The 55,318-nt window shown below is 57.6% G+C and carries 60 protein-coding genes (1 of these 60 cut by a window edge); 20 read left to right on the top strand and 40 right to left on the bottom strand.

The window, feature by feature from the left end:
- A protein-coding gene (gene fhuE, locus AB8804_RS19215; protein WP_371189067.1) for a ferric-rhodotorulic acid/ferric-coprogen receptor FhuE crosses the window boundary here: on the top strand, window positions 1-57 show its final stretch. 2,160 nt of this gene lie to the left of the window's left edge; the window shows 57 of its 2,217 coding nt (coding positions 2,161-2,217); its start codon lies beyond the left edge, outside the window; it ends in the stop codon at window positions 55-57.
- A gap of 109 nt (window positions 58-166) precedes the next feature.
- Here the strand turns inward: fhuE and ptsG are convergent, their stop codons facing one another.
- The 14 genes from ptsG to yceD all read right to left on the bottom strand — a co-directional run bounded on the left by ptsG (window position 167) and on the right by yceD (window position 12,495).
- On the bottom strand, window positions 167-1,600 hold the full coding sequence (gene ptsG, locus AB8804_RS19210) for a PTS glucose transporter subunit IIBC (RefSeq protein ID WP_371189065.1): 1,434 nt from the start codon (window positions 1,598-1,600) through the stop codon (window positions 167-169).
- Window positions 1,601-1,899: 299 nt separating this feature from the next.
- A complete protein-coding gene (locus AB8804_RS19205) occupies window positions 1,900-2,694 on the bottom strand; it encodes a metal-dependent hydrolase (RefSeq protein ID WP_371189063.1) in 795 nt (264 codons plus the stop codon).
- A 10-nt stretch (window positions 2,695-2,704) separates the two neighbouring features.
- Window positions 2,705-3,709 (bottom strand): DNA polymerase III subunit delta', encoded by a 1,005-nt coding sequence (gene holB / locus AB8804_RS19200; RefSeq protein ID WP_371189061.1) that lies wholly within the window; start codon window positions 3,707-3,709, stop codon window positions 2,705-2,707.
- Window positions 3,706-4,347 carry a dTMP kinase gene (gene tmk / locus AB8804_RS19195; RefSeq protein WP_371189059.1) on the bottom strand — a complete coding sequence of 214 codons (642 nt, stop codon included), beginning with the start codon at window positions 4,345-4,347 and terminating at the stop codon, window positions 3,706-3,708. The genes holB and tmk overlap by 4 nt, the downstream gene beginning before the upstream one ends.
- Window positions 4,337-5,359 carry a cell division protein YceG gene (gene yceG / locus AB8804_RS19190; protein WP_371189057.1) on the bottom strand — a complete coding sequence of 341 codons (1,023 nt, stop codon included), beginning with the start codon at window positions 5,357-5,359 and terminating at the stop codon, window positions 4,337-4,339. The genes tmk and yceG overlap by 11 nt, the downstream gene beginning before the upstream one ends.
- Window positions 5,360-5,361: 2 nt before the next feature.
- On the bottom strand, window positions 5,362-6,171 hold the full coding sequence (gene pabC / locus AB8804_RS19185; protein ID WP_371189055.1) for an aminodeoxychorismate lyase: 810 nt from the start codon (window positions 6,169-6,171) through the stop codon (window positions 5,362-5,364).
- Window positions 6,172-6,292: 121 nt separating this feature from the next.
- Window positions 6,293-7,534, bottom strand: a complete 1,242-nt coding sequence (gene fabF / locus AB8804_RS19180) for a beta-ketoacyl-ACP synthase II (RefSeq protein ID WP_371189053.1) — start codon at window positions 7,532-7,534, stop codon at window positions 6,293-6,295.
- A gap of 91 nt (window positions 7,535-7,625) precedes the next feature.
- Window positions 7,626-7,862 carry an acyl carrier protein gene (gene acpP / locus AB8804_RS19175; RefSeq protein WP_003857954.1) on the bottom strand — a complete coding sequence of 79 codons (237 nt, stop codon included), beginning with the start codon at window positions 7,860-7,862 and terminating at the stop codon, window positions 7,626-7,628.
- Between the two features lie 154 nt (window positions 7,863-8,016).
- Complete coding sequence (fabG, locus tag AB8804_RS19170; RefSeq protein WP_371189049.1) at window positions 8,017-8,751, bottom strand: 3-oxoacyl-ACP reductase FabG; 735 nt, start codon at window positions 8,749-8,751, stop codon at window positions 8,017-8,019.
- A 12-nt stretch (window positions 8,752-8,763) separates the two neighbouring features.
- Window positions 8,764-9,693, bottom strand: coding sequence for an ACP S-malonyltransferase (fabD, locus tag AB8804_RS19165; RefSeq protein ID WP_371189047.1), 930 nt, complete (start codon window positions 9,691-9,693; stop codon window positions 8,764-8,766).
- 15 nt (window positions 9,694-9,708) lie between these two features.
- Window positions 9,709-10,662 (bottom strand): beta-ketoacyl-ACP synthase III, encoded by a 954-nt coding sequence (locus tag AB8804_RS19160; protein ID WP_371189045.1) that lies wholly within the window; start codon window positions 10,660-10,662, stop codon window positions 9,709-9,711.
- 6 nt (window positions 10,663-10,668) lie between these two features.
- Complete coding sequence (gene plsX / locus AB8804_RS19155; protein WP_371188976.1) at window positions 10,669-11,703, bottom strand: phosphate acyltransferase PlsX; 1,035 nt, start codon at window positions 11,701-11,703, stop codon at window positions 10,669-10,671.
- Between the two features lie 80 nt (window positions 11,704-11,783).
- Window positions 11,784-11,957 (bottom strand): 50S ribosomal protein L32, encoded by a 174-nt coding sequence (gene rpmF, locus AB8804_RS19150; protein ID WP_003857964.1) that lies wholly within the window; start codon window positions 11,955-11,957, stop codon window positions 11,784-11,786.
- A gap of 16 nt (window positions 11,958-11,973) precedes the next feature.
- Window positions 11,974-12,495 (bottom strand): 23S rRNA accumulation protein YceD, encoded by a 522-nt coding sequence (gene yceD / locus AB8804_RS19145; protein WP_371188965.1) that lies wholly within the window; start codon window positions 12,493-12,495, stop codon window positions 11,974-11,976.
- A gap of 140 nt (window positions 12,496-12,635) precedes the next feature.
- Here yceD and AB8804_RS19140 point away from each other — a divergent pair, with 140 nt between their 5' ends.
- A complete protein-coding gene (locus tag AB8804_RS19140; RefSeq protein ID WP_371188963.1) occupies window positions 12,636-13,220 on the top strand; it encodes a nucleoside triphosphate pyrophosphatase in 585 nt (194 codons plus the stop codon).
- 68 nt (window positions 13,221-13,288) lie between these two features.
- Here the strand turns inward: AB8804_RS19140 and rluC are convergent, their stop codons facing one another.
- Window positions 13,289-14,236, bottom strand: coding sequence for a 23S rRNA pseudouridine(955/2504/2580) synthase RluC (gene rluC / locus AB8804_RS19135; protein WP_371188961.1), 948 nt, complete (start codon window positions 14,234-14,236; stop codon window positions 13,289-13,291).
- A gap of 571 nt (window positions 14,237-14,807) precedes the next feature.
- Between rluC and rne the strand changes: the two genes are divergently transcribed.
- Entirely contained in the window at window positions 14,808-17,930 is a 3,123-nt protein-coding gene (gene rne, locus AB8804_RS19130) for a ribonuclease E (protein WP_371188959.1), read from the top strand.
- A gap of 40 nt (window positions 17,931-17,970) precedes the next feature.
- Here rne and AB8804_RS19125 read toward each other — a convergent pair whose 3' ends face one another.
- Window positions 17,971-18,909, bottom strand: coding sequence for a LysR family transcriptional regulator (locus tag AB8804_RS19125; protein WP_371188957.1), 939 nt, complete (start codon window positions 18,907-18,909; stop codon window positions 17,971-17,973).
- A 108-nt stretch (window positions 18,910-19,017) separates the two neighbouring features.
- On the opposite strand from AB8804_RS19125, the gene AB8804_RS19120 reads away from it, so the two are divergent.
- Complete coding sequence (locus AB8804_RS19120; RefSeq protein ID WP_371188955.1) at window positions 19,018-20,232, top strand: MFS transporter; 1,215 nt, start codon at window positions 19,018-19,020, stop codon at window positions 20,230-20,232.
- A gap of 79 nt (window positions 20,233-20,311) precedes the next feature.
- Here the strand turns inward: AB8804_RS19120 and flgL are convergent, their stop codons facing one another.
- The 11 genes from flgL to flgB form a co-directional block, all read right to left on the bottom strand.
- Window positions 20,312-21,265, bottom strand: coding sequence for a flagellar hook-associated protein FlgL (flgL, locus tag AB8804_RS19115; protein WP_371188953.1), 954 nt, complete (start codon window positions 21,263-21,265; stop codon window positions 20,312-20,314).
- A gap of 14 nt (window positions 21,266-21,279) precedes the next feature.
- Window positions 21,280-22,920: a flagellar hook-associated protein FlgK gene (gene flgK, locus AB8804_RS19110; protein ID WP_371188951.1), complete on the bottom strand. Its 1,641-nt coding sequence runs from the start codon at window positions 22,918-22,920 to the stop codon at window positions 21,280-21,282.
- Window positions 22,921-22,995: 75 nt separating this feature from the next.
- Entirely contained in the window at window positions 22,996-23,949 is a 954-nt protein-coding gene (gene flgJ / locus AB8804_RS19105; protein ID WP_371188949.1) for a flagellar assembly peptidoglycan hydrolase FlgJ, read from the bottom strand.
- The gene (locus AB8804_RS19100; protein ID WP_371188947.1) at window positions 23,949-25,046 is read right to left on the bottom strand and encodes a flagellar basal body P-ring protein FlgI; all 1,098 of its coding nucleotides are present in this window, start codon (window positions 25,044-25,046) and stop codon (window positions 23,949-23,951) included. The genes flgJ and AB8804_RS19100 overlap by 1 nt, the downstream gene beginning before the upstream one ends.
- Before the next feature lie 12 nt (window positions 25,047-25,058).
- Window positions 25,059-25,757, bottom strand: coding sequence for a flagellar basal body L-ring protein FlgH (gene flgH, locus AB8804_RS19095; RefSeq protein ID WP_371188945.1), 699 nt, complete (start codon window positions 25,755-25,757; stop codon window positions 25,059-25,061).
- A gap of 57 nt (window positions 25,758-25,814) precedes the next feature.
- Entirely contained in the window at window positions 25,815-26,597 is a 783-nt protein-coding gene (flgG, locus tag AB8804_RS19090) for a flagellar basal-body rod protein FlgG (protein ID WP_112009338.1), read from the bottom strand.
- 11 nt (window positions 26,598-26,608) lie between these two features.
- Window positions 26,609-27,364, bottom strand: coding sequence for a flagellar basal body rod protein FlgF (locus AB8804_RS19085; protein WP_371188943.1), 756 nt, complete (start codon window positions 27,362-27,364; stop codon window positions 26,609-26,611).
- A gap of 20 nt (window positions 27,365-27,384) precedes the next feature.
- Window positions 27,385-28,635: a flagellar hook protein FlgE gene (gene flgE, locus AB8804_RS19080; RefSeq protein ID WP_371188941.1), complete on the bottom strand. Its 1,251-nt coding sequence runs from the start codon at window positions 28,633-28,635 to the stop codon at window positions 27,385-27,387.
- A gap of 26 nt (window positions 28,636-28,661) precedes the next feature.
- Window positions 28,662-29,372 (bottom strand): flagellar hook assembly protein FlgD, encoded by a 711-nt coding sequence (flgD, locus tag AB8804_RS19075; protein ID WP_371188938.1) that lies wholly within the window; start codon window positions 29,370-29,372, stop codon window positions 28,662-28,664.
- A gap of 11 nt (window positions 29,373-29,383) precedes the next feature.
- Complete coding sequence (gene flgC / locus AB8804_RS19070; protein ID WP_371188936.1) at window positions 29,384-29,788, bottom strand: flagellar basal body rod protein FlgC; 405 nt, start codon at window positions 29,786-29,788, stop codon at window positions 29,384-29,386.
- A gap of 3 nt (window positions 29,789-29,791) precedes the next feature.
- Complete coding sequence (gene flgB / locus AB8804_RS19065) at window positions 29,792-30,208, bottom strand: flagellar basal body rod protein FlgB (protein ID WP_371188934.1); 417 nt, start codon at window positions 30,206-30,208, stop codon at window positions 29,792-29,794.
- 157 nt (window positions 30,209-30,365) lie between these two features.
- Between flgB and flgA the strand changes: the two genes are divergently transcribed.
- The 3 genes from flgA to flgN all read left to right on the top strand — a co-directional run bounded on the left by flgA (window position 30,366) and on the right by flgN (window position 31,842).
- A complete protein-coding gene (flgA, locus tag AB8804_RS19060) occupies window positions 30,366-31,025 on the top strand; it encodes a flagellar basal body P-ring formation chaperone FlgA (RefSeq protein ID WP_371188931.1) in 660 nt (219 codons plus the stop codon).
- A gap of 93 nt (window positions 31,026-31,118) precedes the next feature.
- The gene (gene flgM, locus AB8804_RS19055; protein ID WP_371188929.1) at window positions 31,119-31,412 is read left to right on the top strand and encodes a flagellar biosynthesis anti-sigma factor FlgM; all 294 of its coding nucleotides are present in this window, start codon (window positions 31,119-31,121) and stop codon (window positions 31,410-31,412) included.
- Between the two features lie 4 nt (window positions 31,413-31,416).
- Window positions 31,417-31,842 carry a flagella biosynthesis chaperone FlgN gene (gene flgN / locus AB8804_RS19050; protein ID WP_371188927.1) on the top strand — a complete coding sequence of 142 codons (426 nt, stop codon included), beginning with the start codon at window positions 31,417-31,419 and terminating at the stop codon, window positions 31,840-31,842.
- 57 nt (window positions 31,843-31,899) lie between these two features.
- Here the strand turns inward: flgN and murJ are convergent, their stop codons facing one another.
- The 4 genes from murJ to rimJ form a co-directional block, all read right to left on the bottom strand.
- Window positions 31,900-33,435 (bottom strand): murein biosynthesis integral membrane protein MurJ, encoded by a 1,536-nt coding sequence (murJ, locus tag AB8804_RS19045; protein ID WP_371188925.1) that lies wholly within the window; start codon window positions 33,433-33,435, stop codon window positions 31,900-31,902.
- A 110-nt stretch (window positions 33,436-33,545) separates the two neighbouring features.
- Window positions 33,546-34,469, bottom strand: a complete 924-nt coding sequence (locus tag AB8804_RS19040) for a Gfo/Idh/MocA family protein (protein ID WP_371188921.1) — start codon at window positions 34,467-34,469, stop codon at window positions 33,546-33,548.
- A gap of 2 nt (window positions 34,470-34,471) precedes the next feature.
- Window positions 34,472-35,122: a YceH family protein gene (locus AB8804_RS19035; RefSeq protein ID WP_371188918.1), complete on the bottom strand. Its 651-nt coding sequence runs from the start codon at window positions 35,120-35,122 to the stop codon at window positions 34,472-34,474.
- 9 nt (window positions 35,123-35,131) lie between these two features.
- On the bottom strand, window positions 35,132-35,716 hold the full coding sequence (gene rimJ / locus AB8804_RS19030; protein ID WP_371188914.1) for a ribosomal protein S5-alanine N-acetyltransferase: 585 nt from the start codon (window positions 35,714-35,716) through the stop codon (window positions 35,132-35,134).
- 236 nt (window positions 35,717-35,952) lie between these two features.
- Between rimJ and mdtH the strand changes: the two genes are divergently transcribed.
- From mdtH to AB8804_RS18985, 9 genes are all read left to right on the top strand, one after another.
- Complete coding sequence (gene mdtH, locus AB8804_RS19025; protein ID WP_371188910.1) at window positions 35,953-37,161, top strand: multidrug efflux MFS transporter MdtH; 1,209 nt, start codon at window positions 35,953-35,955, stop codon at window positions 37,159-37,161.
- Window positions 37,162-37,282: 121 nt separating this feature from the next.
- Entirely contained in the window at window positions 37,283-37,843 is a 561-nt protein-coding gene (locus AB8804_RS19020) for a lipoprotein (protein ID WP_371188906.1), read from the top strand.
- 127 nt (window positions 37,844-37,970) lie between these two features.
- Entirely contained in the window at window positions 37,971-39,017 is a 1,047-nt protein-coding gene (gene pyrC, locus AB8804_RS19015) for a dihydroorotase (protein ID WP_371188903.1), read from the top strand.
- Between the two features lie 75 nt (window positions 39,018-39,092).
- Entirely contained in the window at window positions 39,093-39,338 is a 246-nt protein-coding gene (dinI, locus tag AB8804_RS19010; protein WP_371188899.1) for a DNA damage-inducible protein I, read from the top strand.
- A gap of 269 nt (window positions 39,339-39,607) precedes the next feature.
- On the top strand, window positions 39,608-39,862 hold the full coding sequence (gene bssS, locus AB8804_RS19005) for a biofilm formation regulator BssS (RefSeq protein WP_371188895.1): 255 nt from the start codon (window positions 39,608-39,610) through the stop codon (window positions 39,860-39,862).
- A 116-nt stretch (window positions 39,863-39,978) separates the two neighbouring features.
- A complete protein-coding gene (solA, locus tag AB8804_RS19000) occupies window positions 39,979-41,094 on the top strand; it encodes an N-methyl-L-tryptophan oxidase (protein ID WP_371188891.1) in 1,116 nt (371 codons plus the stop codon).
- A gap of 59 nt (window positions 41,095-41,153) precedes the next feature.
- Window positions 41,154-41,267 carry a DUF2770 family protein gene (locus AB8804_RS18995; protein WP_371188888.1) on the top strand — a complete coding sequence of 38 codons (114 nt, stop codon included), beginning with the start codon at window positions 41,154-41,156 and terminating at the stop codon, window positions 41,265-41,267.
- Window positions 41,268-41,484: 217 nt separating this feature from the next.
- Window positions 41,485-42,051, top strand: a complete 567-nt coding sequence (locus AB8804_RS18990) for a cytochrome b (protein WP_371188884.1) — start codon at window positions 41,485-41,487, stop codon at window positions 42,049-42,051.
- Between the two features lie 3 nt (window positions 42,052-42,054).
- Window positions 42,055-42,633, top strand: a complete 579-nt coding sequence (locus tag AB8804_RS18985; protein WP_371188881.1) for a YceI family protein — start codon at window positions 42,055-42,057, stop codon at window positions 42,631-42,633.
- A 39-nt stretch (window positions 42,634-42,672) separates the two neighbouring features.
- Here AB8804_RS18985 and AB8804_RS18980 read toward each other — a convergent pair whose 3' ends face one another.
- Window positions 42,673-43,722 carry a rhodanese-related sulfurtransferase gene (locus AB8804_RS18980; protein WP_371188878.1) on the bottom strand — a complete coding sequence of 350 codons (1,050 nt, stop codon included), beginning with the start codon at window positions 43,720-43,722 and terminating at the stop codon, window positions 42,673-42,675.
- 221 nt (window positions 43,723-43,943) lie between these two features.
- Here AB8804_RS18980 and AB8804_RS18975 point away from each other — a divergent pair, with 221 nt between their 5' ends.
- The 3 genes from AB8804_RS18975 (at window position 43,944) to AB8804_RS18965 (ending at window position 46,702) form a co-directional block, all read left to right on the top strand.
- The gene (locus AB8804_RS18975; RefSeq protein ID WP_371188875.1) at window positions 43,944-44,870 is read left to right on the top strand and encodes a Kdo(2)-lipid IV(A) acyltransferase; all 927 of its coding nucleotides are present in this window, start codon (window positions 43,944-43,946) and stop codon (window positions 44,868-44,870) included.
- Window positions 44,871-45,012: 142 nt separating this feature from the next.
- Complete coding sequence (mdtG, locus tag AB8804_RS18970) at window positions 45,013-46,242, top strand: multidrug efflux MFS transporter MdtG (protein WP_371188870.1); 1,230 nt, start codon at window positions 45,013-45,015, stop codon at window positions 46,240-46,242.
- Between the two features lie 85 nt (window positions 46,243-46,327).
- Entirely contained in the window at window positions 46,328-46,702 is a 375-nt protein-coding gene (locus AB8804_RS18965; RefSeq protein WP_371188866.1) for a MysB family protein, read from the top strand.
- Window positions 46,703-46,708: 6 nt separating this feature from the next.
- Here the strand turns inward: AB8804_RS18965 and AB8804_RS18960 are convergent, their stop codons facing one another.
- The 3 genes from AB8804_RS18960 to mdoG form a co-directional block, all read right to left on the bottom strand.
- Window positions 46,709-46,936, bottom strand: coding sequence for a YceK/YidQ family lipoprotein (locus tag AB8804_RS18960; protein ID WP_371188863.1), 228 nt, complete (start codon window positions 46,934-46,936; stop codon window positions 46,709-46,711).
- 83 nt (window positions 46,937-47,019) lie between these two features.
- Window positions 47,020-49,548 (bottom strand): glucans biosynthesis glucosyltransferase MdoH, encoded by a 2,529-nt coding sequence (gene mdoH, locus AB8804_RS18955; RefSeq protein ID WP_371188860.1) that lies wholly within the window; start codon window positions 49,546-49,548, stop codon window positions 47,020-47,022.
- Window positions 49,541-51,076 (bottom strand): glucans biosynthesis protein MdoG, encoded by a 1,536-nt coding sequence (gene mdoG / locus AB8804_RS18950; RefSeq protein WP_371188857.1) that lies wholly within the window; start codon window positions 51,074-51,076, stop codon window positions 49,541-49,543. Before mdoG ends, mdoH begins: the two co-directional genes overlap by 8 nt.
- A gap of 273 nt (window positions 51,077-51,349) precedes the next feature.
- Here mdoG and mdoC point away from each other — a divergent pair, with 273 nt between their 5' ends.
- On the top strand, window positions 51,350-52,489 hold the full coding sequence (gene mdoC / locus AB8804_RS18945) for a glucans biosynthesis protein MdoC (protein WP_371188854.1): 1,140 nt from the start codon (window positions 51,350-51,352) through the stop codon (window positions 52,487-52,489).
- Window positions 52,490-52,520: 31 nt separating this feature from the next.
- Here mdoC and ymdB read toward each other — a convergent pair whose 3' ends face one another.
- The 5 genes from ymdB to csgB form a co-directional block, all read right to left on the bottom strand.
- Window positions 52,521-53,063 (bottom strand): O-acetyl-ADP-ribose deacetylase, encoded by a 543-nt coding sequence (gene ymdB / locus AB8804_RS18940; RefSeq protein ID WP_371188851.1) that lies wholly within the window; start codon window positions 53,061-53,063, stop codon window positions 52,521-52,523.
- A gap of 98 nt (window positions 53,064-53,161) precedes the next feature.
- Window positions 53,162-53,482, bottom strand: coding sequence for a type 1 fimbrial protein (locus tag AB8804_RS18935; RefSeq protein WP_371188847.1), 321 nt, complete (start codon window positions 53,480-53,482; stop codon window positions 53,162-53,164).
- 171 nt (window positions 53,483-53,653) lie between these two features.
- The gene (csgC, locus tag AB8804_RS18930; protein ID WP_371188845.1) at window positions 53,654-53,977 is read right to left on the bottom strand and encodes a curli assembly chaperone CsgC; all 324 of its coding nucleotides are present in this window, start codon (window positions 53,975-53,977) and stop codon (window positions 53,654-53,656) included.
- A 59-nt stretch (window positions 53,978-54,036) separates the two neighbouring features.
- Window positions 54,037-54,489 (bottom strand): curli major subunit CsgA, encoded by a 453-nt coding sequence (csgA, locus tag AB8804_RS18925; RefSeq protein WP_371188843.1) that lies wholly within the window; start codon window positions 54,487-54,489, stop codon window positions 54,037-54,039.
- A 40-nt stretch (window positions 54,490-54,529) separates the two neighbouring features.
- On the bottom strand, window positions 54,530-54,985 hold the full coding sequence (gene csgB / locus AB8804_RS18920) for a curli minor subunit CsgB (protein ID WP_371188841.1): 456 nt from the start codon (window positions 54,983-54,985) through the stop codon (window positions 54,530-54,532).
- Window positions 54,986-55,318 lie beyond the last annotated feature (333 nt).

Below are 55,318 nucleotides of genomic sequence, written 5' to 3'. Positions count from 1 at the left end.
TACGGCGTGTACGGCGCGCCGCGTAACTTCTCCGTAAGCGGAAGCTACAGTTTCTAAAATGCGGTGTGCAACACGGGGAGCCAGCAGGCTCCCTTTTTTTATGCCTCTAAACGACAGGCGTAAAAAAGGCAGCCATTCGGCTGCCTTAGTCTCCCCACATCACGACTTAGCTGTTGCGGATGTACTCATCCATTTCAGTTTTCAGGTTATCGGACTTGGTCCCGAAGATAGCCTGAACGCCTGAACCTGCAACAACCACGCCTGCCGCACCGAGTTTCTTCAGACCAGGCTGATCGACTTTGGCAACGTCCGCAACGCTCACACGCAGACGTGTGATACATGCATCCAGGTTGGTGATGTTTTCTTTACCGCCAAACGCGGCAACCAGGGCCGGAGCCATTTCGCTGGTCGCGGTCGCTTTGGAGTCTTCTGACGCATCTTCACGACCCGGAGTTTTCAGGTCCAGCGCTTTGATCAGCACGCGGAAGACGGTGTAGTAGACGATCGCGTAGCAAATACCCACGATTGGGAACAGCCACAGCTTGCTGCTGTTACCGGACAGAACGATGAAGTCGATCAGGCCGTGAGAGAAGGACGTACCGTCACGCATACCCAGCAGAATACAGATTGGGAATGCCAGGCCAGCCAGAACGGCGTGGATAATGTACAGGATCGGCGCAACGAACATGAAGGAGAACTCGATCGGCTCGGTGATACCGGTCAGGAACGAGGTCAGCGCTGCGGAGATCATGATACCGCCCACTTTTGCACGGTTCTCTGGTTTAGCAGAGTGCCAGATTGCAATCGCAGCGGCTGGCAGGCCGTACATTTTGAACAGGAAGCCGCCGGACAGTTTGCCCGCCGTTGGGTCGCCTGCCATGTAGCGTGGGATATCACCGTGGAATACCTGACCTGCTGCGTTGGTGTACTCACCAATTTGCATCTGGAATGGAACGTTCCAGATGTGGTGCAGACCAAACGGCACCAGGCAGCGCTCGATGAAGCCGTAGATACCAAACGCCACAACCGGGTTCTGGTACGCAGCCCACTGAGAGAAGGTCTGGATAGCGGAACCGATTGGTGGCCAGATGAAGGACAGGATCACGCCAGTGAAGATCGCAGCCAGACCAGAGATGATCGGCACGAAACGCTTGCCCGCGAAGAAGCCCAGATACTCAGGCAGCTTGATGCGATAGAAGCGGTTAAACATATACGCTGCAATCGCACCGGAGATGATACCGCCGAGAACCCCGGTATCCGCCAGGTGTTTCGCTGCGATCTCTTCAGCCGGTAAATGCAGAACCAGCGGCGCAACCACAGCCATGGTTTTCACCATGATGCCGTAAGCCACAACGGCAGCCAGAGCGGATACACCGTCGTTATTGGTGAAGCCCAGAGCAACACCGATAGCGAAGATCAGCGGCATGTTAGCAAAAACAGAACCGCCTGCTTCGGCCATCACGTGGGAAACTACGGCTGGCAGCCAGCTGAAGTTTGCAGAACCGACACCCAGCAGGATACCTGCGATAGGCAGTACGGATACTGGCAGCATCAGCGATTTACCGACCTTTTGCAGGTTAGCAAATGCATTCTTAAACATAATTGAGAGTGCTCCTGAGTATTTGTGCTTTTTTTACGCTTTCACGCATTGGCCCGGGGGGAGTACCGCGCCGTGGACAGGACATCTAAGCGCCCTTTTGATTTATTACACAGAGTAAAATAATTCACGCCATGTTTGTTTGACGGCTATCACGTTTCAGTTTGAGACGGTCGAAAAACTTTCAGTTATTTACAAAAAGCATGTCCGGATGTGTCTGTAAACACCCTCACCGCCCCAAATGAGGCGGTGAACTTTACTCGCTTTGCTGATTAATTACGAGCCTAAAAAAAAGAGAACTATCAGAGAGATTGCAGGCGGGCGGGGTCGATATGGAACAGATTTGCGAAGTTTTCCGTCGTGGCGCGCGCCAGTTCTTCGACGCTTACGCCTTTCAGAACGGCCATATACTCTGCCACGTCTCTCGTCATGGCCGGCTGGTTCTCTTTACCGCGATGCGGTACCGGGGCCAGATAAGGAGAATCCGTCTCCACCAGGATACGATCGAGAGGGACATAGCGTGCGGCATCACGAAGCTGTTCAGCATTTCGGAACGTCACGATCCCCGAAAAAGAGATATAAAAACCCAAATCCAGGAGCTTACCCGCTGTTTCTCTGTCTTCAGTGAAACAGTGTAGTACGCCACCGCAATCCGTCACGTTTTCTTCCTGAAGGATGGCCAGCGTATCGGCGCGCGCGTCGCGGGTGTGGACGATGACCGGCTTGTTCAGCTCGCGGCCAATGCGGATATGGTTGCGAAAAGACTCCTGCTGGAGAGGTTTAGTTTCCGGCGTGTAAAAATAGTCCAGTCCGGTCTCCCCCATCGCCACGACGCCCTCTTCTGCCGCCAGGCGGCGCAGCTCGTCGACGTCGTACGCGTCATCCTGATTGAGCGGATGCACGCCGCAGGAGAAGACCACGTTATCGCGAACGCCCACCAGCTCGCGCATGGTGCGATAGCCGGGCAGCGTCGTCGCTACGGCGAGGCAAAACTTCACGTCGCGGGCGGCGGCTTTCGCCAGCACGTCGTCCACGTCCTTATGCAGGGATTGATAATCCAGGCCATCAAGATGGCAGTGTGAGTCGACTAAAAACATAATGTCTCTCTCAGAGATGGAATGCAGGCGGATTAACGCCTGGTTGCAGGTAATGTTCGATTTGCAGTAACCGGTCGGTCAATAAAAGCTCGCGATTAAGACCCGTTACGGTTAAAAGCTGTTCGCGGCTCTGGCACACCTCATGGAGGATAGCGCGCAGCGTGGCCCCCGGCAGGTGGTTCGCCAGGGTGCTCAGCAGCGGCCAGACGTCGAGATTGGTTAGCAGCGTTGCGCCCTGCTGGATTTTCAACGCGTCCAGCATCAGGGAAGCCAGCCAGTGCAGATGCTCCGCAGCCTGTTCCCCGTTGAGCGTCGGCAGGAGGCTCAGCCAGTCGCGGGTTTCAATCGCGGACTGGACCGCACGGCATAAAGCGTCGCGCTGAGACCAGCGCTCGGGCTGGAGAACCGCGAGCGCCGCGGCAGGCGCACCGCTGCACAGGCGCAGCGCGGAAAGCGCCGCATCTTGTGACACCGTCACTTCTCGCTGGAGCCAGCTTAACGCCCACGCTTCCGGGGGAACAGCAAGATGATGGAGGCGACAGCGGCTGCGCAACGTGGCCAGCAAGCGGCCCGGCTCGCGGCACGACAGGAAGAACCACGTTTTTTCCGGCGGCTCTTCCAGGGTTTTAAGCAGCGCATTCGCCGCGGCTTCGGTAAGCAGCGCGGCATCGTTCAGCCAAACGACTTTCGCCCCGCCGAGGCGCGCGTGCTCGTAAAGCTTTTCGCTGACCTCGCGCACCGCGTCAATGCCGAGCGTGCTTTTGCCCTTCTCAGGCTCAAGCGTGTAGTAATCGGGATGTGTTCCCGCCTGCATCAGCTGGCAGCCGCGGCATTTACCGCAGCTTTTGTGCCCTTCCGGCTGATGACACATCAAAAAACGGGTAATGGCGTAAATTAGCGCATCGTCGCCCATCCCCGGCAGGGCCTGAATCAGTAACGCATGATGCCCCCGCCCAGCCTGATAGCTGTTGATCAGCTGTTCAAAGTGCGGGCGCAGCCATGGATACCATTTCATGCCTGCTGCTCCTCAAACCACTGGCGAACCGTGTTCTGAATGGCGAGAGTCACCTCGTCCAGCGGCTGGGTCGCGTCGATGGTGCGTATGGAGGCGTCACGGTCAGCGAGTTCAAGATAGCGCGCTCGGGTGCGGTTAAAGAAGTCGAAAGACTCTTGTTCAATGCGGTCCAGCTCGCCGCGCGCGCGCGCGCGCTTAAGGCCAACTTCCGGCGTGACGTCAAGATAGAGCGTCAGGTCGGGACGAAAATCACCTAATACCGCATCGCGCAGCGTCGCGAGCAGCGTCTGGTCGATGCCGCGACCGCCGCCCTGATAAGCCTGGGTCGACAGATCGTGACGATCGCCAATCACCCATTTACCTTCCGCCAGCGCGGGCTTGATCACCGTCTCAACCAGCTGCACCCGCGCGGCGTAGAACATCAGCACTTCCGCTTTGTCCTCAATCACCTCGTCGCCGACGGATTTGATATCCAGCACCAGGCTGCGCAGCTTTTCAGCCAGCTGCGTGCCGCCCGGCTCGCGGGTAAAGGTCATTTCGGTGACGCCAAGCGCGCTGAGCGTATCGACAACCACATTGCGGGCAGTGGTTTTCCCCGCCCCTTCGAGTCCCTCAATGACAATGTATTTACTGCGCATTTTTTTCCTTAAGTGCCTTCAGATAGTCCTGAACTGAGCGATTGTGGCCCGCGAGATTGGTATTAAACGTATGCCCACCTTTGCCGTCGGCCACAAAATAGAGGTACGGCGTTTTGGCCGGATGCGCGGCGGCACGCAGCGACGCTTCACTCGGCGTCGCAATCGGGCCCGGCGGTAAGCCAGCAATGACGTAGGTATTATATGCCGTTGGCGTTTCCAGATCCTTTCTGGATAGCTTACCGTTATAGCCTTCGCCCATGCCGTAGATGACGGTTGGGTCAGTTTGCAGACGCATGCCGATCCGCAGTCGGTTGATAAAGACCGATGCCACCTGATCGCGCTCAGCCGCAACGGCCGTCTCTTTCTCGACGATCGAGGCCATGGTCACAAACTGGTTCTGGTCTTTGTACGGCAGCCCGTCGGCGCGCCCTTCCCACGCTGAGTCCACCGCCGCGACCATTTTCTTATGCGCGCGCTTCAGGATCGCCACGTCGGGGGTTCCCGCGGTGTACATCCAGGTGTCCGGCCAGAACCAGCCCTCTACCCACTCAGGGTGCTCGAATTTCAGAACCTCGGCCACCGTCTGGTAGTCGTCGTCTTTCAGGGTATGCTTAATGTAGGGCGCATCGCGAAGCTGTCGCAGGTAGTCGCTCAGGCGCATGCCCTCAACAAAGCGCAGCGGGAACTGCGCCTCTTTACCGCTCTCCAGCAGCTGCAGCATCTCTCTGACGGTCATGCCCGGCGTAAACCGGTAGGTACCTGCCTTAAAGTGGGACAGCTCGGGCTCAACGCGCAGCAGCCACTGGAAGACGCGCGGGCGGTTAATAATTTTGTCGCTATAAAGCTGCTCGCCCAGCGCCATGCGCCCGGTGCCTGCTTTCAGCGTGAATATCGTCTCTTCTTTAATGAGGATCTTACTGTTCGCCATCTGACGAACCTTCCAGACTCCCGCTCCGCCAGCGATACCCAGCGCGACAATAAGGAGGAGGACAAAGCGCAACATTTTCTTCATGGCTATCTGGTTTGCTCACATATCGGGGCTAAAAACTGATACAGCTCGCGCGAGGACCAGCGCTGCTGGCCGTATGCGCGAACGGGAACGACGGGCATCAGCGCGTTACATATCACAACCTCATCGGCCGTGCGTAACGCCTGCTCACCTTCGCTAACTTCGACAACGCGAAGGTCCGAGCGTGCCAGCTGCTGCAAACAAAACTGGCGCATAATGCCGTTCACCCCGGCCTGTTTCAGCGAAGGCGTGAACACGTCACGCCCCTTCCGCCAGAGTAAATTAGCCGCACAGCATTCCGTAATGACCCCTTCGCTGTCAAGAACCAGCGCCTCATCGGCGTCGGTCCGTTCAAGATGAGTACGAATAAGCACCTGCTCCAGCCGGTTAAGATGTTTAATTCCGGCAAGCATCGGATTGCGGCCCAGCTGCACCGGGCTTAGCGTCAGCGTCACGCCCTCTTCGCGCCAGCGCGCGTAATGAGCCGGATACGCGGATACCGACAGTATTCGCGTAGGATATTCACAGCTGGTGCCGCTGTAGCCGCGACCGCCGATGCCGCGGCTTAGGATTGCCTTCAGCACGCCGATGCGCTTCCCGGACGCAAGCTGGCTCATTTCACGCCGCAGCGTGTCCCAGTGCGTAAAGGGGATCAGCAGGGTTTCGCAGGCAAGCTGCAGGCGGCGGATATGCGCGTCGAGCAGGCAAACCTGGCCATCCAGAATGCGTGCCGTGGTAAAGCAGCCATCACCAAACTGAGTCGCCCTGTCGCCCGCCGGCAGCGAATCCTGCTCGAGGCCATTGATTAAAAACATGGTGGCTCCTTATCAGTGGGGGATCAGTCTGGCAGGATATTGCGCACCGGACAAGACGATCGGGCTTAATAAAAAAAGGCCCGACAAGCGGACCTTTTTAATAGCCATCGGGCAGTCAGGTTCAGATCTTTTTGAAGATCAGTGAACCGTTTGTACCGCCGAAGCCGAAGGAGTTACACAGGGTGTATTCCATTCCGCTAACCTGGCGCGCTTCATGTGGAACGAAGTCCAGGTCGCAACCTTCATCCGGGTTATCCAGGTTGATGGTTGGCGGCACGGCCTGATCGCGCAGCGCGAGGATTGAGTAGATAGACTCTACCGCACCCGCGGCACCCAACAAGTGACCGGTCATGGATTTCGTGGAGCTCACCATGACGCTGCGAGCGGATTCGCCGAAGATAGACTTAACCGCCTGCGCTTCTGCTTTATCGCCTGCCGGAGTCGACGTACCGTGCGCGTTGACGTAGCCAATCTGTGCAGGCGTAATGCCCGCATCGCGAATCGCGTTTGCCATTGCCAGCGCAGCACCTGCGCCGTTTTCTGGAGGTGACGTCATATGGTAAGCATCGCTGCTCATACCAAAGCCAACAACTTCCGCATACATTTTCGCACCGCGCTTTTTCGCGTGCTCGTACTCTTCAAGGACGAGCATACCTGCCCCGTCGCCGAGCACGAAACCGTCACGATCTTTATCCCACGGACGGCTCGCCGCCTGCGGGTTATCGTTACGGGTAGACAGCGCGCGCGCTGCGCCAAAGCCACCCACGCCAAGCGGAGTACTGGCTTTTTCTGCGCCGCCTGCGACCATTGCATCAGCATCACCGTACGCAATCATGCGCGCGGCCTGGCCGATATTATGCACGCCGGACGTGCAGGCGGTAGCGATAGAAATGCTTGGACCACGCAGGCCAAACATGATGGTCAGGTGACCCGCCACCATGTTAACAATCGTGGACGGAACGAAGAACGGGCTGATCTTACGCGGGCCGCCATTCATCAAAGATGTATGGTTTTCCTCAATCAGGCCAAGACCGCCAATGCCGGAGCCGATAGCGGCACCAATGCGGGTTGCGTTCTCTTCCGTAATCTCAAGGCCAGAATCCTGCATGGCCTGAACGCCAGCGACAATTCCATATTGAATGAAGGCATCCATCTTGCGCTGTTCTTTGCGCGAGATGATCTCTTCACAGTTAAAATCCTTTACTAAGCCAGCAAATTTCGTTGCATAGGCGCTAGTATCGAAATGGTCGATTAGGCTGATGCCGCTCTGACCGGCAAGGAGAGCTTTCCAGGTGGACTCTACGGTATTGCCGACAGGAGACAACATGCCAAGTCCGGTCACAACTACACGACGCTTAGACACGTTTGTCCTCCAGGGAGGGATAAAAAAAGAGATTCGTGGGACTAAAAAAGATAAAACTCAGGCGGTCGAATGACCGCCTGGAGATGTTCACTTACGCCTGGTGACCGTTGATGTAATCAATGGCAGCCTGAACGGTGGTGATTTTCTCAGCTTCTTCGTCCGGAATCTCAGTATCAAACTCTTCTTCCAGAGCCATTACCAGCTCAACGGTGTCAAGAGAATCTGCGCCCAGGTCTTCAACGAAGGAAGCGGAGTTCACAACTTCTTCCTGCTTAACGCCCAGCTGCTCGCCGATAATTTTCTTAACGCGTTCTTCGATAGTGCTCATACTCTTAAATTTCCTATCAAAACTCGCTTTCGCGATGGTTTTCGTAGTGTATAAAATGTTGAAAAATTTGCAACTAAATCCCGGCAGTTCTTACCACGATTTTACGTTATTTTGAGGCCATTCCCCCTCATAACGCAAATATTTTCGATCGTGATTAAACCATATACATCCCGCCGTTGACGTGGAGGGTTTCACCAGTGATGTAACCCGCTTCGTCAGAGGCTAAAAATGCAACCGCGCTGGCGATTTCTTTAGGGTCGCCAAGGCGACCCGCCGGAACTGCCGCCAGCGTACCCGCACGCTGATCTTCAGTCAGCGCACGCGTCATGTCCGTTTCAATAAAGCCCGGAGCAACAACGTTTACAGTAATACCGCGGGACGCAACTTCACGCGCCAGCGACTTACTGAAACCGATCAGACCCGCTTTCGCCGCAGCGTAGTTAGCCTGACCAGCATTTCCCATGGTACCAACCACAGAACCGACAGTGATAATACGTCCATGACGCTTTTTCATCATAGCGCGCATTACCGCTTTTGACAGGCGGAATACAGATGAAAGATTGGTTTCGATAATATCGTTCCACTCATCATCTTTCATTCGCATCAGCAGGTTGTCGCGAGTAATCCCGGCATTATTAACCAGAATATCCACTTCACCAAACTCTGCGCGAATATTTTCCAGTACAGATTCGATGGATGCAGGCTCGGTCACATTCAGGACCAGACCTTTACCGTTCGCGCCCAGATAGTCGCTGATGGCCTTCGCGCCATTCTCGCTGGTTGCTGTACCAATTACCGTCGCGCCGCGCGCAACCAGTGTTTCAGCAATTGCACGCCCGATACCGCGGCTTGCGCCGGTCACCAGCGCGATTTTTCCTTCAAAACTCATGGTATTCCTCTTTTATTGCGAGAGTGCCGCTGACATCGCTTCCGGCTCGTTAATCGCCGAGGCGGTCAGGGTGTCAACAATACGTTTAGTCAGACCGGTGAGGACCTTACCAGGGCCAACTTCATACAGATGCTCAACGCCCTGAGAAGCCATAAACTCAACGGTTTTGGTCCACTGCACCGGGCTGTAGAGCTGGCGAACCAGCGCGTTACGGATAGCGTCCGGCGCGGTTTCGCACTTCACATCGACGTTGTTCACAACGGAAATCGTCGGTGCGTTAAAGGTAATTTTTTCCAGCTTAACCGCCAGCTTATCGGCAGCGGGCTTCATCAGCGCGCAGTGAGACGGCACGCTGACAGGCAGCGGCAGCGCGCGCTTCGCCCCTGCAGCTTTACAGGCTGCGCCCGCGCGTTCAACCGCTTCTTTATGACCGGCGATCACCACCTGGCCCGGCGAGTTAAAGTTGACCGGCGAAACCACCTGCCCTTCGGCAGATTCTTCACACGCTTTTGCAATGGAGGCATCGTCCAGACCGATGATGGCAGACATGCCACCCGTTCCTTCCGGCACCGCTTCCTGCATAAACTTGCCGCGCATCTCAACCAGACGCACCGCGTCAGCAAACGCGATAACGCCCGCGCACACCAGCGCAGAGTATTCACCCAGGCTGTGACCGGCGAGCAGAGCAGGCGCTTTACCGCCCTGCTGCTGCCAGACGCGCCACAGCGCGACGGACGCGGTCAGCAGCGCTGGCTGGGTCTGCCAGGTTTTGTTCAGCTCTTCAGCCGGGCCCTGCTGGGTCAACGCCCACAGATCGTAACCCAGCGCATCGGAAGCTTCACGGAAAGTCTCTTCAATGACCGGATAGCTTGCTGCCATTTCAGACAGCATTCCAACGGTCTGAGACCCCTGGCCCGGGAAGACAAAAGCAAATTGCGTCATCTTTTTATCCTTATTTTAGAAACGAACCAGCGCGGAACCCCAGGTGAAACCACCACCGAAGGCTTCAAGCAAGACCAGCTGGCCCCGTTTGATTCGTCCATCGCGTACCGCTTCATCAAACGCGCACGGTACCGACGCCGCAGAGGTGTTGCCGTGACGATCCAGGGTCACCACAACGTTATCCATCGACATGCCAAGTTTTTTAGCGGTCGCGCTGATGATGCGCAGGTTCGCCTGGTGCGGCACCAGCCAGTCCAGCGCGGTGCGCTCAAGGTTGTTCGCTTCCAGCGTCTCTTCAACGATGTGCGCAAGCTCAGTTACCGCGACCTTGAACACTTCATTACCTGCCATTGTCAGGTAAATGGAGTTGTCCGGATTAACGCGATCGGCGTTAGGCAGCGTCAGCAGATCGCCGTAGCGACCGTCGGCATGCAGATGCGTGGAGATGATGCCCGGCTCTTCAGACTGCCCCAGCAGCACTGCGCCTGCACCATCACCAAAAATAATGATCGTGCCGCGATCGGTAGGATCGCAGGTACGCGCCAACACGTCAGCGCCGATCACCAGCGCATATTTTACGGAGCCGGATTTGACGTACTGATCGGCAATGCTCAGCGCATAGGTGAAACCTGCACACGCCGCGGCAACGTCAAACGCCGGGCAGCCTTTAATGCCCAGCATGTTCTGCACCTGGCACGCTGCGCTTGGAAACGCGTGCGTGGCAGAAGTCGTCGCAACGACGATCAGGCCGATTTGTTCTTTATCAATGCCGGCCATCTCGATCGCACGCTGTGCGGCTTCGTAGCCCATGGTCGACACGGTTTCGTCTGGCGCGGCAATACGACGTTCACGGATACCTGTGCGCGTGACAATCCACTCGTCAGACGTATCTACCATTTTTTCCAGATCGGCGTTGGTACGCACGTTTTTTGGCAGGTAGCTGCCGGTACCTAAAATCTTCGTATACATGTACGCTCAGTCACTTTTAGCTAATACAGATTCCAGGCGAGCGGCAATCCGCTGTGGGACTTGTCGCTGCACCGCCTGCACTGCCTGTTCAATTGCGACGGTAAATGCTCGCTGATTGGCCGCACCATGACTCTTAATCACGATACCGCGCAATCCTAACAGACAGGCGCCATTATACTGGTCGGGGTTGAGGTGACTGAATCGCCGCGTCAGGCTTTTTTGTAACCAACGCTTCAATAAAATCAGCCACCAGGACCTTTTTTTCCCTTCTCCCTGCGATTTAAGCAGAGAGAGAAACATTCGCACGACCCCTTCCATGGTCTTCAACGTCACGTTCCCGGTGAAGCCATCACAGACCAATACATCCGTTTTGCCCGTCAACAATTCATTGGCTTCGAGATAACCAATATAGTTGATGGACGGTACCTGTTTGAGTATTTCCGCTGCATCGCGAATACTGTCCAGGCCCTTCGTCTCTTCTTCACCAATGTTTAGCAACGCCACGCGAGGCGCGGTGATTCCGACCACTTCTTCCGCCAGCACCGATCCCATCACGGCAAACTGCGCCAGCATTGTACTATCACAATCCACGTTAGCGCCCAGATCGAGCACCACCGTTTTACCCTTTTGCTGGTGCGGTAACACCGTTACCAGCGCGGGACGCTCAATGCCCTCTATCGGCTTGAGCAGTAATTTCGACAGCCCCATCAGCGCGCCGGTATTCCCCGCGCTGACGCAAGCCTGCGCTCGCCCTTCTTTTACCAGCTCAAGCGCCATTCGCATTGAGCTGCCGCGGCTATTGCGAATAGCCTGCGATGGTCGCGCATCACTGGCAATAACTGACTGCGCAGGGATAATCTGCAGACGCGAACGTTGTTCGAAGTCAGCTTTTGCGAGTAATGGCGTGATTGCGTCGGGATTGCCGACTAAAAGAAGTGTGAGTTGCGAATTAGAATTCAGTGCCTGCAGTGCTGCAGGCACTGTCACGGAGGGACCGAAATCTCCCCCCATGACATCTAACGCCAGGGTTAGACGTGTCAAGGTATCGTCGCAGCCTGGTTCGGTATGTTCCCCGCTTTCACGGGGAAACCCTCACTAAGCCTAATCACGCTTGCGCGTGATTACTTAGTGATAACCTTGCGGCCGCGGTAGAAACCGTCAGCGGTGATGTGGTGACGCAGGTGTTTCTCACCAGAAGTCTTGTCTACAGACAGGCTGGTAACTGCGGTCAGCGCGTCATGGGAACGACGCATGCCACGTTTGGAACGGGTTGGTTTATTCTGTTGTACGGCCATGGACCTTACTCCTCAATTACTTACGCTTTAAGCTGGCTAATACGGCAAATGGGTTTGGTTTTTGCGCTTCAACAGGCAGTTCCCCAAAGACCATGTCCGCCTCGGACACTTCACAGTGTTCAGAATCATGCACCGGAACTACCGGCAAGGCGAGGATGACTTCATCTTCAACCACTGCCAGCAGATCGATTTCACCGAATTCGTTAACCTCAATCGGCTCATACGCTTCCGGGAGTGCTTCAGCCTGTTCGTCGGAACGAACCGGGCTAAAACAATACGTTGTGTGAACATGCTGTGTGAACGGTTTCCCGCAACGCTGACATTCGAGCGTTACCGTCACCTTTGCATCGCCGGTTAAAACGGCAAGGCGCTGGTTATCGATAGCAAACGACATGGAGCATTCCACATCACTGTCCACACTGACTACAGATGCGGCAATACGCTCAGCCTGATCGGAAGAATAGATACCTTCGTAATCGAGGCGTTTTTGAGCCGTACGTACCGGATCAAGAGTCAGGGGTAATTTTACCTTTTGCATAGGGCGCGCATATTAACTTTGTAACGTCATAGAGTCAAAGAAAAAGGCAACCACAGCTGCCTTTTGCCAATTATTCGCACACATTGCGGCCTGTAGTTTAAAATGGCTGGCATCGATACGCTATATCTGGTGATAAAAATATGCCAAATCTCGTTCTCGCCTCCACGTCACCCTACCGCAGAATGCTGCTGGAAAAGCTCGGCATTCCGTTTGAATGTGCAGCACCGGAGGTTGACGAAACGCCACAGCCTGGGGAGTCGCCGCGTCATCTGGTGACCCGGCTGGCGCAGGAAAAGGCACAATCGCTGGCCGCGCGCTATCCCGCACATCTGATTATAGGCTCGGATCAGGTTTGCGTGCTGGACGGCGAAATTACCGGCAAGCCGCATACCGAGGAGAATGCCTGCAGGCAGCTGATGCGCGCCCGCGGCAGCATCGTGACCTTCTATACGGGACTTGCGCTCTATAACTCTGCCGCCGGGCATCTGCAAACCGAGTGTGAGCCGTTTGACGTCCACTTCCGCCACCTCAGCGAGCAGGAGATTGTAGATTACGTGCGCCGGGAGCGGCCGCTGAACTGCGCGGGAAGCTTTAAAAGCGAAGGGCTGGGTATTGCGCTGTTCGAAAAGCTGGACGGGCGCGACCCGAATACGCTGGTTGGCCTGCCGTTAATCGCGCTGTGCCAGATGTTACGGCGAGAAGAATTTAATCCGCTGACGGCGTGATGCCCTCACCCACAGGAGAGGGAGAAAAACATGTAGGCCGGGTACGCGCCACGCCACCCGGCACAAAATCAGCCGCGCAGAACTTTCAGACAGCGTTTCAACTGCTCATCCAGCGGCGCTTCGATACGAATCACCTCACCGGTATTCGGATGGGTAAACTTCAGCGCTGCCGCATGCAGGAACAGGCGTGACAGTCCCGTACCCGCCAGCTGCTTATCAAACTCGCGATCCCCATAGCGGTCGTCAAAGGCGATCGGATGCCCGGCAAACTGGGTATGCACGCGGATCTGGTGGGTTCTGCCCGTAACGGGGCTACAGCGCACCAGGGTGGCAAACTCGTACCGTTCCTCAACCTTGAAGCGCGTCTCGGACGGTTTACCTTCCTGATTCACCCGCACGATGCGCTCGCCGCTCTGCAAAATATTCTTCAACAGCGGAGCCTGCACCACTTTAACGTGGGACTGCCACTGGCCGCGAACCAGCGCCAGATAATCTTTCTGCATCCCCTTTTCGCGAAGCTGCTCATGAAGGGAGCGCAGCGCGGACCGCTTCTTCGCTACCAGCAGCACGCCGGAAGTATCGCGGTCAAGACGGTGGACGAGCTCAAGGAAGCGCGCTTCCGGGCGCAGCGCGCGCAGCCCTTCGATCACGCCAAAGCTTAACCCGCTGCCGCCGTGCACTGCCGTGCCGGACGGTTTATTCAGCACCAGAATGTGGTCGTCCTCATAAAGGATAACGTCGCTCAGCGCCGCAACCTTCTGCAGCTTAGGCGATACCGCTTCTTCTTCTCGCTCGGCAACGCGCACCGGTGGAATACGCACTTCATCACCGGCCTCAAGCTTGTACTCTGGCTTGACGCGCTTTTTATTTACCCGCACCTCGCCCTTGCGCAGGATGCGGTAGATCATGCTCTTTGGCACGCCCTTCAACTGGGTGCGCAAAAAGTTATCGATACGTTGCCCCGCGTAGTCATCCGCGATAGCAACCATTTTTACGGCTGGAGTCTCTGTTTTCATGGTTGGCGATTCTAAATATCGTCAGGCATTAGCGCCACTCATTTTTCTATGCTTATATTTACTTTTATCCGGCCTGCTCGTCGTTTCGCGCAATCGATTTGGTGGTTATTAAACCAATCACCACCGCGAAGTGGAGAAACTGTGAGTAACCGGGTGATAATTGGTAAAAGTCATCTTGCTATAACCCGGCGAGCAGTGGAATAATGAAGCCGTTTTCCGTGTTAAATCCTGGTTAAGTAAGGAAATCGACGGAATGACCAATTTTGTCTGACCGATCATCAACGCAGCAATGGCGTAAGACGTATTGATCTTTCAGGCAGTTAGCGGGCTGCGGGTTGCAGTACTTCCCGGTATAAGGATTGTTTTCTGGAGAGTGTTCCCAGGCAATTCCCCTGATAAATGCGCTGTATTTCCGTATGAAATACAGGCAACCGACACTTTGCGCCTCTTAAGCGAGCGACAACCGTGAGGTTGGCGACGTGAATAGACACGAGGCCATCGGTTCATACCCCGGAAAGCGTCACCTTGCCCGCAGCTTTGTCGTCAATGTAAGAATAACGAGTAAGTTACGATGAAAAGAATGTTAATCAACGCAACTCAGCAAGAAGAGTTGCGTGTCGCCCTTGTGGATGGGCAGCGCCTGTACGATCTGGATATCGAAAGTCCTGGACACGAACAGAAAAAAGCGAACATTTACAAAGGCAAGATCACCCGCATTGAACCCAGCCTTGAAGCTGCATTTGTCGATTACGGTGCTGAGCGTCATGGTTTTCTCCCTCTCAAAGAAATCGCCCGCGAATATTTCCCCTCCAACTATAACGCCCACGGTCGTCCGAACATTAAAGATGTTCTGCGCGAAGGCCAGGAAGTTATCGTTCAGATCGATAAAGAAGAGCGTGGCAATAAAGGCGCCGCACTCACCACCTTTATCAGCCTGGCGGGGAGCTATCTGGTTCTGATGCCAAACAACCCGCGTGCGGGTGGTATCTCACGCCGTATCGAAGGTGATGATCGTACCGAGCTGAAAGAAGCGCTGGCTAGCCTTGAGCTGCCGGACGGCATGGGGCTTATCGTACGTACCGCGGGCGTGGGCAAATCTGCCGAAGCGCTGCAGTGGGACCTGAGCTTCCGCCTGAAGCACTGGGAAGCGATCCAAAAAGCAGCGGAAAGCCGCCCTGCTCCGTTCCTGATCCACCAGGAAAGCAACGTTATCGTACGTGCCTTCCGTGACTACCTGCGTCAGGACATCGGCGAAATTCTGATTGATAACCCGAAAGTGCTTGAGCTGGCTCGCCAGCACATCGCCGCGCTGGGTCGTCCAGATTTCACCAGCAAAATTAAGCTGTACACCGGTGAAATTCCGCTGTTCAGCCACTACCAGATTGAATCCCAGATTGAGTCCGCCTTCCAGCGTGAAGTGCGTCTGCCGTCCGGCGGTTCTATCGTTATCGATACCACCGAAGCGCTGACCGCTATCGACATCAACTCCGCCCGCGCGACGCGCGGTGGCGATATCGAAGAGACGGCCTTCAACACCAACCTTGAAGCCGCTGATGAAATCGCCCGCCAGCTTCGCCTGCGCGACCTGGGCGGTCTGATCGTTATCGACTTCATCGACATGACGCCGGTTCGCCACCAGCGCGCGGTGGAAAACCGCCTGCGCGAAGCGGTGCGCCAGGACCGTGCGCGTATCCAGATCAGCCATATTTCTCGCTTTGGCCTGCTGGAGATGTCCCGTCAGCGTCTGAGCCCGTCGCTGGGCGAATCCAGCCACCACGTCTGCCCGCGCTGTTCCGGTACGGGTACCGTTCGCGACAACGAATCCCTTTCCCTCTCCATTCTGCGCCTGATTGAAGAAGAAGCGCTGAAAGAGAACACGAAAGAGGTTCACGCCATTGTCCCTGTGCCGGTGGCCTCTTACCTGCTGAACGAAAAACGTGCGGCGGTGAGCGCAATCGAATCGCGTCAGGGCGGCGTTCGCTGCATCATCGTGCCAAACGACGAGATGCAAACTCCGCATTACCACGTTCTGCGCGTGCGTAAAGGCGAAGAGACTAGTACCCTCAGCTACCTGCTGCCGAAGCTGCATGAAGAAGAGATGGCGCTGCCATCCGATGAAGAGCCTGCCGAGCGTAAATTGCCTGAGCAGCCTGCACTGGCAACCTTCATCATGCCGGAAGCGCCGCCGGAAGCCGTACTGGAAAAACCAGCCGCTAAGCCTGCTGCACAGAAACCTGCCGCTCCGGCTGCAAAAGCACAGCCAGAAGAGCCAGGCCTGCTGAGCCGCTTCTTCGGCGCGCTGAAGAAGATGTTTGCGGGTGAAGAGCCTCAGGCGGAGCAACCAAAAGAAGCGCCGAAAGAAGCCAAACCAGAGCGTCAGCAGGATCGTCGCAAGCGTCAGAACAACCGTCGCGATCGTAACGACCGCAATGACCGTAACGAACGCGGCGATCGCAGCGAGCGTCGTGACAACCGTTCAGACAATAACGAAGGACGCGAGCAGCGCGACGAGAACCGTCGTAACCGCCGCGAGAAGCAACCGCAAAACGTTGAAGATCGCGAAGTTCGTCAGCAGCCGGTCGACGAGTCTGAAAAAACCAAACAGCGTGACGAGCAGCAGCCTCGCCGCGAGCGCAGCCGTCGTCGCAACGACGAGAAGCGCCAGGCGCAGCAGGAAGTTAAAAACCTGAATCGCGAAGCACCTGTTGAACAGCAGGACGCCGAGCAGGAAGAACGTACCCAGGTTATGCCGCGTCGCAAGCAGCGTCAGCTGGCGCAGAAGGTTCGCGTTGGCGAAGCGCAGGTGGAAGAAACTGCAGTTATTGCCGCGGAGCCTGCCGAAAGCGTTCAGGGTACCCAGCTTGCGAAGGTCGATCTGCCAGCCGTGGTGGAAAACAGCGTTGAGCAGGATGACAACGGCGAAGGTCGTGAAAACGCCGGCATGCCGCGTCGCTCACGTCGTTCTCCGCGCCATCTGCGCGTAAGCGGGCAGCGTCGTCGTCGTTACCGCGACGAGCGTTACCCGACTCAGTCACCGATGCCGTTAGCCATCGCCTGTGCTTCCCCGGAAATGGCCTCCGGTAAAGTCTGGATCCGCTATCCGGTTGCTCGCCCTGAGCAGGCGGTTGAAGAACAGACCGTAACCGAAGAGGTGATTGCACCGGTCGCCGCTGTTGAAGCTGTTGAGACTGAAACCGCGACCGTTGTTGAGCCACAGGTTGTTGAAACGGCTCCGCAGGCCGTTGAAGTGGAAACTACGCATCCGGAAGTGATTGCAGCGCCGGTCGACGCCGCGCCGCAGATTATCGCCGAAGAAGATGCGGCAGTAGCGGAAGAGATCGTGGAAGAGGTACAGCCTGCCGCGCCGGTTGAGGAAACCCCTGAAGCAGTCGTTGAAACCGCTGTTGAAGAGGTTGTTGTGCCGGTTGAGGTTGCCGTCGAGCCCATTCGCGAACCTGCTCCAGCAGAAGTGAAAGCGCCGGAAGTGAAGCCTGAGCCGGTTGTTGCAGCCGCCGCTCACGTGGCTAGTGCCCCGATGACGCGCGCACCAGCACCAGAGTATGTGCCGGAAGCACCGCGCCACAGCGACTGGGTACGCCCTGACTTCAACTTCGACGGTAAAGGTTCTGCGGGGGGTCACAGTGCTACGCACCAGGCGACCGCTCCGGCAACCCGTCCACAGTCCGTTGAGTAAGCGACTATAGCGTGAAAAGCCGACCTCCGGGTCGGCTTTTTTATTGCCCCTTCCCGGTCGACCTCATCCCGGCAATCTCCGGCATCACCTTTCGCATCATCTCCAGGAAAAGCCGCAGGCGCGCGGGATAGTAGCGTGACCACGGGTACACCAGATGCACCGGCAGAGCCGACGGATGCCATTCGGGCAGCACGTGCACCAGCCTTCCCGCCTGAATATCCTCTTTCACCGCCCAGCTTGACACCACCGCAGCGCCCAGCCCGGTCAGCGCGGTCTTACGCGCCACGTACAGGCTGTCCGTGCTCAGGCGCGGGGCGATCGTCAGCCGCCGTGCCTGATTCGACTCGCCGTTGAAAAGCTCAATATGGCGCTGATAAAAGGTGCTGATGGCAACCCACGGCAGCGCCTCGAGATCCTCAGGCTGGTTAATTGCCGGTGCGCGCGCGAGGAGTTCAGGAGAGGCCACGACCGAACGCGGCACTTCGGCCAGCAGCACGGAGACGGTCGCCGGGTCAACGTCGGCACCCACGCGGATAGCGCAGTCAAGGTTATCGCCCAGAAAATCAACGGAGCTGTCATTGAGTACCCACTCAACGGACAGCTGGGGGTAGCGCTGCAAAAATTCGGTGAGCGGAGCCAAAAGCTGATCCTGCCCAAAGGCGTGCGGCGCACGCACCCGCAGCACGCCGACCGGCTCGTCTTCGGCATGGGCGACCTCATCCTCCAGCGCCAGCCAGCTGTCTATCACACGCCGCGCGTGCTGATAGCAGCGCTCCCCGTCATCGGTCAGCCGCGTGGTGTGGGTTGTACGCAGCAGCAGCCGCACGCCCAGCAGCGTTTCCAGCGACTGCAACCGTCTGCTCACCGTTGCCTGCGTCGTCTCAAGCTGCCTGGCCGCCGCCGAAAGGGAGCCAGCCTCGACGATGCGCACAAAGGTGCGCATCAGCTCCACCCTGTCTATACGCTCTGTTCGCTTCATTTATTCAATTGCCATACGTTGAACGTATAAGCGTTTTACCACCGCGCCATCTACCGCCGCAAGGCGCAATGGTGAAAAATCCCCTCACATTCTGATTGAGGAACACTTATGAACACCACAACGTCCCCCCGCGCCGTCAGCCGCTGGGTCATTTTCATGCTGGCGCTGGGCGCTGGTTTTAGCGTGGCATCCATTTACTATGCCCAGCCCCTGCTGCCGCTGATGGGCAGCGATCTGCACCTGAGCATCGAAGGCATGGGGATGGTTCCAACGCTCACCCAGGCGGGCTATGCGTTCGGCATTCTGTTCCTGCTGCCGCTTGGCGACCGCCACGATCGCCGGACGTTGATCCTGATAAAAAGCGCGGCGCTGGCCCTTTTCCTGCTGGGCTGTAGCCTGACCGCGCAGCTGCATTCGCTGCTGCTGGCAAGCCTGCTTATCGGGATGGCCGCCACCATGGCGCAGGACATCGTGCCCGCCGCCGCCATCCTTGCCCCGGAAGGTCAGCAGGGCAAAACCGTCGGTACGGTGATGACCGGCCTGCTGCTTGGGATCCTGCTCTCCAGAACCGTCAGCGGCGTTGTCGGCGAGGCGTTTAGCTGGCGGCTGATGTACCAGCTGGCCGCCGCGAGCATCGCCTTTATCGGTGCGATAATGTGGGCCGTTCTCCCCCGCTTTGCCGTCCACTCGACGCTGAGCTACCCCGCGCTGATGCACTCAATGGCGCATCTGTGGCGACGCTATCCGGCGCTGCGCCGCGCTGCGCTGGCGCAGGGCTTTCTCTCGGTTGCCTTCAGCGCATTTTGGTCAACGCTGGCGATGATGCTGCTTGAGCGCTACCACATGGGCAGCGCCGTGGCGGGCGGCTTTGGGATTGCAGGGGCGGCAGGCGCGCTCGCGGCGCCTCTGGCAGGTGGCCTGGCCGACAGGCTGGGCGCAGGAAAAGTCACGCAGCTGGGTGCCGCGCTGGTCACCGTCGCCTTTGCGCTGATGTTTGTCATGCCCTGGCTTGGGGTTTATGGACAGCTTGCCCTGATCGCCGTTTCCGCCGCGGGCTTTGACCTCGGCCTGCAGTCAAGCCTGGTGGCGCACCAGAACCTGGTCTACAGCCTTGAGCCGCAGGCGCGCGGTCGCCTGAACGCCCTGCTGTTTACGGTGGTGTTTATCGGCATGGCGCTCGGCTCTGCGGCAGGCAGCAAGATTTATACCCTGGCGGGCTGGTCCGGCGTTGTCGCGCTGGCGACGCTCTGCGGAGCGATTGCGCTGGCAATCCGCCTGATTGAAAACGCCCGCGTCGCGTCCGCTCAGGCAGAAATTGCATAAAAAAAATGCCCAATCCAGCGCACCGGATTGGGCAGACAAAACATGTCCAGTTTCAAGACATGCTCTAAGAGGTCAAACCTTATCGGTTCAGCTGGAACAGAGACATGCCCTGCATATCGCTGAACGCCTTATAGGATGCCTGCAGCGCCGCCTGCTGCATGGTGTAGGAGGAAATCGCCGCGTTCCAGTCCACGTCCACCAGATCGCTCATCTGCTGCGTCTGGCCCAGCGCGCGGTCGTCGCCCAGGGTGTCCAGCTTTTCCAGCTCGCTCATCTTGGTGCCCACGTCGGCCACCACCGTCAGGACGTTGTTCTGCGCGTTCTTGATGCCGACCTGCGAGTTGGCGATAACCTGGCTCTGCGCCGCCGCGGCCGCCGGATCGTTTTCAATCGGCGTCTTTAGCGAGGCAATCGCGCCGTCGAGGATCTTGAACATGTTGGTTTCACCATATCCGCCCCCCGGCAATTCCTGCGCGTTGCTGGTAATGCTGTCGAAAATTTGCGTGCCGGTGTGGCTGATGGTCATGTTGCGCGCCGTGTCCACCTGCTGAGTGATGGCCTCAGCGCCGCCGTTATAATCCCCGGTTGCGGCATCAAACGGCGCGCTTTCCGTTTTGTACCCGGCAAAGATATAGCGGCCGTTGCCGTCGGTGGTGTTCGCCAGGTTCATCAGCTGATCGCGAAGGCCCTGCAGGTCGGTTGCCAGCGATAAACGGTCGTCATCGCTCAGCGTACCGTTTGCGGCGTAGACGAGCTTCTCGCGCACGCCGGAGAGCGCCGTATCCACCTGGGATAAGACGTTATCTTCCAGAGAGACCTTTTGGGTGGCAAAGGTACGCGCGAGGGCGAACTGGCTGTTCTGCGACTGGGACTGCGTCAGCACGATAGCCTGCGACGCCGCGATCGGGTCGTCCGACGGGCGGTTCACGCGCTTGCCGGTGGACATCTGCTCACCGTAGCTCAGCCACCTGCTCTGGGAATCGGTGATCCCCCGCATGTTCTGTTCGTACATCATCTGGGTGCTAATACGCATGGTTCATTCCACCCTTAGCGAATATTGATAATTGCGTCGAAAAGCGTGCTGGCCGTCTGCAGCACCTGCGCGTTGGCGAGGTAATACTGCTGATAGCGCTGCAGGTTGCCGTACTCTTCATCCAGGTTGACGCCGGAGATGGACTGCTGCTGCTTCGTCAGCTGAACGACGACGTTAGCCTTCGTTTCGGTGCTCGACTTCAGCGTCGCGGTGGTGCTGCCCACGGTGCTGACCAGCGAGGCATAGGCATCGTTGAAGGTTTTATTGCCGCCGACAACCTTGCTGTTCTGCAGATCCAGCATTTTCTGGCCGTTGCGGTTGTCGCTCTCACCGCCGTCGTCCGCCTGCGCCATCGCCAGCTTTGACTCATCGCTTATCGCCAGGTCCATGTTCATGATGACGTCAGAAACCGGCTTCACGATAAAGCTGTCCTTCGCGCTGGCCGCGCCGCTCACGTTGACGTTCAGGCCGTCAAAGGAGAGATTGCCGCTGGCGTCCGGGCTCAGGGTAAAGCTGGTCTTGTCCGCGGTGCGGGTTACGGTCCAGTCGGTGCCGTTGAACTGCAGCTTGTAGTCCGTCGCCTGCACCTTGGTGCTGTCCGTCACCGAGGCGGTAACGGACGCCGTGCCGCTGTTTTTGCTGTTGCTCAGCACCGCCGGGGAGCCGAAGTCAAACAGCTTGCCGCCCGCGTCGCCGTTGGCATCAAAACCGGCCTGATGCTGCTTGTTCATCGCATCCGCGAAGGCCAGCGCCATCTGGTTCAGGTTGTTGCGCGCCTTGTCCAGGTCTTCATTGCGGAACGTCAGCAGCCCGCCTAACGACCCGGTCGTAATCAGCTTCTCGGGCACTTCCACGTTTCCGGCCACGTCATCCACGTAGGCAATGGTGGTGCGCCCGGGATCCGCGCTCGATTTCACCGCCGCCAGCTGGTTCGCTTTGCTGCCCTGCACCAGGCTGTAGCCGTTGCCGAAGGAGACGTTATAGGTGCCGCTGTCCTGCACCGAGACCTCTACGCCAACAATCTTGTTCAGCTCGGTCACCAGCTGGTCGCGCTGGTCGAGCAGCTCGTTTGGCGATGCGCCCGCGCCGACGCCGGTGAGGCGAGAAATCTGATCGTTGAGGTTGGCGATCTGTTTGGCGTAGTTATTGATCTGATCGACGCTGGTCGAAATGGCGGTATTCACCTGCGCATCCTGCTCGCGCAGGTACTGGTCGTTGGTTTTAAACTGATTGACCAGGCCATCCGCCTTGCCCAGCACCGTCTGGCGCGCCGCCGGATCTTCCGCGTTGCTGACCAGCGTTTGCAGGCTTTTAAAGAAATCCTGCAGGGTGGTGGAGAGCGAATTGGTGGTATCAGACAGCACGTCGTCGATTTTCGACATCTGCTGGTAGCGCGTGGTCAGGCCGCTGCTCTGGGTCTGGGCCGCGCGCAGCTGGTTGGTGATGAACGCATCATACTCACGCTGAACACCTGAAACGTAAACCCCGTTACCGACCCAGCCGCCGCCGGTCAACGTGCTGTTGGATGCCCCCAGCACGGTGGACTGACGGGTGTATCCCGCCACGTTATAGCTTGAAATGTTATTACTGACGGTATTAAGTGCCGCCTGGGCAGCACTGAGGCCACTCATGGCGCTGTTAATCAAACCGGACATGGGAGTTCCTTTTATACATTCAGACACGAGTCCTGATGAAGGTTATCGGCAGCCTCCATCGGGACTTGAGAGCTTTCAGAACAGTTTTTCCAGATCTGTGCTATAGGCTTTGCTGACCTTCTCGCCCATCGCTTTTAGCTGCTGAATCATGCTGGTGAGCTTGCGCGCGTAGTTGGGATCGGTCGCGTAGCCGGCGTTTTGCAGCGCCTGCGCGCCCTGCTCAGGCGTCGCGGCCTGCGTGACGGCGGCGTAGCGCGGGTTGCGGCTCAGCACGCCCACGTAGTCGGACAGCGCTTCCAGATACGAGCTGTAGACGCGGAATTTGGCCTTCACCTTCACCGCCGCGCCGTTTTCATACTCGGTGGTGGTGATTTCCGTGGTCGGCCCTTTCCAGCTGGAGGTGGCCTTAACGCCAAAGATGTTGAAGCTCGGATCGCCGTTTTCCCGGCGGATCTGGCGCTGGCCCCAGCCCGACTCCAGCGCGGCCTGCGCCAGGATCAGGTGGTGCGGCACGCCGCTCTGCTCGCTCGCCAGACGCGCGGGCAGAGAAAGCTGGGCCAGGAAGTCTTTGCTGTCGCCGGAGAGCGGCTCGTCGCTGGTCGCGGCGGGTTTCGGCACCGCTTTACGCACCATCTGGGTCAGCGCCTGATTCTGATAGCTGGTCACCGTTTCCAGCGAGAACTTCATCGGCACCTGCTGCGGCTCGCCTTCCGGCTGAACGCCCTGCGCCGCTTCGGTCTGCTTGACGATCATGTCGGCCAGGCCGAGCCCTTTTCCGGCAGTCATCTGCTGCGCAATCTGTTGGTCATACAGGCTGGTGTAAAGCCGCGTGGAGTCGCTGCTGAAAATGCCGTCCTTCGGCAGCGCCTCGCGCATGCTTTTCAGCATCATCTGCACGAACATCCCCTCCACCTGGCGGGCCACCGGGCGGATGTTTCCGGCCGGATCTTTGCCCGCGTTGGATTTCAGCTCGTTAAGCGACTGGGCATCCCAGGCCGCGCTGGTCAACAGTTTGCTATCGGTCAGCATCAGATGATTTCCAGTTTGGCGCGCAGGCAGCCCGCGCTTTGCATCGATTGCAGAATGGACATCAGGTCCATCGGCGTGGCGCCCAGCGCGTTCAGGGCGCGGACGACGCTGTTGAGGTTGGCGCTGGAGCGCACGCTCTGGAGCGAGCCGCCGCTCTGGCGCAGGTCAATCTGGGTTTGCGGGGTCACCACCGTCTGCCCGCCGCCAAACGGCGTGTCCGGCTGGCTCACGTTCGCGCTGCGGTTGACCGTCACGGAGAGGTTACCCTGCGCCACGGCGCAGCTGTCCAGCGTCACCTCGCGGTTCATCACCACCGATCCGGTGCGGGAGTTGATAATGACCTTCGCGTCCTGAAGCGGCACGTTGACTTCCATATTCTGGATATCCGCCAGCATGCGCACCTGATTGCTGCTGCCCGTCGAGGTGCGGATCTGCACCGTGCGCGCATCCAGCGCGGTGGCGCTGCCGTAGCCGCGGCTGCGGTTGATGGTGTCCGCAATCTGCTGCGCCATCGTGAAGTCTTCGTTGTTCAGCTGCAGGTTGATGGTGTTGCCGGAGCCAAACTGCGTCGGCAGCTCGCGCTCGATAATCGCCCCGTTGGTAATGCGCCCGCCGTTCAGCTGGTTAACCTGCACGCTGCTGCCGCCCGCTGAAGCACCCGCGCCGCCGACCAGGATGTTGCCCTGCGCCAGCGCGTAGACCTGGCTGTCGACCCCTTTCAGCGGGGTCATCAGCAGCGTTCCGCCGCGCAGGCTCTTGGCGTTACCCATTGAGGAAACCACCACGTCGATGGTTTGCCCCTGGCGCGCAAAGGCCGGGAAGGAGGCGGTGACCATCACCGCCGCCACGTTTTTCAGCTGCATGTTGGTGCCCGTCGGTACGGTAATACCGAGCTGGGAGAGCATGTTGTTCAGGCTCTGCGTGGTGAACGGCGTCTGGGTCGTCTGGTCACCCGTACCGTCCAGCCCCACGACCAGGCCGTAGCCGATCAGGGAGTTTTCTCGCACGCCCTGCACGCTGGTGAGATCGCGTATGCGGTCGGCCTGGGCAAACGTTGCCACCAGCGCCAGCGCCACGGCGAAGAGGGATTTAAACATGGATCACCTCGCTTACATCGGCGATAAGTTAAGGAAGAAGCGCTGCAGCCAGCCCATATTTTGCGCTTCGTTGATGTAGCCGTTGCCGACGTACTCAATGCGCGCATCCGCCACCTGCGTGGACGGTACGGTGTTGCTGCCGCTGATGGTGCGCGGGTTCACCACGCCGGAGAAGCGGATAAACTCGGTTCCCTGGTTGATGGCGATCTGTTTTTCACCCACGACGTGCAGGTTGCCGTTCACCAGCACCTGGTCAACCGTCACCGTCAGCGTTCCGCTAAAGGTATTGCTGGCGTTCGCGCCGCCTTTGCCGTTAAAGGTGTTGCCGCCGGAGGCATCCATATCGGCACGCGCGTTGCCAAACAGGCCCTGCAGGTAGCGGGGTACGGTGTCGAAACCGAAATTGGTTTTGCCATCGCGGCTGGCGTTCGCGGACGAGCTTTTGCTCGCGCTGACGTTTTCCTGCAGCACAATGGTCAAGGTATCGCCGATATTGCGCGGACGGCGATCCTCAAACAGCGGCTGATAGCCGTAGTTAATCGGCTGCGCGGTCTGGAAAATAGAGCCGTTTACCACCGGCGCGGGGCCGGGGACGGGTTGGGCGGTTGTCGCACCCTGCACCAACGGTTTAGAGGGTATCCAGGCACATCCGCTGAGGGAGACGGCCAGAACAGTCAGTATCGGATAACGAAACGCCGCGTTTTTTTGCATTGCCTTCATCTTCGAAAACAGGGAGCCGACGCGGCGTTTACCGCGCCGGACCGCCCTTTAGAGTTGCGTCAGTTTTTGCAGCATCTGGTCGGTCGTCGACACTGCTTTACTGTTAATTTCATACGCGCGCTGAACCTGGATCATATTGACCAGCTCTTCCGCCACGTTCACGTTAGAGGTTTCAACATAGCCCTGGTACAGCAGACCCGCGCCGTTCAAGCCGGGAGTACTTTCATTTGGCGTACCGGAGGATTGCGTTTCGGTGTAGAGGTTCTCACCGATGCTTTCCAGGCCGGTATCGTTCATGAAGGTGGTGAGGTTCAGCTGTCCAACCTGAACCGGCGCCGCCTGCCCCTGCTGGGTCACGCTCACGATGCCGTCGCGACCGATGGTAATGGTCAGGGCGTTCGCCGGGATAGTGATGGCAGGCTGCACCTGGAAACCGCCCGCCGTTACCAGCTGGCCGTTCTGATCTACCTGGAAGGAGCCGTCGCGGGTGTAGGCAGAGGTGCCGTCAGGCAGCTGCACCTGGAAGAAGCCCTGGCCCTTGATCGCCACGTCCTTGCTGTTGTTGGTCTGCGACAGGTTGCCCTGGCTGTGCAGACGCTCGGTCGCCACCGGGCGCACGCCGGTACCAATCTGTAGGCCAGACGGCAGCGTGGTCTGCTCGGAAGACTGAGCGCCCGGCTGGCGAATGGTTTGATAAAGCAAATCTTCGAATACCGCACGCTGACGCTTAAACCCGTTGGTGCTGACGTTTGCCAGGTTGTTGGCAATCACATCCATGTTGGTTTGCTGCGCGTCCAGGCCGGTTTTCGCGATCCATAAAGAGCTGATCATAAGGAGTCCTGTTAACCCATAGCCAGAAGTTGGTTAGCCTTGCTTTCGTTTTCGTCCACGCCGCTAATCACCTTCATCTGCATTTCGAAACGGCGGGCGCTGGCGATCATGTCGCTCATGGCCGCGACCGGCTTGACGTTACTGCCTTCCAGCACGCCGGACATCACGCGGATGGTCGGATCGGCCTGAAGGACCGGACCGCGCGCGGCCTGCGCCGCTGGCGTCAGACGGAACATGCCGTCATCACCGCGCAGCACGTCCCGGCCTTCCGCCTTCACCAGCTTGAGCCGCCCGACAGGCGCCACGGTATTCGCCGGATCGCCCGGGTTCAGCGCCGAGATAGTCCCGTCCGCCGCGATGGTCAGCTCTGAGCCTTCCGGCACGGTGAGCGGCCCCGCTTCGCCCATCACCGGGTGACCCTGAATGGTCAACTGCCCGGTCGCGCTGACCTGGATGTTACCGTTGCGGGTGTAGCCTTCGCTGCCGTCCGCGGTCTGCACCGCCAGCCAGCCGTCCTGCTGAAGCGCCACGTCCAGCGGACGCGAGGTATAGTCCATCTGACCCGGCGTCATGTCTGCGCCCGGCGTTGAGGCCGTCACCAGCGTGCGCGTCGGCAGCGAAAGCCCTTCAACCGGCACCGCGCGCAGCGCGTTGAGCTGCGCACGAAAGCCGGGCGTGGAGGCGTTTGCCAGGTTGCTGGCGGTAACGGCCTGCTGATTGAGCGTCTGGCTTGCCGCGCCCATCGCCGTGTATATTGCGTGATCCATAGCGCTTTCCCGTCAGCCTGTTAACGCAGGTTAACCAGCGTGTTGAGGATCTGGTCCTGGGTTTTGATGGTCTGCGCGTTGGACTGGTAGTTACGCTGCGCGACGATCATATTGACCAGCTCTTTGCTCAGATCCACGTTGGAGGCTTCCAGCGCGCCGTTGGTCAGCTTGCCGAAGTTGCCGGTGCCCGCGGTGCCCAGCAGCGCCACGCCGGAGGACTGGGTCGCAGACCAGACGTTGTCGCCTTCGGACTGCAGGCCTTCGTTGTTGGCAAAGTTCGCCAGCACGATCTGCCCCAGCACCTGGGTCTGTTCGTTGGAGTAGTTACCGACCACGGTACCGTCGTCGTTGATCTGGTAGCTCACCAGGTCGCCCGGCTTGAAGCCGTTCTGGTTGGTGGCCACGATGTTGTTCGCACCGGTGTTCTGCTGCATGGAGTTCTGGAAGCTCAGGGCGAACGTCGCAGGCGTCGCGCCGCTGATGGAGCCGGTGGTGATATCGATAGCCGGGGTGGCGTTAGGCGTTGTGCTCAGCACGCCCGCGGCATCGTAGTTGTAAACGCCCGCCAGGTTGCCGTTGTTGTCGAAGCTCATCTGCGCCGCTTTTTTGGCGGCTGAACCCGCTACGCTGCCGTCCTGGGTGTAGAGATCCCACTTGTTGTCCGCCGTTTTCACGTAGTAGACGTACATGTTGTGGGCGTTACCCTGGCTGTCGAAGACGGTCACGGTCCCTTTTTTGTTGTAGGTGTCCGGGTTGGCGGCATCAAACGGATCGGTCTGCGCGGCGTCCGTGGAGTTCAGGTTGATCTGCTGCGTCGCCGTGGTGGTGGATTTCGCCGCCATCAGGGTGTTCGGGATGGTGATCGCCTGCGGGTTTGCGCCGGTCTGCACCGTTGGCGGCGTGCCGGCAACCGGATAGCCGGTCAGCTGCATGCCCTGCATGTTCACCAGCGTGCGGTTTTCATCCAGCTTAAACTGGCCGTTACGGCTGTAGAACACGGAACCGTTCGAATCCACCATGCGGAAGAAACCGTTCTGGCTGATCGCCACGTCCAGGCCGCGGCCGGTGTTGGTGGTGGTACCGTCGGTGAAGTCCTGGGTGATCCCGGCGACTTTAACGCCCAGGCCCACTTTGGAACCGGCAAACATGTCTGCGAAAGACGCCGTACCGGATTTAAAACCGTAGGTCGCGGAGTTGGCGATGTTGTTGCCAATGACGTCCAGGTTGGTGGCCGCAGCATTCAGGCCGCTGACCGCTTGAGAAAAGGCCATGACTTACTCCTGATAAGTGTTAAGGCTTAGATAATCTGCCGAACTTCGTCGAGCGTGGTGGTACCGGAAGTACCCAGATCCAGTGTGTTGCCGTCGCTGCCCTTAATGACGCCCTGCACCAGCGCGAACTGCAGCGGCTGCGCCACCAGCTGGGTGGTGCCATTGCTGGCGTTGATCGCCACCTTGTAGGAACCATTCGGCGCCGTGGTGCCGTCCGTCAGGCTGCCATCCCAGGTAAAGGTATGAACGCCCGCCTTCAGCGCGCCGATTTCAATCGTGCGCACCACCGTGCCGTTGGCATCGGTGATGGTCGCCGTCACCTTGTCCGCCGGCTGCTGCAGCTCAACGCCAAACGGCGTGGTGGTGGTGGTCGTCGTGCCGTCCGTGGTGCTGCTGCCCGCCAGAATGGTGGTGCCCGGGATCATCACGCCGTGTCCAATCAGGTTTGCGGCCTGCAGGGACTGGCTGTTGTCGATCTGGCCCGAGACGGAGCCGAGCGTGGTGTTGAGCTTCTCGATGCCGCTGACGGTGCTGATCTGCGCAAGCTGCGTGGTCAGCTCGTTGTTCTGCATCGGGTTGGTCGGGTCCTGGTTTTTGAGCTGCGCAACCAGCAGCGTCAGAAAGCTGCTCTGCAGATCGTTGGCGCTGCTTCCGGTGAGGGATTTGCTGCCGGAAGCGCTGCTCGCGCCACTGACGCCAGCGTTGGTGGGGTCATTAAGATTTACGGCGATGGACATGCTTGTCTCCTTTACTGGCCGAGAGTGAGCGTTTTGAGCATCATGCTCTTCACGGTATTGAGCACTTCGACGTTGGCCTGGTAGCTGCGCGAGGCGGACATGGAGTTCACCATTTCCCCCACCACGTCCACGTTAGGCATTTTCACGTAGCCGCTGGCGTCAGCGAGAGGGTTGCCGGGCTCGTACACCAGCCTGTCGGGGGCCTGGCTTTCCACCACGTCAGCGACTTTTACGCCGCCCGTTGCCGCGCCGGGCGCAGCGTCAACCTGAAAGACCACCTGCTTCGCGCGGTACGGCTGGCCGTCCGGGCCGGTGACGCTGTCGGCGTTCGCCAGGTTACTGGCCGCCACGTTCAGGCGCTTCGACTGCGCCGTGAGCGCCGAGCCGGCGATATCAAAAATATTCAGCAAGGCCATTTATCAGTTGCCCCCCTGCAGGACGTTCATCATGCCTTTGATTTGCCCGCCGAGGACGGTCAGGCCCATCTGGTACTTGAGGCTGTTATCGGCGAACTGCGTGCGCTCCCGGTCCATATCCACGGTGTTACCGTCGAGAGAGGGCTGGTCGGGAATGCGGTACAGTAAATCCGTTGCCGGTGCGGTCATCGCCTGAGCGGGAATATGGCGAGAGGAGGTCATCGCAAGCGCGACCCCCGTTCCTTCGGCGCGTCCGCGCTCCATCACTTTTTTAAGCTCACTGGAAAAATCAATATCGCGCGCCTGAAACCCGGGGGTGTCCGCGTTCGCGATATTCGCGGCTAAAATCTCCTGCCGCTGGGCGCGCAAGTTGAGCGCTTCCTGCTGAAAACGTAGCGCGGCGTCGAGTTTATCGAGCATGTCTCCTCCGCTGATGGCAAAATTTCAGTTCACAGCTTAAATCTCAAGGGGTCGCCCCTATCGAAGGAATAAGCGCAAAATGCGTCGCTATTTGTTGCGTTGATGCAAAACCACTGCAGGTAGAATTTGCTCAACTCAGGAAACGGTGGAACTTGCGATGCGGACGTTAAAACGAGGCCTGGCGGCGGCCTTTATGCTTTTAAGCCCCCTGGTGCAGGCTGACGATCTCAACGGCCAGCTGGCCGCGTTTTTTACGCAGCAGCTGGCAGGCTTTAGCGATGAGGTGGTGATTAACGTGCGCACGCCGCCCAACCTGCTGCCCTCCTGCGAAGCGCCGTCCTTTAGCGTGACCGGCAGCGCCCGCCTGTGGGGCAATGTGAACGTGCTGGCGCGCTGTCCCGGCGAAAAGCGCTATTTACAGGTTGCCGTTCAGGCGACGGGGAATTATGTTGTTGCCGCCCAGCCGATCGCCCGCGGCAGCGTGCTGCAGGCCAGCAGCGTGACGCTCAAGCGCGGCCGCCTGGATCAGCTTCCGCCAAAAACGATGCTGGATATCAGCCAGGCTCAGGAGGCGGTCACCCTGCGCGACGTGGCGCCGGGCCAGCCGATTCAGCTCTTTATGCTGCGTCAGGCGTGGCGGGTGAAAGCCGGGCAGCGCGTGATGGTGGTGGCCAACGGCGACGGCTTTAGCATCAACGGCGAAGGAAAGGCGCTCAACAACGCTGCCGTGGCGCAAAACGCCCGCGTCAGAATGTCTTCAGGCCAGGTGGTGAGCGGCACCGTCGATACCGATGGGAATATTCTGATTAACCTATAATCTTTTTAAAGATTTCACGGCGACTGCCGATAAATATTCAACGAATGATGAGAGCAGGCGCCATCGCCGCGAACCCTCGATGAGGACAACCCTATGAGCATTGATCGTACATCAGCCCTGAAGCCGGTTAGCACTGTACAACCTCGCGAAACAAGCGACGCGACGCCGCAGAAAACGCGTCTGGAAAAAACGTCGACGGCCAATAGCACCAGCGTCACCCTGAGCGACGCGCAGTCAAAACTGATGCAGCCGGGCGGCAGCGATATCAACATGGAGCGCGTTGAAACGCTGAAAAACGCGATCCGCAACGGCGAACTGAAGATGGATACCAGCAAAATTGCTGATGCGCTGATTCAGGAAGCACAGAGTTTCTTACAGAGTAACTAACCGCATGAGTCGACTGTCAGAAATACTGGATCAGATGACGGTTGTTCTGAACGACCTGAAAACCGTAATGGACGCGGAACAGCAGCATCTTTCTTCCGGTCAGATCAACGGCAGCGCGCTGCAGCGCATTACGGAAGATAAAAGTTCGCTGCTGGCGACGCTGGACTATCTGGAGCAGCAGCGCCGCGCGGAGCAAGATTCGACGCGCAGCGCCAACGACGACATTATCGAGCGCTGGCAAACCATCACGGAAAAGACCCAGCATCTTCGCCATCTCAACCAGCACAACGGCTGGCTGCTGGAAGGGCAGATTGAGCGCAATCAGCAGGCTCTTGAGGTGTTGAAGCCCCATAAAGAGCCTGGCCTGTACGGTGCGGATGGACAAGCATCGCCGTCGCGGCTGAACGGTGGGAAAAAGATTTCGATTTGACGCCTACGCGGCAGGTCATGCAGCGGGGAGCACCATGCGGTGGCTCCCCTTTTCTGTTTACGCCGTTCGGCGAGCAAACTCTTTTACTTTGAATCCGAGCACCGCCAGGGTCGCAAAGTACGCCACAACCCCGACGACCACCACGGCGAACAGGCGCAGCAGGCGGTATGGCATCGTGCCGACCGACCAGTCCGGCATCACGTACAGCATGCCGACGAGCGCCGCCGACATCACCAGCACGGCAACCACTAAACGCACCAGGAAGCTCGCCCAGCCCGGCTGCGGCGTAAAGATGTCCTGCTTGCGCAGCTGCCAGTAAAGCAGCGAGGCGTTCAGACAGGCTCCCAGACCAATCGACAGCGACAGGCCGGCATGCCTGAGCGGGCCGATAAACGCCAGGTTCATCAGCTGCGTCATCACCAGCGTGACGATGGCGATTTTAACCGGCGTTTTAATGTCCTGACGGGAGTAGAAGCCCGGCGCCAGCACCTTCACGACGATCAGCCCCATCAGCCCGACGGAATAGGCCACCAGCGCGCGCTGGGTCATCGCGGCGTCGAACGCGGTAAATTTGCCGTACTGGAACAGCGACACGGTCAGTGGCTTCGCCAGAATCCCCAGCGCCACCGCGCTCGGCAGCGCCAGCAGGAAGCAGAGGCGCAGCCCCCAGTCCATCAGGCGACAGTACTCGTCGTGGTTGCCGCTGGCGAAGCTTTTCGACAGCGACGGCAGCAGAATGGTCCCCAGCGCCACGCCCAGCACGCCGGACGGAAACTCCATCAGGCGGTCGGCGTAGTACATCCAGGAGACCGAGCCGGAGACGAGGAAAGAGGCGAAGATGGTGTTGATGATCAGTGAGATCTGGCTGACGGAGACGCCCAGAATCGCCGGGCCCATCTGCCTGATGACGCGCATCGCCCCGGCATCGCGGAAGTTAATGCGCGGCAGCACCAGCATGCCAATCTTTTTCAGGTGCGGAAGCTGGTAGGCCAGCTGCAATACCCCGCCCACGGTGACGGCCCACGCCAGCGCCAGAATCGGCGGGTTGAAGTGCGGCGCGGCGAACAGCGCAAAGCCGATCATGCTGACGTTCAGCAGCGTCGGCGCAAAGGCCGGTACGGAAAAGCGGTTCCAGGTATTGAGGATCGCCCCCACCAGCGAGGCCAGCGAGATCAGCAGAATATAGGGGAAGGTAATGCGCAGCAGCTGCGAGGTCAGCGCGAATTTATCCGCGGTGTCGGCGAAGCCCGGCGCGGTGACCATGATCACCCACGGCGCGGCCAGCATCCCCAGCACGGTGACCACCGCCAGCGCCAGCGTCAGCAGGCCGGATACGTAGGAGACAAACACCCGGGTCGCCTCTTCGCCCTGCTTGCTTTTGTACTCGGCGAGGATCGGCACAAACGCCTGCGAGAATGCCCCCTCGGCGAAAATACGGCGCAGCAGGTTCGGCAGCTTGAACGCCACGAAGAAGGCGTCCGTTGCCATTCCGGCACCAAAGATCCTTGCCACAATCGCGTCCCGCGCAAAGCCAAGCACGCGAGAGAACATGGTCATCGAGCTGACGGCAGCCAGCGATTTTAATAAGTTCATTAACGTGAATTTCCACAACCACACGGCAAAACGCCTGCAGTGCAGGCGTTGAAGAAGCGCTTAGTCTACCCGGATTTCAACGAATTACTATCCGCAGATGTTACAGCGGATTATTCACTCATGGCGTCGCGCCAGAGCTTTTCCACGATGCGCTGGGCCGCGATCGCCTGTTCTCCGGAAGTTTCAGGAACCGTCTGATTCTGCACGCAGGTGATGAAGTGCCGCGCGCAGCCCGCGAAGCCGCGTTGCTCCAGCGTGCTCTGCCAGCCGGGAACGGGAAGCGCCACGACGCCGCTGCCCTTCTCCTCCCGCCATTCGCGCATGTCGGTGACGTCATACAGCGCGCCGTCCGTCACCGCCTGTACGGATTCCCGCTGGCTGCCCGCGCGACGGTGCATGCTGGTGGTGACCTGCAGATGGTCGAGCGCAAAATGGTGCTCGGCGTAGACCATCTGCCCCTCGTCATTGGTGAGCAGCGTGCAGCTCTTGAGCTGCGCGTTGCCGCCGGTGAGCCACAGCGCCGTATCCACCACGTGCAGATAGTCGTCCAGCAGGGTGAAGCGCAGGTCGTTCGGCCCAACGCTGTCGGTACGGTGCTTATCCATGCGCAGGGACGCAAAACGGCCTGACTGGGCCTTTAGCTGCTGGTAAAGCGGCGCAAAGCGGCGGTTAAAGCCGACCATCAGCGTCAGATTCTTGCGCGCCGCCAGCTCGATCAGGCGTTCGGCGTCCTGCACGCTCTCCGCCAGCGGCTTATCAACGCAAACGTGAACGCCCGCGTTTAATAGCTCGCTCACCACCTGAAAGTGCGTCGGCGTAGAGGTATGCACGAACACCGCGTCGCAGTCGCGGGCCAGATCCAGCAGCGAGCTCGCATACGGCATTCGCCAGGTTTCGCAGATCCGCTCCGCCTTTTCGCGCGTCGGCGACCACGCGCCCTGCAGCGTCCAGTCCGACGCCGCGCCCAACACCGGAAGCCAGGCCTTTTGCGCAATGCCGCCCAGCCCTACCACGCCTACACGTAATTTTGTCACCGCTAGTCTCCTAAATGTGCCAGCAACGCGTCCAGGCGCTGCTTCAGCCCGACCACCTCGTCTTCGAGCGCCTCGACCCGCGCCGCAAGGCTAGCGCCGTTCTCTGTGCTTTCGGCGACGGCGGCGGTGTCTGAAACGTCCGTTTCGTCGTTAAACAGATGGCGGTAGCGGCTCTCGCGCTTGCCGGGCTCGCGCGCAAGGCGCAGCACGTAGGGGCCATCCTCGCGGGAGGCCAGCCCTTCCAGCGTCGCCTCCACCTCCTGCACGTCGCGAAACTCGTGCATGCGGGAGGCGCGGGAGCGCAGCTCGCCCGGGGTCTGCGCGCCGCGCAGCAGCAGCGTGGCGACAATCGCCACCTCGGCGGGGCTCAGCTTCAGGTCGCCAAATTCCGAGTTGCAGAAGCGCTGCTCATATTTCGTCACGCGGTTACCGAACCCGCTGACGGTGCGAAGGTAGTGGCGCTTTACCAGCGCGTCCAGAATGTCCTGCACCTCCTGCTCGCTCAGGTTCATCACCGGCTCGCGGTTGGTCTTCTGGTTACAGGCCATCGTCACGGCGTTAACAGAGAGCGGATACTGCTCCGGCGTGGTGATCTGCTTTTCAAGCAGGCAGCCAATCACGCGGGCTTCTGTCCCGCTTAACTGATATTTCATCTTTTCTCCTTAGCGACCTGCGCTCCAGTCCCGAGTGGTTAACGCCGTTAGCACGTGGTCGCGCCATTCACCATCAATCAGCAGATAGTCTTTGGCGTAACCCTCTTTTTCAAACCCCAGACGCGCCAGCAGATCCCCGCTGCGCTTATTGTGCGGCATGTAATTCGCCATGATGCGGTGGATATGCTGGGTGCGCTGCATATAGCGAATCGCCGCCGTCAGCGCCTCGTACATCATCCCCTGCCCTTGCCACTTCTGACCGATGGAGTAGCCAAGGTAGCAGGCGTGAAACGACCCGCGCACCACGTTAGAAAAGTTGGCAATGCCGATAATTTCTTTTTCTTCAGGATCCAGCAGCGCAAAATAGAAGGCGCTGCCCTGCTTATGAAATTCGGCAATCATGCTGAGGCGCGCCTGCCAGCCGGAGGGGTAGCAGTGGCTTTCATCCCGAACGGGTTCCCAGGGCTTTAAAAACTGGCGATTCTCGGCGTAATAATCCGCCAGCCGCCAGGCATCACGCTCGTGCACCAGACGAACAACCAGCCTGTCCGTCGTCAGACGCACCTTTGGCACATTGCTGCGATAGCCAAACATCGATACCACTCCTTCCCGTCACGTCGACTCAACCCATTATGTTTACTATACCTGCGCCTGCGCCTTCTGTGAAAACAGTGACATACCATTTTCACCTCTTTTCACATTTTTCGATGAGAACTCTCTATCAAAGCACTCTTTTGATAAAAAAATATTGTCGCTGGCGGGGGTGGGAAAAGGCCGGGGAACGCCGCAGAATGTTAGCGTGCTCACCGTCTCTTTTCCCTGGAGGGGAAATGTCCCGCGTATCGCAGGCCCGGAACCTGGGTAAATACTTCCTTCTCGTCGATAACATGCTGGTCGTGCTCGGCTTTTTTGTCGTTTTTCCGCTTATCTCGATTCGCTTTGTCGATCAGATGGGCTGGGCGGCGCTGGTGGTCGGTATTGCGCTGGGATTACGCCAGCTCGTCCAGCAGGGGCTGGGCGTGTTTGGCGGTGCAATCGCCGATCGGTTTGGCGCCAAGCCGATGATCGTCACCGGCATGCTGCTGCGCGCCGCGGGCTTTGCCACCATGGCGATTGCCCACGAGCCGTGGCTGCTGTGGTTCTCCTGCTTCCTTTCCGGGATTGGCGGCACGCTGTTCGACCCGCCGCGCACCGCGCTGGTGGTGAAGCTGATTCGCCCCCAGCACCGCGGCCGCTTTTTCTCCATTCTGATGATGCAGGACAGCGCCGGGGCGGTGATTGGCGCCCTGCTCGGCAGCTGGCTGCTGCAATACGATTTTCGTCTGGTCTGCGCCACCGGGGCCGTGCTCTTTATTCTGTGCGCGCTTTTTAACGGACTCTATTTGCCCGCGTGGAAGCTGTCGACGGTAAAAACCCCGGTGCGCGAAGGACTCGGCCGCGTGCTGAGCGACAGGCGCTTCGTGACCTATGTCCTGACGCTCACGGGCTATTACATGCTGGCGGTTCAGGTGATGCTGATGCTGCCGATCATGGTCAACGACATTGCGGGCACGCCCGCCGCGGTGAAGTGGATGTACGCCATAGAAGCGTGCCTGTCGCTGACGCTGCTCTACCCTATCGCCCGCTGGAGCGAGCGGCGCTTTCGTCTTGAGCACCGCCTGATGGCCGGCCTGCTGCTGATGACGCTGAGCATGATGCCGATTGGCCTCGTCGCCTCGCTGCAGCAGCTGTTTACCCTGATTTGCACGTTCTACATTGGCTCCATCATCGCCGAACCTGCGCGCGAAACGCTGGGCGCCTCGCTTGCCGACGCGCGCGCCCGCGGCAGCTACATGGGCTTCAGCCGCCTGGGGCTGGCCTTCGGCGGCGCGCTGGGCTACGCCGGAGGTGGCTGGCTGTTTGATGCAGGAAAAGCGTTAAGCCAGCCGGAGCTGCCGTGGGTGATGCTGGGCGTAGTCGGGTTTATTACGCTTATCGCCCTGTGGTGGCAGTTCAGCCAAAAGCGCAGCACCCGCGGCATGCTGGAGCCTGGCGCCTGATCCCCCCACGGCGGAAGCCCTTTCCGCCGTTATAATCAGTTTTTTCTGCTGGTTTCCGCCCATTCAGACTGACATACTGGCGCGAGAGGATAAAAGCGCCGATTTTATGTTGAGGAACGCCATGAAGAAAATCGTCATTGCCGCTGCGCTCGTCGTCAGCGGCCTGCTGGTGGGATGTAACCAGCTTACGCAGTACACCGTCAGCGAGCAGGAAATTAATCAGGCGCTTGAAAAACGCAATAACTTCTCGAAGGACATCGGCGTGCCGGGGCTTGCCGACGCCAACATCGTGCTGAGCAACCTGACCAGCCAGATTGGCCGCGAGGAGCCGAACAAGGTTACGCTTTCCGGCGATGCGAATCTGGATATGACCTCGCTGTTCGGCAACCAGAAAGCGAACATTAAGCTGAAGCTCAAGGCGCTGCCGGTATTCAATAAAGAGAAAGGCGCGATCTATCTGCAGGAGATGGAGGTGGTTGACGCGGTAATCACGCCGGACAAGATGAAGCCGGTGCTCCAGACCCTGATGCCCTATCTCAACCAGTCTCTGCAAAACTACTTTAACCAGCAGCCTGCGTACGTCCTGAGCGAGGACAACAGCAAAGGCGAGGCGCTGGCGAAAAAGTATGCCAAGGGAATCGAGGTGAAGCCCGGAGAAATTATTATTCCCTTCACCGACTAACCCTGGGGGCGCACGAGCGCCCCTTTTTTTTACGGAAAAGTGTGCAAACGAAAACGTTTCCGCTTATGATTTGTGTCCGGCAAAAACAGCCATCCTAATGACTGATTCCACTCAAGCCGGAGCTTCCATGACTGCACAATCCCAGGTTCTTAAAATCCGCCGCCCTGACGACTGGCACATCCATCTGCGCGATGGTGACATGCTGAAAACCGTCGTGCCGTATACCAGCGAACACTATGGCCGCGCGATTGTTATGCCAAACCTGGTCCCGCCAGTCACCACCGTCGAGGCCGCTATCGCCTATCGTCAGCGTATTCTGGATGCCGTTCCCGCCGGGCACGATTTTACTCCGCTGATGACCTGCTACCTGACCGATTCACTCGATCCGAACGAGGTTGAGCGCGGGTTCAACGAGGGCGTATTTACCGCCGCCAAGCTCTACCCGGCGAATGCCACCACCAACTCCAGCCACGGCGTGACCAGCATCGATGCCATCATGCCGGTGCTGGAAAGAATGCAAAAGCTGGGCATGCCGCTGCTGGTGCACGGTGAGGTGAGGCACGCGGAAATCGACATTTTCGACCGCGAGGCCCGCTTTATCGACACCGTAATGGAGCCGCTGCGCCAGCGTCTTCCCGCGCTGAAGGTGGTTTTTGAGCACATCACCACTAAAGACGCCGCCGAGTACGTGCGCGACGGCAACGAGCTGATCGCCGCCACCATCACCCCTCAGCACCTGATGTTTAACCGCAACCATATGCTGGTCGGCGGCGTGCGCCCGCACCTGTACTGTCTGCCGATCCTCAAGCGCAATATTCACCAGCAGGCGCTGCGCGAGCTGGTTGCCAGCGGCTTCTCTCGCGCGTTTCTCGGCACGGACTCCGCGCCGCACGCGCGCCATCGCAAAGAGGCCAGCTGCGGCTGCGCGGGCTGCTTTAACGCCCCTACGGCGCTGGCGAGCTATGCAACGGTGTTTGACGAGATGAATGCCCTGCAGCATTTCGAAGCGTTCTGCTCCCTCAACGGCCCGCGCTTCTACGGCCTGCCGGTCAACGAAACCTTCGTCGAGCTGGAGCGTAAAGAGAGCCGGGTCGAGGCGTCCATTCCGTTGACCGACGACACGCTTATTCCGTTCCTGGCCGGTGAAACGGTCGGCTGGACGGTTAAGCGTTAAAAAATCAGTGCCCCTTGTTGTCAAATCGATAACTTACCTGTATAAATAAACAGTATATTACACAGGGGGGCATTTATGCGTATCGAAGTCACCATTGCCAAAACAACGGTTCTGCCTGCTGGCGCGCTGGATGCGCTGGCGGGCGAATTATCCCGTCGTATTAACAGCACATTTCCAGAAAATTCCGGAGCCGTGACGGTGCGCTACGCATCGGCCAATAATCTTTCCGTTATCGGTGCGGCAAAAGAAGATAAAGATCGCATAAGCGAAATTCTTCAGGAGACGTGGGAAAGCGCTGACGACTGGTTCATCACGGATTAAATCTTGCTCCCTCATTGTGTTTTTTTGCCGGGTCGCCCCGGCTTTTTTTTGCTTGCCCAACGTTCAGATTAATTCAGCATCTTCTTTAAAAATCGTGAACAAGACGGTGTTTTATTGTTCGAAGATTCCTAAAATGCAGAAAAATGTGTTGCTCCCTCTTTATTTTTCCCTTCATAACCCTTATTTATTGATATACTGAAGATGCTTTCAGAAAAACATGCATTGAACCTCAAAGCCGTTGTCTTCTAACACGCAATTAGGGGGTTATAATGGAAAAGAATAGTGAAGTCATCCAGACCCACGCGCTCGTCGGCTGGGATATCAGCACCGTAGACAGCTACGACGCGCTGATGCTGCGTTTGCACTACCAGACCCCGAATCAACTCAACCGTGAAGAAGCGGAAGTTGGACAGACGCTGTGGCTTACAACAGACGTCGCGCGCCAGTTTATTTCTATTTTAGAAGCAGGTATCGCAAAAATAGAATCTGGCGACTATCAGGAAAATGAGTATAAACGGCACTAAATTTATACTTTTCTGACGCTCTACAGGCACCCTCGCGGTGCCTTATTTATTTCTCCCTTGTATACGCTCCCGATGTTAATTACTCTGCTAACAAAGCGTTACTGGAAGAGATGCATATGAAATATGACTTAATCATTATTGGCAGCGGCTCGGTTGGCTCTGCAGCGGGTTATTACGCTACTCGGGCGGGCCTTAAGGTCCTGATGATCGATGCCCACCTCCCTCCCCATTCCGAAGGAAGTCATCACGGCGATACGCGCCTCATGCGCCACGCCTACGGCGAGGGGGAGCGCTATGTGCCGCTTGTTCTCCGCGCGCAGGCGCTGTGGGACGAGCTGGCGACGCTGACCGAAGAGCGCATCTTTGAACGTACCGGCGTTATCAACCTGGGCCCGGCGGACTCCGAATTTCTCTTAACGGTCGAGCAAAGCGCAAAAGCCTTTGCGCTGGACGTTGAGCGAATGGATGCCGCGGCGATTATGCAGCGCTGGCCGGAGATTACCGTTCCGGAGGATTACATCGGGCTGTTCGAAGCCAATTCAGGCGTGCTGCACTGTGAAACGGCCATCAAAACCTGGGTGGATCTGGCCGAAAAAGCGGGCTGCGCGCAGCTGTTTAACTGCCCGGTGAGCGGCATCGCCCACCATGCCGATGGCGTTACCGTGACCACCCATGAAGGAGAGTTTTCCGGCTCGCGGCTGCTGATTAGCGCGGGCACGTGGGTGACGAAACTGCTGCCGGATCTGCCCATCCAGCCGGTGCGCAAGGTCTTCTCGTGGTTCCAGTCCGACGGGCGCTACAGCAGCCAGAATAAATTCCCGGCCTTTACTGGCGAATTGCCGAACGGCGATCAGTTTTACGGCTTCCCGTCGGAAAAAGATGCCCTGAAAATCGGCAAGCACAACGGCGGCCAGCCCATTACGTCGCCGGAAGAGCGTAAGCCGTACGGCGCCTACCCTCAGGACGGCTCTGAGGCCTTTATGTTCCTGCGCAACATTCTGCCGGGCGTGGGCGGGCTGCTCTACGGCGCGGCCTGCACCTATGACAACACGCCGGACGAAGACTTTATCATCGACACGCTGCCGGGCCATGAGAATACGATGATCGTCACCGGCCTCAGCGGTCACGGATTCAAGTTTGCCTCCGTTTTGGGCGAGATTGCCGCGCGGTTTGCCGAGGGCAAAGCGCCACAGTTTGATCTCAGCCCGTTCTCGCTGTCCCGTTTTAGCTGATAATACGTGCCGGGCTCCGCGCGTGCGGAGCCTGTTGCTTCACTGAAATGGCGAAATTCATGCGTAAAGTTGTCGGTTTTATCATCAATAACATTCGAGAGCATCTGATGCTCTATATTTTATTATGGTCGGTGCTGGCCATCATCGACGTTATTTATATTCTTTTTTATTAAACCTTAATATTTACACTGATTGACATTACTTTGTAATATTTTAATTTTCGAATATTCTTCTCCCGCTAATTGCAGTAAGTTTCTGAAGTAGATATTGCGATCCCATTCAAAATAACTGAAATAAATTAATCTAATAACATTATTCTTTTATTTCAGTTGCAATATATTTTCATCCCGTTCATTTTTACTGTTCACATTTCTGAGGACGGTAAGCCACATGCAATTGCGTAACTCTTCCAGCCGCTATGGAATAATATCCCTGTGCCTGCACTGGATATTTGCTGTTGCTGTTTATGCCATGTTTGGGCTTGGCCTGTGGATGGTGACGCTGAGCTATTATGACGGCTGGTATCACCAGGCGCCTGAACTGCATAAAAGCATCGGCATTGTGCTCATGATGGGGCTGGCGATCCGCATCGTCTGGCGTCATATTTCTCCACCGCCTCCGCCGCTCAAAAGCTACACCCGACTCACTCGCCTCAGCGCGGCGGGCGCCCATATTGCGCTCTACGTCCTGCTGTTTGCCATTTTGATCAGCGGCTATTTAATTTCCACCGCTGACGGCAAGCCGATTAGCGTCTTCGGGCTTTTCGACGTGCCGGCGACGCTGGCCGATGCGGGCTCGCAGGCGGATACGGCGGGCGTCGTCCATCTTTGGCTTGCCTGGAGTGTGGTGATCCTTTCCGTCCTTCACGGCCTTGCCGCCCTTAAACACCATTTTATTGATAAAGACGACACGCTGAAGCGCATGCTTGGCCGTTCGTCCATTGACTCTGGAGCGTAAAAAATGAAAAAACACCTGCTGGCCATCGCGTTAGGTTCGCTGTTATTCACCACCGGTTCTGCCGTTGCTGCGGATTATAAAATTGATAAAGAGGGCCAGCACGCCTTCGTCAATTTCCGCATTCAGCACCTCGGCTACAGCTGGCTGTACGGCACGTTTAAAGATTTCGACGGTACATTCACCTTCGATGAGAAAAACCCTGCCGCTGACAAAGTTAACGTCACGATTAATACCACCAGCGTGGATACCAACCACGCCGAGCGCGACAAGCATTTGCGCAGCGCGGAATTTCTGAACGTGGCTAAATTCAAGCAGGCGACCTTTACTTCTACCGAGGTGAAGAAAGACGGCGATAAGCTGGATATTACCGGAAATCTGACGCTGAACGGCGTCACGAAGCCGCTCACGCTCGACGCGAAGCTGATTGGTCAGGGTGACGATCCGTGGGGAGGCAAACGCGCAGGCTTTGAGGCTTCCGGCAAAATTCATCTGAAAGATTACAACATCACGACGGATTTAGGCCCGGCCTCGCAGGACGTTGAGCTGATTATTTCGGTTGAAGGCGTTCAGCAGAAGTCATAATAATAGCGCCCGGCGGCGATAAACCGCCGGGCGCGTCGCTTACTCGGGGTCTGGAATACCGAGCTTAGTATTCAGACGGCCTCGGGATTTATTAAAGATCTTATTCCCGTTTTCGCGCCCGGCGCGACGGCGGCGCTGCTCTTCTTCCGGCAAAATACTCTCTTCGCTGCACAGCTCGCTGCAGCAGCCGTGATATTTCTCGGCACAGCTCGGACACTGAATAAACAGCAGATGACAGCCGTCGTTTTTGCAGTTGGTGTGCGTGTCGCACGGCGCGCCGCACTGATGGCACTGCGCAATCACGTCGTCGGAAATACGCTCGCCCATTCGCTCGTCAAAGACAAAGTTCTTGCCGATAAAGCGCACCGGTAGCCCCTGTTCGCGCGCGCGGCGGGCGTACTCGATAATACCGCCCTCGATGTGCCAGACTTTGCTAAAGCCGTTGTGCTTCATCCATGCGCTGGCTTTTTCGCAGCGGATCCCGCCCGTGCAGTACATAACGATTTTTTTATCCTTATGCTCCTGCATCATCTCAACCGCTTTCGGCAGCTGCTCGCGGAAGGTATCCGCAGGAATTTCCATCGCGTTCTGAAAATGCCCCACTTCGTATTCGTAGTGGTTACGCATATCGATGAACACCGCATCCGGGTCGTCCAGCATCGCGTTAACTTCTGCGGCCTTGAGGTATTCGCCCACGTCGCCTGCATTGAAGCTCGGATCGTCAATACCGTCGGCCACAATCCGCTCGCGCACTTTCATGCGTAGCACCCAGAAGGATTTACCGTCGTCATCGAGGGCAATATTCAGGCGCAGGCCGTTAAGCGCGGGATCGAAACCGTATAAGAGGTCGCGGAAAGCCTCGACTTTACTTTCGGGCACGCTGATCTGCGCGTTGATGCCTTCACGCGCCAGGTAGACGCGGCCAAAGACGTTCAGCGTCGTGAAGGCCTGGTATAGGGCATCGCGGGTCGCCTGGGGATCGTGGATGGTAAAATATTTATAGAATGAAATGGTGGTGCGCGGCTCGGTTTCAGCTAACATGCGCGCCTTTAGCATCTCATTCGATACGCGGTTGTGTAACACTGGCATGGTGTACAAGTCCTGCAATCGTTGGTGAGAAAGGAAAAACGGTCGGCATGATATAGCAAACAATAACAATTTACATCCACATAATTTACGCTACATTTCATTCACCTGATTTTTCAGAATTAACATTTGTTGCCTTTGTGCACGCTTCGAAGAGAGACATTTTGGCTAAGCCCTAAAAAATGAGACAATAGCCAATCAGGACGTTTGAACACAGGAAAGACATGACCCAGCTACCCAAATTTACTGCCGCCCTTCTGCACCCGCGCTATTGGTTGACCTGGCTTGGCATTGGCTTCTTATGGCTTATTGTACAACTCCCCTACCCCGTCATTTTTCGCCTGGGTAAAGGCCTGGGTCGTCTTGCTCAGCAGTTTATGAAACGCCGCGCCCGCATTGCCTATCGCAATCTTGAGCTTTGCTTCCCGCAGATGAGCGCCGCGGAACGCCACGATATGGTGGTTAAGAATTTCGAATCCGTGGGCATGGGCCTGATGGAAACGGGAATGGCCTGGTTCTGGTCCGATAAGCGCATGGCCCGCTGGACGGAAGTGGCCGGAACGGGGATGGAGCCCGTGCATACCCTTCAGGCTAACAAAACCGGCGTACTGCTGATCGGCGTGCATTTTCTGACGCTTGAGATCGGCGCGCGCATGTTCGGCATGCAGGCTCCCGGTATTGGCGTTTATCGTCCTAACGACAACCCGGTGATCGACCTGGTGCAGACCAACGGCCGCATGCGCTCGAATAAAAGCATGATCGACCGTAAGGATCTGAAGGGCATGATCCGCGCGCTGAAGGGCGGGGACGTCGTGTGGTATGCCCCGGACCACGATTACGGCCCGCAGGCCAGCGTGTTTGTGCCGTTCTTCGCCGTTGAAGACGCCGCGACCACCTCCGGAACGTGGATGCTCGCGCGCATGTCCAAAGCGGCCATCGTCCCCTTCGTTCCGCGCCGCAAGCCGGACGGTTCCGGCTATCAGCTGATTATGCTGGAGCCTGAAATGACGCCGCCGCTGGACGATGCTGAGACCACCGCCCGCTGGATGAACGGCATCGTTGAGAAATGCATTATGCTCGCTCCGGAGCAGTACATGTGGCTACACCGCCGCTTCAAAACCCGCCCCGAGGGCGTCCCGTCCCGCTACTGATCCCCCGTGCGGCCGCGCAGGCCGCACGCTGTTTTAGCTTTAAAAGCTCCCCACGATTGCGGCATTCATAACTCAGGCGCATAATTAGCAGGCTTATTACTTCTCTCGTCATGGTGCCCTGCACCTTCTTATGCGGATAGTTATGTCACCCTCAGATGCACCCATAAACTGGAAACGCAATCTCACCGTTGCCTGGCTCGGCTGTTTTCTCACCGGCGCGGCCTTTAGCCTGGTGATGCCCTTCCTGCCGCTTTACGTTGAGCAGCTTGGCGTGACGGGCCACAGCGAGCTGAATATGTGGTCCGGCCTGGTTTTCAGTATCACTTTCCTGTTTTCCGCCATCGCATCGCCCTTCTGGGGAAGCCTGGCCGATCGCAAGGGCCGTAAAATCATGCTGCTGCGCTCTGCGCTCGGTATGTCCATCATCATGGTGCTGATGGGGCTGGCGCAGAACGTCTGGCAGTTCTTGATTTTACGCGCGCTGCTTGGCCTGCTTGGGGGCTTTGTCCCTAACGCCAACGCGCTCATCGCCACCCAGATCCCCCGCCACAAGAGCGGCTGGGCGCTGGGCACGCTTTCCACAGGGGCCGTGAGCGGCGCGCTGCTGGGGCCGCTGGCGGGTGGGCTGATGGCGGACAGCTACGGCCTGCGCCCGGTCTTTTTCATTACCGCCAGCGTGCTGTTCCTGTGCTTCATGGTCACCCTGCTGTGCATTCGCGAGAACTTTACCCCCGTGACCAAAAAAGAGATGCTGCATGCGCGCGAGGTGCTGGCGTCGCTGAAAAACCCTAAACTGGTTCTGAGCCTGTTCGTGACCACGCTCATTATTCAGGTGGCGACCGGCTCAATCGCCCCAATCCTTACGCTTTACGTGCGCGATTTGGCGGGCAACGTCAGCAACATTGCCTTTATCAGCGGGATGATTGCCTCCGTTCCCGGCGTGGCGGCGCTCCTGAGCGCCCCGCGCCTTGGGAAACTCGGGGACCGCATCGGCCCAGAGAAGATCTTGATCTGCGCGCTGGTGGTTTCCGTTCTGCTGCTGATCCCCATGTCGATGGTACAAACGCCGTGGCAGCTGGGCGTGCTGCGTTTTCTGCTGGGCGCGGCGGACGGCGCGCTGCTGCCCGCGGTGCAGACCCTGCTGGTGTACAACTCCACGAACCAGATTGCCGGACGTATTTTCAGCTACAACCAGTCCTTCCGCGATATCGGCAACGTCACCGGCCCGCTGCTGGGCGCGAGCGTATCCGCCAGCTTCGGTTTTCGCACCGTCTTCATCGTGACGGCAGGCGTGGTGTTGTTCAACGCCCTGTATTCCTGGCTGACCCTGTCGCGGGCCTTCAGGCCTGCCATAAATAAGACAAGCGCCTGAGGGCTTATTTTCGCATTCATACTTGCACAACCGGATAATCAGCTATTCTTTCCCTGAATACCTTCAGGAAAACAGGGAGACACCAATGACCATGTACGCCACGCTGGAAGAAGCAATTGATGCCGCACGCGAAGAGTTCCTCGTCGATAATCCCGACGTTCAGGAAGAGGATGCCAACGTGCAGCAGCTCAATATTCAAAAATATGTCCTGCAGGACGGCGACATTATGTGGCAGGCCGAATTTTTCGCCGACGAAGGCGACGACGGAGAATGTCTGCCAATGCAGAGCGGTGAAGGTGCGCAGGCCGTATTTGACGGCAACTATGATGAAATTGAACTGCGCCAGGAGTGGCTTGAAGAAAATACCCTCCACGAATGGGATGAGGGCGAATTTCAACTCGAACCGCCGCTGGATACCGAAGAAGGCCAGACCGCTGCGGACGAGTGGGACGAGCGCTAAGTTCGATTATTCGTAAGGGCCGTGGCTGGCGTCAATGGGCAGCAATAGCGTGTCGAATATCAGCGAAAACGGCAGATCGAGCACGGTCAAATAACGCCACGCGGAATCACGAACGTCCCATTTTACGCCGGGATAGTATTGATTGCCGTGGCCCTGTCCTGGAATGGTGCGGCTGATGATGCTGCCGCAGCCGCTGAGCAGACAGGCCATCAGGACGACGATGATTATTTTCATTTATCACCTCTAAAAAAATACCGGCTTCACAGCCGGTATTTTATTTGGCAGGGGCGCTTCGCTTACCCGCCCTGCTTAACAATTTACTTCGCCTTCAGCGCGAGCGGGTTAAGCTTCATGTCCTTGTAGTAGTTCACCCACGAAGAGTATTTCTCCGGCGCGGACCATACGCGGTAGTGAAGGCGCGCCATCGTCACCGGATCGCTCAGCAGGACCAGACGGCGATCGCGGTTCAGCTTCTCCGGCGTCTCGTTCAGCGCCTGCTCAACGTGGCGATCGCGGGCGATCTCCAGGACCTGGCTTGCGCGGTGGCGCGCCGTGGCCATGGCCGTTGCCAGCGCGTTGAATGACGGGTTAAACACGGCGTGCATAAAGCCATCTTCCAGCGAGCGGCTGCGGTTCATCTCGAGATACCTGTCGGTATCAACCAGCACCTTCGGCGGAGAATACTCTTCCGGGATCAGGAACAGCTTCCAGCGCTTGGTGCGCAGCCCCACCGTTGAGCGGCTTGAGATAACGGACACGAACGGCGACAGGATCAGGGAGAAGACGATCGGCGCCAGCCAGAACAGGAAGCGCAGATCCAGCCACGCCATGCCCGCGGCCCATACCAGACCCAGCAGCAGCTGAGAGCCATGACGCATGAACGCTTCGCTCCACGGCGTGGAGTCATCGTCGCGCTGCGGCGAGTTCCAGACCACTTCCCAGCCCAGGAACGCGCTGACCACAAACACGGTGTGGAACAGCATGCGCACCGGCGCCAGCAGCACCGAGAAGAGCACTTCAAGCAGCAGCGAGAGCGTGACGCGGCAGAACCCGCCGTACTCCTTCGAGCCTTTGCACCAGATCAATACGATACTGAGCAGCTTCGGCAGGAACAGCAGCACCATGGTCGAGGCGAACAGCGCAATAGCCAGCTCAGGACGCCACTGCGGCCACACCGGGAACAGCTGGCGCGGCTGCAGGAAGTACTGCGGTTCCGTCAATGCGTGGACAACCTGCAGCGCCGTAGAGAGCGCGAGGAACATAAACCATAGCGGCGCGGAGAGGTAGGACATGACGCCCGTCAGGAACACCGCACGGTGTACCGGGTGCATGCCCTTCACCAGGAACAGGCGGAAGTTCATCAGGTTACCGTGACACCAGCGGCGGTCGCGCTTGAGCTCGTCGAGCAGGTTCGGCGGCAGCTCTTCATAGGAGCCCGGCAGATCGTAGGCAATCCAGACGCCCCACCCTGCGCGGCGCATCAGCGCGGCTTCCACGAAGTCATGCGACAGAATCGATCCGGCAAAAGAGCCTTCACCCGGCAGCGGCGCGAGCGCACAGTGCTCAATAAACGGTTTGACGCGAATAATGGCGTTGTGGCCCCAGTAGTGGGATTCACCCAGCTGCCAGAAGTGCAGCCCTGCGGTAAACAGCGGCCCGTAGACGCGCGTCGCGAACTGCTGGCAGCGCGCGTAGAGCGTGTCCATACCGGATGCTTTCGGCGAGGACTGAATAATACCGGCGTTCGGGTTGGCTTCCATCAGGCGCACGAGGCCGGACAGGCACTCGCCGCTCATCACCGAGTCCGCGTCCAGCACCACCATGTAGCTGTACTGATTGCCCCAGCGACGGCAGAAGTCATCGATGTTCCCGCTCTTACGCTTCACGCGACGGCGGCGACGGCGGTAGAAGATCTGCCCTTCGCCCTGCACTTCGGCGATCAGCTCCATCCAGGCCTTTTGCTCGGCCACGCAGATATCCGGGTTATAGCTGTCGCTCAGGATATAGACATCGAAATGCTCCGCGTTGCCGGTCGCCTTGACGGACTCCCAGGTGGCGCGCAGCCCCGCAAACACGCGGTCAACGTCTTCGTTACAGATCGGCATAATCAGCGCGGTGCGGTGCTCAGGATTGAGGGGTTCATCCCCCACCGTCGACGCTGAAATGCTGTATTTGTCACGTCCCATCAGCAGCTGCAGGAAGCCCATCAGCGCGGTCCAGAAACCGGCGGAAACCCAGCAGAAGAGGACGGCAAACAGCAGAAGGATGCCGCTTTGCAGAATATACGGCAGCAGCTGCATGAAGGAGACCCAGATATCCTGGCCGACCATATCGGCAGGATTGATCAGCGCCCAACCCTGATACGGCAAAATGGTCTTCATGTACCACGTCGCCACCACCGTCTGCGCCAGCGTCAGCACCAGCAGGGTGTAGCGGCGTAGCGTGCCCACGGTACGCCACTTTTGTTCAGAGGCCTGCTGTTCTTTCGTCAGCCTGGACAGGTAGCGCGGCGTAACGTCACGCCCGCGAAGGCGATCCCAGAAACGCCCCACCGGGTTAGTGCGCCACGGATCGGGGAACATGGAAGAGCGCGTGGCTTTCGGCATCGCCTGAAGCTGGTCACGCCCCTCGTCGTCCTTGATCAGCTGCCCCTCGCCGAGCGAATCCGGCCAGGTGCGCTCCAGACGACGCTTCACCGACCCGAGCGGCGTGTCATCATCGCGGGTAAACTGATGATGTTCGCCATCCAGCGCGGTATGCACAGCGCGGATGTCGCTCTTAGGCAGCGCCGCTTTTTCGATATCCGTCAGCGGCAGGGCATCAATATATTCAGATGTATTATTCATTGGCAGGTAGCTGATAGCTCCAGGTTTCACTCAGCGGCTGATCGTTACTGACCAGCGCAGCGCGCATCTCTGTGGTCTGTTTCGGATCTTTCACTTTCACGCGCAGGGTTAAACGCCACCCTTTGGTTACCGGGTTGTAACGCAAGCTGTTTTCAACAATTTCACCATTATCACCAATGCTGGCCTGCGCAGCGACGGCGGTATCCGGAGCCAGCTTTTTCATGTCCTGGCCGGTGAAGTCCACCACGAACGCGATCGTCCCATCCGGCTGGCGAATAAGGTTAGATTGCTTCACATCACCGGTTGAGCGGCGGGTTTGCATGACATACGCGTTATCCGGCGCATGCAGCTTGTCTTCGTCGCGGGTGAAGGTAATGGTGTACTTAAAGTTCATCTCTTTACCGGCTTCCGGAAGCTGATCCGGCGTCCAGTAGGCGACGATGTTGTCGTTCGTTTCATCGTTGGTTGGGATCTCAACCAGCTCTACCTTGCCTTTGCCCCAGTCGCCTTTTGGCGTAACCCACGCGCCCGGGCGTAGATCGTAACGATCGTCCAGGTCCTCAAAGCGTGAGAACTGGCGACCGCGCTGCAGCAGGCCGAAGCCCTGTGGATTTTCCATCGCGTAGCTGCTGACGGCCAGGTGTTTCGGGTTATTCAGCGGACGCCAGATCCACTCGCCGTTTCCAGCGTGGATAGAGAGACCGTTGGAGTCATGAAGTTCCGGGCGGAAGTTGGTGGCCGGAGACGGCTGGTTCGGCCCGAACAGGAACATGCTGGTCAGCGGCGCAACGCCCAGTTTGCCTACCTTATCGCGCAGGTAAACTTTGGACTGTACGTCCACCACCGTATCGCGGCCCGGCATCACGACGAAGCGATAAGCGCCCGTCGCGCGCGGTGAGTCCAGCAGGGCGTAGATGGTCAGACGTTTGTCGGTTGGTTTTGGACGCTCAATCCAGAACTCGCGGAAACGCGGGAACTCTTCCCCTGACGGCAGCGCGGTGTCAATGGCGAGACCACGCGCAGAGAGCCCGTACACCTGCCCCGCGCCGATCACGCGGAAGTAGCTGGCACCGAGCATGCTGACGATTTCGTCGTTTTTGTCTTTGCTGTTGATAGGATAAAGCACCTTAAAGCCCGCGAAGCCGAGGTCTTTAACCGTGTCTTTGTCGTGCTGCACGTCGCCAAAATTGAAATAATCCGGGCTGTACTTGATTTTACGCACCGCGGTAGCCGTCACTTCATTGATCGCGACCGGCGTGTCGAAGTACATACCCTGATGATAGAACTCAAGCTTGAACGGGGTCTTAATATTGTTCCAGTAGGCTTTATCGTGATTGAACTGGATCTGCTGATAATCCGCATACTTCATGTCGCGGAAAACGGAGGGCAAGTTACTTTTTGGCGCGTCGTAGCTCTTGCCTGCCATCGACTGCGCCTGTTTTGCGACGTCATCGATGCTAAAGGACCAGGCCGATGAGGTATACAGGGATAACAACACTGCAGCACCCAACCAACGCATTTTCATCATTTGTTGTTTATGTTTCATAATAAGTAAGCACTTCCCCCTTTGTGTGCTTATATCGATCCGATCCATTTTAATGGAAACTCAGGCAATCCGACAACATTATCACCGCTTTGTTCATCTCGCTGGCTCAGGGATTAAGCAAATGAAAGAACCCGCTTTTCACTTTGCGTGCTTATCCTGGAGACAGGGTGTCGGTCTTGGTGTAGGGTTGGCTCCGAATGTAACCATTATGAGTCTTAGGGATAAGACGAAAAGTCTGAGAATGCGCAAAGTTATATGACCACAACCCCTGTACAACGTGAATATTTTCTCGATTCGATCCGCGCATGGCTAATGCTGCTAGGGATCCCCTTTCATATTTCACTGATTTATTCCAGCCACACCTGGCACGTGAATAGCGCGATGCCCTCCTGGTGGCTGACGCTGTTTAATGACTTTATACACGCCTTCCGCATGCAGGTGTTTTTTGTCATATCTGGCTACTTTTCCTACATGCTGTTTTTGCGCTATCCCATGAAGAAGTGGTGGAAGGTGCGCGTCGAGCGCGTCGGCATTCCGATGCTCACGGCGATCCCGCTGCTGACGCTGCCTCAGTTCATCATGCTGCAGTATGTAAAGGGCAAAGCGGAAAGCTGGCCAAACCTGTCGCTGTACGAAAAGTACAATACGCTGGCCTGGGAGCTGATATCCCACCTCTGGTTCCTGCTGGTGCTGGTGGTCCTGACGACGGTGAGCCTGATTATCTTTAGCCGCCTGCGCCGCCACCTGAGCGAGACCTACGACAGTTTCTTCGCCAACATCACGCTGGGCAAACTGTCGCTGCTGTTTTTGGTATTCGGCATCGTGTACGCGGCGATCAGACGCACCCTGTTTATCGTCTATCCGCCAATCCTCAGCGACGGGCTGTTTAACTTTGTGGTCATGCAAACCCTGTTCTACATCCCGTTCTTTATGATCGGCGCGCTGGCGTTCGTCTACCCTCAGCTTAAATCGCTTTTCACCACCCCTTCCCGCTGGTGTACCGCGGGTGCCGCCGTCGCGTTTGCGGCCTATCTGCTTAATCAGAAATACGGCAGCGGCGATGCCTGGATGTATGAAACCGAGAGCGTTATCACGATGCTGCTTGGCCTGTGGATGGTCAACGTGGTGTTCGCGCTGGGCCACCGACTGCTGAACTTTAAGTCCGCGCGCGTGACCTATTTCGTCAACGCGTCGCTGTTTATCTACCTCGTGCACCATCCGTTGACGCTGTTTTTCGGGGCGTATATCACCCCGCATATCGCATCAAACACGCTGGGCTTCTTTACCGGACTGGTGTTCGTGATCGGGCTGGCGCTGGTGCTGTACGAAATCCATCTCAGGATCCCTCTGCTGCGCTTCCTCTTTTCAGGAAAGCCGCAGGTAAAAGCGAGTTGAAAAAAGGCGCCTGTAAGGCGCCTTTTTAAAATCAAACATCAAACTCCGTCTCTCGCTCCCGCAGGCGCTGCCTGTAGAGCTGCGCCGTTTCTTCATCGAAGCAGACGAAGGTCACCTCTTCCGGCATCGGCTTTAGGGAAAGGTAGCGGTAAACGGTATCGACCGCAATGGCCGCAGCCGCCGCCTTAGGGTAGCCATAAACGCCGGTACTGATAGCCGGAAACGCCATCGTTTTGTAGCCGTTATCGGCGGCAAGACGCAGGCAGTTGCGGTAAGCATCTTCCAGCGTCCGCGCTTCATCCTTTTCGCCACCGTGCCAGACGGGCCCAACGGTATGGATGACCGCTTTGGCCGGTAGATCGCCAGCAATCGTAATTACCGCGTGGCCCGGGGCGCATTCGCCCTGCTGCTGCCGCACTTTTTTACACGCGTCGAGTAGCTGTGGGCCGGCCGCGCGATGAATCGCACCGTCAACGCCTCCCCCGCCCATCAGTGAAGGATTGGCTGCGTTCACGATGACGTCGACAGCGAACGTCGTGATGTCGCCGCGGACAATGTCTATTTTAGGTTTCATATTTCCCCCTGCTACCCACTTTTCGATCAGTGTATAGCAGAGGGTTTTTATTGAAAAAGGTTTTGCTACGTCCTCCGCCTCAGGCGCAGGTATGAACCTCAGCGGTAATCAACGACAACGACAGCCAGTTTTTTTTGCTGATCGAGATATTTCATACTGACCTTTACCGCGTTGTTCGGCGAACTGTGGCCGTTCAGCGCCTCGCGGTAGTTAATCGTCTGCGTTTGCACACTTCCATTGCGGGGACACGTTAAATCGAACTGTTGACGCTGGGGAGTAATTACGCACGGATCTTCGACAATCATTCCGCGGAAATGAATAACGCCGCCCTGCGCCTCGGAGGCCGCCATGGCAGGGGTTAGCGAAAGGGAACAGAGTAAGGTAAAGCCTGTGATGAACCGTGAAATGGACGCAGCCATAATAATCTCCTCAATGAGTAATCATCCTTGAGGGGGGAAGCCTTCCTGTATGAAGCCTGTACGTCACTCTGATCCAGCGCGGTTTACTGCCCCGCTACCATGAGCATAGTAACAACTTCCGAAGACCGCCATCCCATTCAACATATTGATTTGATGAATATTTTCCGGCCGTCATTCGGAGGGCGGCCATTGTTGTGTTAAATTCAGCGTCTGTCCGTCAGAAACGGTAACAATCAATGTCACCGAGTCAGAGGGTTCAATATTGATTCTTAGCCGTGAAAGATCTATCGGCCGATTGGCGGGGATACTTAAATTATTTCGCTGCACGGAGGTACTTTCTCCCCCCTTGCCTTTGCGCACAAAGCGCATCTGCACCTGACACTGGCAGGATTGCGTTAACGTGACCTGAGGAGTAATGGTTGTCAGCGCCCCATCCTGAGAGGTTTTAAAGGTGATTTGGCTGGACAGCGCGGCGAGGAGAACGAGGGTATGCATGATGGCCTCCCGAAAAAAAACAGGGCATGCGCCCTGTTTTCCGTAAGACAAAATCTGAACTAGTACTGATGCGCCGTCGCGTTGTTGCCGAAACCAACCTGGTGCACGGTAACCGTAGAGCCGGACGCCGTCTGATCGACCGCCGCGCCGTTGCCGCCACCGAACTGTTTAACATTGATGACGGAGTCTTTGCTGTTCCACTGATCGATGGTTGCGCTGTTACCAAAGCCTTTCTGGAGCAGATCGATGCTGCTTTCGTCAGAGCCTTGTCCAACGTCTGCACCGTTACCGCCGCCGTGCTGGGTAATGGTCAGGTCAGATTTTTTGGCATCGGTTTGCAGGGCAACAGCAGAGTTACCGCCACCGTACTGGTAAATGCTCAGGGTTGAGTCCGGGCCGCTATTACCGCCACCCCAGCCACCGCCGCCACCACCAAATTGTGGTACCGCACCAGCGAAAGCACTGCCAGAAACTACGATTGCTGCAATTGCTGCCACTTTGAAAAGTTTCATGGTAAACCCCCATCGGATTGATTTAAGTCGTCACAATGCGTCAGCGTTGAATTACGCGAACCGCCATTTGCGACTGTCTCTGTACTACAACTGCTGTTTTTTGCGTACCGTACTGCGTAATATTTGCTCTGTTACCCGACCCTTTTTGGATAATCATTGCAGTATTACCAAAAGCCTCTTGTTTAATACTCGCATCGTTACCGTTACCGGACTGATCGATATAAGCAAGATTATAAGTCCCTGATTGATCGACTTTCGCTCTGTTGCTCCCGCCGTCCTGCGAAACAACGGACAGTAATTTAGAACCGTCCTGGCGCACGTTGGCATTATTACCCGTGCCCCGCTGACCAATAATGGCTGCCTGATTGTATGATGACTGACTTAATTCATTAACCGCAAAGTTATATTCAGAGTTTGCTAAATCTGAACCGGCTGCGGTGACTGCGCCAGGCACTCCCAGTAATGTAAACATCATAAATAACGTTCTGTTTTTCATGTTGTCACCTGGACCTGGTTATTCATCATATTGGCTCGTATTACGTTAACGCGATTCGTTTTTTGTTAACGCTGCGTTACGGTTAAGAGTATGTCTGCCGAAATAATTTAAATATCTCACCCGCGAGACTTATTTTTATTATTGATTTCACCTCAAAGTATTAATTTAAGGGAAAATACGCTGATATCAGCGGGAGTTAGTCTCGCCAAAGAAATATTACGCCCCAACGCGGCATTGTCTGGCCACCTTTTGGGGGGGGGGGGGGGGGGGGGGGCGGGGGGCCCCGCGGGGGCGGGGGCGGGGGGTGGGTGTGTGGTGGGGGGCCGCCCCGGG

The sequence above is a fragment of the Enterobacter sp. KBR-315C3_2022 genome, from assembly GCF_041399425.1.
Classification (GTDB): Bacteria; Pseudomonadota; Gammaproteobacteria; order Enterobacterales; family Enterobacteriaceae; genus Enterobacter.
The sequence above is the reverse complement of the archived record's forward strand: the minus strand, read 5'-3'. Positions and strand labels throughout refer to the sequence as shown.

Coding starts and splice junctions, on each gene's coding strand:
- ptsG (WP_371189065.1), bottom strand. CDS start 1,600: ATGTTTAAGAATGCATTTGCTAACCTGCAAAAGGTCGGTAAATCGCTG.
- AB8804_RS19205 (WP_371189063.1), bottom strand. CDS start 2,694: ATGTTTTTAGTCGACTCACACTGCCATCTTGATGGCCTGGATTATCAA.
- holB (WP_371189061.1), bottom strand. CDS start 3,709: ATGAAATGGTATCCATGGCTGCGCCCGCACTTTGAACAGCTGATCAAC.
- tmk (WP_371189059.1), bottom strand. CDS start 4,347: ATGCGCAGTAAATACATTGTCATTGAGGGACTCGAAGGGGCGGGGAAA.
- yceG (WP_371189057.1), bottom strand. CDS start 5,359: ATGAAGAAAATGTTGCGCTTTGTCCTCCTCCTTATTGTCGCGCTGGGT.
- pabC (WP_371189055.1), bottom strand. CDS start 6,171: ATGTTTTTAATCAATGGCCTCGAGCAGGATTCGCTGCCGGCGGGCGAC.
- acpP (WP_003857954.1), bottom strand. CDS start 7,862: ATGAGCACTATCGAAGAACGCGTTAAGAAAATTATCGGCGAGCAGCTG.
- fabG (WP_371189049.1), bottom strand. CDS start 8,751: ATGAGTTTTGAAGGAAAAATCGCGCTGGTGACCGGCGCAAGCCGCGGT.
- fabD (WP_371189047.1), bottom strand. CDS start 9,693: ATGACGCAATTTGCTTTTGTCTTCCCGGGCCAGGGGTCTCAGACCGTT.
- AB8804_RS19160 (WP_371189045.1), bottom strand. CDS start 10,662: ATGTATACGAAGATTTTAGGTACCGGCAGCTACCTGCCAAAAAACGTG.
- rpmF (WP_003857964.1), bottom strand. CDS start 11,957: ATGGCCGTACAACAGAATAAACCAACCCGTTCCAAACGTGGCATGCGT.
- yceD (WP_371188965.1), bottom strand. CDS start 12,495: ATGCAAAAGGTAAAATTACCCCTGACTCTTGATCCGGTACGTACGGCT.
- AB8804_RS19140 (WP_371188963.1), top strand. CDS start 12,636: ATGCCAAATCTCGTTCTCGCCTCCACGTCACCCTACCGCAGAATGCTG.
- rluC (WP_371188961.1), bottom strand. CDS start 14,236: ATGAAAACAGAGACTCCAGCCGTAAAAATGGTTGCTATCGCGGATGAC.
- rne (WP_371188959.1), top strand. CDS start 14,808: ATGAAAAGAATGTTAATCAACGCAACTCAGCAAGAAGAGTTGCGTGTC.
- AB8804_RS19125 (WP_371188957.1), bottom strand. CDS start 18,909: ATGAAGCGAACAGAGCGTATAGACAGGGTGGAGCTGATGCGCACCTTT.
- AB8804_RS19120 (WP_371188955.1), top strand. CDS start 19,018: ATGAACACCACAACGTCCCCCCGCGCCGTCAGCCGCTGGGTCATTTTC.
- flgL (WP_371188953.1), bottom strand. CDS start 21,265: ATGCGTATTAGCACCCAGATGATGTACGAACAGAACATGCGGGGGATC.
- flgK (WP_371188951.1), bottom strand. CDS start 22,920: ATGTCCGGTTTGATTAACAGCGCCATGAGTGGCCTCAGTGCTGCCCAG.
- flgJ (WP_371188949.1), bottom strand. CDS start 23,949: ATGCTGACCGATAGCAAACTGTTGACCAGCGCGGCCTGGGATGCCCAG.
- AB8804_RS19100 (WP_371188947.1), bottom strand. CDS start 25,046: ATGTTTAAATCCCTCTTCGCCGTGGCGCTGGCGCTGGTGGCAACGTTT.
- flgH (WP_371188945.1), bottom strand. CDS start 25,757: ATGCAAAAAAACGCGGCGTTTCGTTATCCGATACTGACTGTTCTGGCC.
- flgG (WP_112009338.1), bottom strand. CDS start 26,597: ATGATCAGCTCTTTATGGATCGCGAAAACCGGCCTGGACGCGCAGCAA.
- AB8804_RS19085 (WP_371188943.1), bottom strand. CDS start 27,364: ATGGATCACGCAATATACACGGCGATGGGCGCGGCAAGCCAGACGCTC.
- flgE (WP_371188941.1), bottom strand. CDS start 28,635: ATGGCCTTTTCTCAAGCGGTCAGCGGCCTGAATGCTGCGGCCACCAAC.
- flgD (WP_371188938.1), bottom strand. CDS start 29,372: ATGTCCATCGCCGTAAATCTTAATGACCCCACCAACGCTGGCGTCAGT.
- flgC (WP_371188936.1), bottom strand. CDS start 29,788: ATGGCCTTGCTGAATATTTTTGATATCGCCGGCTCGGCGCTCACGGCG.
- flgB (WP_371188934.1), bottom strand. CDS start 30,208: ATGCTCGATAAACTCGACGCCGCGCTACGTTTTCAGCAGGAAGCGCTC.
- flgA (WP_371188931.1), top strand. CDS start 30,366: ATGCGGACGTTAAAACGAGGCCTGGCGGCGGCCTTTATGCTTTTAAGC.
- flgM (WP_371188929.1), top strand. CDS start 31,119: ATGAGCATTGATCGTACATCAGCCCTGAAGCCGGTTAGCACTGTACAA.
- flgN (WP_371188927.1), top strand. CDS start 31,417: ATGAGTCGACTGTCAGAAATACTGGATCAGATGACGGTTGTTCTGAAC.
- murJ (WP_371188925.1), bottom strand. CDS start 33,435: ATGAACTTATTAAAATCGCTGGCTGCCGTCAGCTCGATGACCATGTTC.
- AB8804_RS19035 (WP_371188918.1), bottom strand. CDS start 35,122: ATGAAATATCAGTTAAGCGGGACAGAAGCCCGCGTGATTGGCTGCCTG.
- rimJ (WP_371188914.1), bottom strand. CDS start 35,716: ATGTTTGGCTATCGCAGCAATGTGCCAAAGGTGCGTCTGACGACGGAC.
- mdtH (WP_371188910.1), top strand. CDS start 35,953: ATGTCCCGCGTATCGCAGGCCCGGAACCTGGGTAAATACTTCCTTCTC.
- AB8804_RS19020 (WP_371188906.1), top strand. CDS start 37,283: ATGAAGAAAATCGTCATTGCCGCTGCGCTCGTCGTCAGCGGCCTGCTG.
- pyrC (WP_371188903.1), top strand. CDS start 37,971: ATGACTGCACAATCCCAGGTTCTTAAAATCCGCCGCCCTGACGACTGG.
- dinI (WP_371188899.1), top strand. CDS start 39,093: ATGCGTATCGAAGTCACCATTGCCAAAACAACGGTTCTGCCTGCTGGC.
- bssS (WP_371188895.1), top strand. CDS start 39,608: ATGGAAAAGAATAGTGAAGTCATCCAGACCCACGCGCTCGTCGGCTGG.
- solA (WP_371188891.1), top strand. CDS start 39,979: ATGAAATATGACTTAATCATTATTGGCAGCGGCTCGGTTGGCTCTGCA.
- AB8804_RS18995 (WP_371188888.1), top strand. CDS start 41,154: ATGCGTAAAGTTGTCGGTTTTATCATCAATAACATTCGAGAGCATCTG.
- AB8804_RS18990 (WP_371188884.1), top strand. CDS start 41,485: ATGCAATTGCGTAACTCTTCCAGCCGCTATGGAATAATATCCCTGTGC.
- AB8804_RS18985 (WP_371188881.1), top strand. CDS start 42,055: ATGAAAAAACACCTGCTGGCCATCGCGTTAGGTTCGCTGTTATTCACC.
- AB8804_RS18980 (WP_371188878.1), bottom strand. CDS start 43,722: ATGCCAGTGTTACACAACCGCGTATCGAATGAGATGCTAAAGGCGCGC.
- AB8804_RS18975 (WP_371188875.1), top strand. CDS start 43,944: ATGACCCAGCTACCCAAATTTACTGCCGCCCTTCTGCACCCGCGCTAT.
- mdtG (WP_371188870.1), top strand. CDS start 45,013: ATGTCACCCTCAGATGCACCCATAAACTGGAAACGCAATCTCACCGTT.
- AB8804_RS18965 (WP_371188866.1), top strand. CDS start 46,328: ATGACCATGTACGCCACGCTGGAAGAAGCAATTGATGCCGCACGCGAA.
- AB8804_RS18960 (WP_371188863.1), bottom strand. CDS start 46,936: ATGAAAATAATCATCGTCGTCCTGATGGCCTGTCTGCTCAGCGGCTGC.
- mdoH (WP_371188860.1), bottom strand. CDS start 49,548: ATGAATAATACATCTGAATATATTGATGCCCTGCCGCTGACGGATATC.
- mdoG (WP_371188857.1), bottom strand. CDS start 51,076: ATGATGAAAATGCGTTGGTTGGGTGCTGCAGTGTTGTTATCCCTGTAT.
- mdoC (WP_371188854.1), top strand. CDS start 51,350: ATGACCACAACCCCTGTACAACGTGAATATTTTCTCGATTCGATCCGC.
- ymdB (WP_371188851.1), bottom strand. CDS start 53,063: ATGAAACCTAAAATAGACATTGTCCGCGGCGACATCACGACGTTCGCT.
- AB8804_RS18935 (WP_371188847.1), bottom strand. CDS start 53,482: ATGGCTGCGTCCATTTCACGGTTCATCACAGGCTTTACCTTACTCTGT.
- csgC (WP_371188845.1), bottom strand. CDS start 53,977: ATGCATACCCTCGTTCTCCTCGCCGCGCTGTCCAGCCAAATCACCTTT.
- csgA (WP_371188843.1), bottom strand. CDS start 54,489: ATGAAACTTTTCAAAGTGGCAGCAATTGCAGCAATCGTAGTTTCTGGC.
- csgB (WP_371188841.1), bottom strand. CDS start 54,985: ATGAAAAACAGAACGTTATTTATGATGTTTACATTACTGGGAGTGCCT.